This window comes from Asticcacaulis endophyticus (assembly GCF_014652575.1).
Classification (GTDB): domain Bacteria; phylum Pseudomonadota; class Alphaproteobacteria; order Caulobacterales; family Caulobacteraceae; genus Asticcacaulis; species Asticcacaulis endophyticus.
On record NZ_BMZB01000002.1, the window covers coordinates 54305 to 111975 of the forward strand.

Here is a 57671-nt window from a genome sequence, read left to right on the forward strand (position 1 = left end):
GAACTCGTAGGCCTTCAGCCAGTTTTGGCGGACGATGATCGGGTCGGACGAGACGGCGCGCACATTGCCAATAAAGGCCGCAAGGTGATAAGCAATCTGGCTATCAGAGGGTTTGTAGTCCGCCGTGGCGGGGGCGACGGCTTGAGTTTGGCCGAGGGTATCGACCTCAACGACCCAGGGCGTGATCGTTCCGCGCGCCCCCTGCCAGACCAGAGCCGTCGCCAGACCGCCGACGAGGGCCAGGCAACCAAACGCCATCAGGCGCCAGTTTTTGGCTTGAACGCGGGCTGAACCGATGCGGTCATCCCAGACTTGAGCGGCTCGCTGGTAAGGCGTTTCCGGCTGTGGTGTTTCGCTATAGCGGGTAGAGGTTCGCTTAAACATGGTGGTTATTGACCTTCATTGAGATTAGGGGAATGGCCGGCGCCGCCGCCATCGCCGGACCGCACAGCGTGGGTGAGCGTATTCATGCCGTGCTGGAACGATTGTGAGCGTCTCATGCGCTTGGCCCATTCGGGCGTGGACGTGGCGTTTGTTGAACTGGCTATTGGCGAAGCTGCGGGCTCGCCTACCGTGCCCCGCGTGGATGCGCCGCCGCTTGCGGTGAATGCTGACCGTGCACCGCTTTTGAAACCATCGGACATGGCGCCGCCGGCGTTTGAAAGCGCGCGCTGAAGGGGAGATATGGCGGTTTTGGCCGTAGTCTTGGCTACACTGGCCATGCCACCGGCAACGGCAGCGCCGCCTTCCTTACCCAGAGCGCCAAGATTGTATGCGGTCGAGGCGCCGCCAGCCAGGGAGGCACTGCCTCTGGCAGCGGCCACCCCGCCCGAAGCGATCGCGGCAAGGCCGCGCCCGGCCATGCCAAGGCCGGCACCAGCGGCCATCATGGCGCCGCCTGCCGCTAAGCCCGTCCCGATGGCGGCGCCAGCACCCAGTTGAGGTCCGCCGGAGACCAGCCCGTTAGCAATGCCGGGGCCAAAAATACCAAGTCCTAACAGGGTGAGCGCGGCGAGCACGATCGCCATAGCGTCTTCAACGGTTGGCGCGGCCGTGCCGTAATCCTGAACGAAGGTATCAAACAGGGTTGAGCCAATGCCGACCACGACGGCTAGCACCAGAACTTTGATGCCGGACGATACGACGTTGCCCAAGACCTTTTCAGCCATAAAGGCGGATTTACCGAAGAGACCAAAGGGGATCAGGACGAAGCCGGCCAAGGTCGTCAGCTTGAACTCGATAAGCGTAACGAACATCTGTATGGCGAGAATGAAGAAGGCGAGGACGACAATGGCCCAGGCCAGCATCAGACAAATAATCTGAAGGAAGTTCTCAAAGAAGCTTATAGCGCCCATCAGATCCGAGGCGGCTTGTAACAAGGGCGCGCCCGCGTCCAGGCCCGTTTGCGCGAGCTTGCCCGGTCGTAAAAGGTCGGCGACGGTAAAACCTGTGCCCGAGGCCTTCAGCCCCAAACCGGCAAACGAATTAAAGATGATCGCCGACAGGGCGTTCCAGTTGCCTATGAGGTAGGCAAAGGCCCCGATGAAAAGCGTCTTTTTGACCAGGCGCGCGATAATGTCATCATCGCCGCCCCAACTCCAAAACAAGGCTGCGAGCGTTACATCGATGACGATTAATGTCGTTGCAATAAAGGCGACTTCGCCGTGCAGAAGGCCGAAGCCGCTGTCGATGTATCGCGTGAAGACTTCGAGGAAGTGATCGATGACGCCGGTGTTGGTCATGGCGGTTATTGACTCGTGTTGGCGGTCATGGCGGTCTGGCCGAGGAACTGATCGCGGCCTTCCTGCCACAGCCTGCGGCAGGCATCGTTCGGGGTGGCCATCAAACGGCAGCGTTTCAGCTCCGCACGTAAAGGTTCAGGATCTGCGGTGGGCGCTTCGGGAATTTCCAACGACAAGCTTGGCGTGTTGTCGTGTGAGCTGCCGAGTTGGAACGCGGCGAGAGCTACAATCAGAATGCCGAGAGCAACGGCAGATAGACGGATCAAAGATTCCGATATCATCATCATGCCCCCTAATTGCCGTAAAACATTTGGGCGGCCCCTGGCTGGTAGCCGGAAGTGCTGTTCAGGAAGCGCTTGCGTTGCTCGCGTCCTTGCTCGGCGGCGGTCGCCGCTTCGGCCGCCTTCAGGGCGTCCGCTCGCCCGTTGGCGGCGAGGATGGTGGTGAGATCAGCCAGTTGCTGGGTTTGGAGGGCCAATATCTGGTTGCCGGCTTGGGTTGCAGCCAGCGCGCCCGTTGCGGATTGACTGGCAGACACAAGTGCTGACATTTGTATTTGAGTGTCATCGATATTGCCGACAACGGTCGCCTGGGTGCGCAGCGCGTCCTGCAGACCACCAACTGTATTTGCCCAGCGCGTCTTGGCATCTGTGATCATCGCGCGGTTGGAGGCCGTCAAAGAGACGGAGCCGTATATGGATTGAAATGCTTCATCGATGCGCGCGACGTTGTAGGCGATATTTTGCGCCTGGGCGATGAGTTGCCGCGTCCGGTTGATGGTTGTCTGCAGTTGCGACAGCGCAGAATAGGGCAGGTTCGCCAGATTCCGGGCCTGATTAACCAGTGACGTGGCCTGGTTCTGTATCATCGTAATCTGGTTGTTGATCTGTTGCAGGGCACGCACGGCGGACAGGACGTTCTGTACGTAGTTAGCCGGATCATAGACCGCCAATTGCGCATCAGCGGCACCGGGCAGAGCTACGGACCCGGCAAGACATAGTGCGCTGGCTAGGAGGGCGCGGCGCTTCGTATCTATCGTCATGGCATACGCTCCATATTGTTCAGTTGGGGGATGAGGTCGGCAGCCCAATCGAGGTCACGATGTCTCAGCCAGGCCGCCAAAAATTCGCCTGGGCCGTGCTCGGCGATGATCCGCGACGCATGTACCTGGTCGGTCTTTGATGAGGCGGCGCATAGGGCGATGGCGATGGCATTCAGCCCAAGCTCAAAAAGTCGATGTCCCTGGCGGGATTGAAGGTAGTAATCCTGCTTGGGACGGGCGTGAGCGATCAGTTGAATCTGCCGATTGTTCAGACCGAACCGTTGGTAAATGGCGGAAATTTGTGGCTCAAGCGCATTTGGATTAGGCAGAAACAGGCGCGTTGGGCAGCTTTCCATCAAAATGGGGGCTATAGCGCTGCCTTCGATGTCAGCCAGGCTTTGCGTGGCGAAGACCACGGAAGCATTACGCTTGCGCAAGGTCTTCAGCCATTCCTTTAGTTGATCAGCGAAGGCTGGATCATCGAGCGCCAGCCAACCCTCATCAATAATAATGAGGGTTGGGCTGCCATCGAGGTGATCACCAATACGATGAAACAGATAAGACAAGACGGCCGGTGCGGCGGGGGTGCCTAAAAGCCCTTCTGTCTCAAACACCTGGACCCGGTTACGTCCCAGACTTTCACTGTCCGCATCGAGCAGACGGCCGTGTGGACCTTCCAGGCAATAGGGCGCAAGTGCCTGCTTAAGTGCTTGGGACTGGAGTAATACCGACAGGCCAGTAAGGCTGCGTTCGGCCACCGGGGCTGTAGCTAATGAATTCAGGGCTGACCACAGCAGCGCCTTAACATCAGGTGTGACCTCAATGCCATCGCGCGTAAGGATACCGGCGATCCAGTCTGTGGCCCAGCTTCGTTCCTCGACATCGTCGATGCGGGCCAACGGTTGCAAACGCACGGACGCCCCGGTGTCGGAATTTCCATTGCCCAGATCGTACCAGTCGCCGCCCATGCCGTGACAGGCCACACGCATCGAGGCGCCAAAATCGAAAGCAAACACTTGGGCAGAGCTGTAGCGACGAAATTGCAGGGCCATCACCGCCAGTAAGACGGACTTTCCAGATCCGGTCGGGCCGATGATGAGGCTGTGGCCGACGTCGCCGACGTGAAGGGATAACCGGAACGGGGTCGAGCCCTCGGCCTTGCCGAATAGCAGAGGGGGGCCTGCTAAATGCTCGTCCCGTTCCGGACCCGCCCAGACCGCCGATACCGGCATCATATGGGCGAGGTTCAATGTCGATAAAGGCGGCTGACGCACATTGGCGTAGACGTGTCCGGGTAGGCTCCCCAGCCAGGCATCGACGGCGTTAAGGCTCTCCACCGTGCAGGTGAAGTTGCGACTCTGGATGACCTTCTCCGCCGCGCGTAGTTTTTCATCCGCGATCCGGCGATCCCGGTCCCACACTATAAGCGTGGCCGAGACATACGCCATGCCGGCTAGGTCGGCGCCTAGTTCCTGAAGCGCCAGATCAGCGTCCTGAGCCTTATTGGCGGCATCGTTATCGACGAGGCTTGAGGCCTCGTTGGTCATGACTTCCTTGAGTATGGCACCGATCGATTTGCGCTTGGCAAACCATTGGCGCCGCACCTTGCCCAAAAGCCGTGCCGCATCGACCTTGTCCATCAATATGGCGCGGGTGGCCCACCGGTACGGGAAGGCCAAGCGGTTTAAGTCATCGAGTATGCCAGGGGCGGTGGTGGTTGGAAAACCAGTTATGGTCAGGACGCGGACATAGGCTTCGCCCAGCATCGGGGCTAGCCCGCCCGTCAGGGGGCGGTCGGCGAGCAGGACATCCAGATGCATTGGGGTTTCTGGCACGCGGACACTGTGCCGGTTGGTTGACACTGTCGAATGCAGGTATGACAGCGTTTCCGCGTCATCGAGCCAGCGGCATTCGGGCATAAACCCGGTGAACTGGTTCAAAAACCGCTCGCATTGGTCGCGGAACGCTTCAAGATGGTCGTGACCGTGAGCCGCCGCGCCAGTCCCACCCTCAAAAAGCCAGCCTTCACCCTTCGCCGTCAGATCCTCAGGGGGCAGGAAGAGGAAAGTCAGGAAATACGCGGATTCAAAATGGGCGTCGGCATCTTCAAAATCGGCCTTACGTTCGGCATCTACCAAAGCCGATGCCGCATCAGGGAAGCGTGAATCTGGGTAAACGCTGGCGGCTGAACGTTGGGCTTCGACGAAGATGGCCCAGCGCGATCCCAATCGCCGGAAGACGCTATTGAGCCGCTCGGCTACGGCGGCCAGTTCCGACGGGACCGAACTGTCAAGATCTGGACCGCGAAACCTTGCCGATCTCTGGAGCGAGCCATCCTTGTTTAGGACGATGCCATCGGCGACCAGAGCTGCCCAGGGCAGAAAATCTGGAAGATATGAAAAGTGGCGGCGATATTCGGCCAGGTTCATCATGGTCTTATCCTTAAACGTCAAAATAGGTGGGAAGGCGCAGATGGCGGCGAGCGACTTCGACGAACATCGGGTCGCGTTTGGCGGCCCAGACTGCGCAAAAGTGACCGATCAGGCCGAGTGCAATGCCGGCAAGCCATAGGCGAAGACCGAGGCCCAGGGCCGCGGCCAGTGTGCCGTTGATAATGGCAATGGCGCGAGGCGCGCCGGCCATGAGCATCGGCTCCGTTAAGGCGCGGTGAACGGGGGCTTGTAGCCCTGCAAATCCAGTCTCGACGTCATCTGCACCAAGCCGCATCAGATCAATGCCCCGCCGCCGAAAGAGAAGAAGGTCAGGAAGAAGGATGACGCGGCAAAGGCTATCGACAGACCAAAGACGATCTGGATGAGTTTGCGGAACCCGCCGGAACTATCCCCGAACGCCAGGGTAAGGCCGGTTACGATGATAATGATGACAGAGACGATCTTGGCGACCGGCCCTTGGATGGATTCCAGTATTGATTGGAGCGGGGCTTCCCAGGGCATGTTGGAACCGGCCGCGAGCGCAGGCGTGGAGGCGGCGAGGGCGAGAACCGATGCGGCCAGAATGTAGGTAGCGCCGCGTGGGGTTATGGATAGGTGTTTGATCATATCAGGTGTCCGTTGAAATCAGGGTTGCGGGAGATAGGCGGTATTCGCCCGTGGCACTGAGGCCATCGACGCGGGCGAGCTCGGTCAGGCGGCGGTGACTGCCGCGACCTGAAAGAACGGCGATAAGGTGGATCGTTTCACTGATCAGCGGACGCGGCACGGCGATAACACCCTCCTGGATCAGGCTTTCCAGGCGACGTAGGGCGCCCAGCGCCGATCCGGCGTGGAGCGTTGCGATGCCGCCCGGATGGCCGGTGCCCCAGGCTTTCAGAAGGTCGAGGGCTTCGGGGCCGCGTACCTCGCCTATTGGGATTCGGTCAGGGCGCAGACGAAGGGCGGACCGGACCAGATCTGATAGGGTGGCCACGCCCTCCTTGGTACGCAGGGCGACCAGGTTCGGCGCGGTGCATTGAAGTTCGCGGGTGTCTTCGATCAGCACGACACGGTCAGACGTCTTGGCAACTTCTGCCAGCAGAGCGTTGGTTAGCGTTGTCTTGCCGGTGGATGTGCCTCCGGCGACCAGAATATTGAGCCTCTCACGCACGCCATGGCGCAGGACCTCGGCCTGATCGACTGTGATAATGCCGGTGGTGGTGTAGTCGTCCAAAGTAAAAACCGACACGGCTGGCTTACGAATCGAGAATGATGGTGCTGTCACCACTGGCGGCAGGAGACCTTCAAAGCGTTCGCCCGTTTCAGGCAGTTCTGCCGATAATCGGGGGGCGGCCGCGTGCACCTCGGCGCCTATGTGGTGTGCGACCAGGCGGATTATGCGTTCGCCGTCGCTGGCGCTGATGCGCAGACCGGTGTTTTCAAGCCCGCCACGCAATCGGTCGATCCACAGGCGACCGTCGGGATTGAGCATGACTTCAACAATAGTCGGATCGTTCAGGAACGCGCTAAGGTCCATCCCCATGGCCGATCGCAACATACGAACGCCGCGACTGAGGATCTCAGTTTGGAGACTGGAATGGCTGGACATGAAACCCCCGTTGGCAATGGCCTGGACTGTCGGGGATCATTAGAAGAAGCAGGATTTGGGCGGTGGCAACCACATAAATTGGGGTGTAGGGCCATGGCGAAGTAATAGAAACCATTGCGTAAACTATTCCGCCGATTGATGGGTAGGCGACAGAAAGAAAACTCGTGGTGGACGTCCGAACTAGACCACGGTGGGCATAACCCTGTGTTGCCTATCGAACAATTCGTCCGTCAGACAGCGATACAGCGGCAACTGACGTGACCGTCTTTTTAATAAGTGGCATCGTCGGCATAGTCGTTCATTGGCTAAAGTCTGACTTTCAAGGACAAAATAGCTCGGAACAGATGGCTGTTAGGCTTGCCAGCGATGTTACAAAGAGTGCCATTAACTGCGACAAGAAATCAACTGGGTCGGCGACAGAAGTTATCATCACCAAGGCGATATTAGTATAAGTGCAATATAGCAATCGTTTGAAAATTATTGCTGTGACAATGGTTTAGTAGGGCAGGGCTATTGCGAAAATGCCGAGCAACGTCAAGAGGAGATAACTGGTTAATTTTTCTATTGAAAAGTGAGTATGAATAAACCTATGATTGTCAGATCGCGTGCTATTTTAGGCGGACAACGGCGAATGGGGACGTCGTGAGCGAAGGTCCGAGGGTTGGATTTCCCTATACGGGTTGGGGCGGACACTTTGACAAATTTCTACGGTTGGGACCTCGCGGTTCGGGGTTTACAGGTTGACTTGAGCGGCTTGGGTGCGGGGGTTGAGCGTCGCACGGAGTTGGCAATAGTTCTGACTTGGATGTGCATGAAATCGGGAAATTCGCAGGTTCAACGCGTCTTTAAAAAGATACCGCAGGCTGAAATCGATACGGCGCAGACACGCGCCGATAAGAAAATCGATAGTCCAAGTTTCAATTTCAGACCGGACTTCACCGACCTTCGGTCGCTTCTTATCTCCGTCGCGGCATTTCTGCGCGCCCTCGAAGCTTTGCATTTAAGCGGACATCAAGCGGATGAACCGGCGTTTCCAAAGGACTGGTTGATCGAAAATGGCAAGGTGTCTGCGTATCTTATCCCGTTAGGCAAACGGTTGTGGTGCAAAGACAGTGGCGCTTTTCTTTTGCGGGGCTTGAAAAAACATAGGGTCGTGCCGGCTAAGGTCGATGGTTCCGACGTCAAACCCATTCGTATCGACAGCCTCGAGCTGGCCGACAGGGACATGCGATTTGGAGCGGCTCTTTTTCCCGCGCTAACCGTCATTAAAGACGAAACCCATGACAGTTTTATTATTACGGGTGTAAACTGTAGTGAAATGAAGGGTGTTGTGGGAGAAGCTCTCAAGCAATCCTTTATGTCGGGATGTATCGCGACCATGTTCCCCGAGCTTACGATTGATCTAAATACCCGCTGTGAGATTGAAACCCTTCTCATCCGCAAGCCGTGGTTATATGGCGAGGATGGCGAACGCGCCGAGGTCGTTAACGGCTTGCCTCGGACCCCTGCGATGATTGTTGCGGGCTCGTGGCACGAGGCTGTTGGTGAGGCGTATCAGAATGTGGCGACCATATATGGTGGCAATGGTAAGCCTTTAGTTCGTTATACCAAGCGCTCGATTTTCTCGGATGAAAACGATCGGAGCGAGCGGATTGAGTGCGGCGGCGAATTTGTGCTGCTTGTTCTTGATGATGCGTTGATAGCATTTGGAATTTGTTTGGATTTTTGTAATTTGGAACAGCCCTCGCCATATGCAGAATTGTCGGCTGACCTCATCCTTGTTCCCTCTTTTGGAAACCGGACGACAATGGCGGGGCATATAAACAATGCGCAGCAAGTGTTGATTCGCCAAAAGAGCCGAACCTTCGTCGTGCAGCAAATGGACAAGCTGGAAGGTGACTTTCTTGGCTACGTGCTTCCGCCGGCCCTAAAGATTCAGGATAACGCCGACCTTTTGCGGGTGGGCTCGCCCTGGAACCTAATTACTGTATGATTTTTTTAACTTCCCGTTGACTTGTTGTTCATATTGACCAATGTAAAGTGTTGTGAAATGAACCGGAATATTCCCATGTCTCAAAGCTCCGCAACTCTTCAAAGCTCGTTAAATGAGCTGTCCACCGGCGATCTTGACATCCGCAAGGCCCGGGAGGTGGTTCACAAGGCCATCGAAGTGGGGGATGAGATGTTGCAGCGCATCTATACGGCGTTGCGCGGCCTTGCCTGGCGGATGATTCGTGCACGCGAGGTCCCGGCTGACCTGCCTGAATGGCATGACGTCTGCACGCATGCGGCAGCCATGATTCGCTTCAAGGGCCGGGAGGACATCGCCGAGAGGATTGAGACCCTTGCCGAACTCATCGCGCAAACGAGTCGCTTCAACGATTTTCAACCGCTCGATGAGGTTCTCGGACGTTTGCATGTGGCGCAGATACTGAAGACACTTGCCCGTCACAAGGGCAAAGCAAAGCGGTCCGTTCTAGCCAAGGCCAGTGATTTGGGTGACGCGAATTTGTCGCGCGTCATCGCCGTTCTCATTGCCCACGGCCTTGTCGAACGTCAGCGTTCCGGCAAAGAAGCCGTGCTATCTCTTACATCGGCCAGTCGCCAGATCCTGCACCGAATAGGCGTGCAGGCGTCGTCACGACCGGCAGCGGACCAGCCGTTGGTGTCGGAACTCGACCTTGCCACGATATGGTGGAATGTCGATGGAGACGTTTTGGGTGCCACGGATGCGTTCAAGGAACTCCTCCGCGAGCTTGGTTACCTTCCGGCGGAGATGCCGACCAAGGCCGTGTGGGCGAAATGGATATCGGGAATCATACTCGGCAACCGGGGGGATGACGCCTCGGACGGAGTATCCTTGCAACTGGCCGAACATATTTGGGTGAAGTACCTCGAAAAGCGGTTAGCTGATGGTGTTGTGGTAGCTTGTCTAGTCGATATTAGTGCCGAGGGCGCCGCAGAGGCTCGCCTGCGCAAGGAGTTGGGCAACAAGATTGAAGACAATGCCATTAAGGCCGAAGAAATAACAAAACTCAGGCAGCAAGTCATCGATGCCGAGTTGGAGGCTTCGCGTAATCACCGTCGCTTGCTTTCGGTTAAGAACGCCGTGGAAAATCTGAGAACCGAATTGCTCGTCAGTACGGCTTCAATTGCAAGTAATGTGAAATCACTGCAGGTGGAGGAGGGACTCTATGAGTGGAGCAAATCCTTTCATACGCTCGACGCGCAAATTAGTGCCATCAAGACGGCGATTCAGCATTTTCTGGTTGTCCCCTCAACGGACAGCGAACCTCGTATTGACTTGGGAGGTACGCTCAATTCGGCCAGGCTCATTGAGGAGTCGATGGTGACTGTCAATGCGTTGGCGGGTGCGGAGTTCGAATACTGGAATGTCGAGGACGCAATGCTCGCCAATTGCCGTATCGACAACTCTGCAATGGCGGTGCTGGGGAATGCTATGCTTTTCTATGCACGTGACAACAGCTCGGCGCATTTCGTGGTGCGGCCGACCATCCATGATATGAGTCTGGTAATCGGTCTGTTTCTCAAAACCGCCAAGATGAAGCACGCGCCTCGACATTCGCCTGACCGCAACACCCATCAGCAAGACATCAACACGCGGTATACCTATGTTCGCGACATCGCTGAGGCCTCTACGGGCATAGTCTACGCTGAGCCAAATAATGAATCGTCGCACTCCGCGTTCGTTGAGGTGAGCTTTCCAATTGTCAGCTTGGAGGGAAGTCACGCCACGCATGTACTGGAGCAAGCTTCGGGGTAATTGCGAGGTCTGACAGCTTGACCACGTGTTGTCCCTCGGTCATCAGCCGGCCGAGATGGCCTGTCCTCCGGGAGTGTTCTTTAAACGGTAACCCGTCTTTCCGAAGGTTTACCTTCTAGGCTTGGTATGGCCGGCACAGCACACCTCGCGCTGTCGGATGTGCGAAATTGTATCCCGAGGTTAAAGCATTGTCCGTCGTGCCACTTTTCCACACATTATGTGATCATCCCGCGGTGGGTCGCCCACCAAGCTGTTGCCGTGGGAGACGGCGACAGAAACCAGAGGGTTCAATCCGTAGGATCTGAAGTTGGCATTCCTGGTCCTAGACAAGGAAGAAAATGGTGTACTGTTCGGCTATTGTCCCGCTCATCGTCGCGGGAGGATCGGCGCTATACATGAAACGTCAGGCAGGTGGTGCAAACACGACATGACTACGGGATGGGGTGACGGATTCAACTTGCCGCGGCTCAATCCCCTGTCTTAATCTGGGGTATGAAAGCGCTACATAGGCCATTTGAGTTTGACGAGGTGCGTGAGACAAGCCCTGATCCTGTCTCAATCCTGACGATCACGCAGGCGACAGCAGCGACGTTTTCTGAACTTTTTATCGGGCTCACCTTTCTCTGTTTCATCCAGTCGGGATCGAAGCGCGTGGCCTGTCCGATAAACGGCGAGATGATCGGACAGGAAGGCGACCTGTTTATCTTCCCGCCAGGCGCAATGGTCACGCTGGAAAACCGCCCGTTGCTGAATGCGACCTATCGCGCCGAGGGCGTCTATTTTACGCACGGGATGATCGAAAAGGTGTTCGCGGATCAACGACAACCCAGCGGATCGTCGGGGGTACAGCTGGTTCGCGCCGGTCCACACCAACCGAGTGAAATCCTCAGCTTAATAAAGAACACTCTTGCCGACGAGGCGCTGCCTTTGGCAATCCGACAGCATCGTCTGTTGGAGCCACTGATTTGGTTGCGTCATCAGGGGATTGTGCTGTCTATCCAGGAAGACGAGCAGCCGTTGAGCAAGGTACGCAACTTGATCGAAACTGATCCAAGCCTGCCCTGGAAAGCCGCTGATGTCGCGGGGCATTTTGCCATGAGCGAGCCCACCTTCCGGCGTTGGCTGGCGAAGTCAGGCAGCGGCTTCTCCAAAATTCTTCAGAATACACGCCTGGAAAAGGGTCTGACTTTACTCCAGACCACCAAAATCCCCGTCTCTCAAATCGCGATGGACTGCGGCTTTACAACACCGTCCCATTTTTCGGATTCGTTCAGGAGAAGGTTCGGTATCAAGCCAAAAGCCGTCCGTTCAGCGGAAAATTGATCGTTTTTCGATAGTTTATGAGCGGCGCATGGAAGCCGCCCAGACTTACTCTTGTTACCTTAAAGCACGCTCATCACATCTATAAAGGATAATGTGGACATGCTTTTGAAAGCTCTACTACTTGGGGCGTTTGCCGGGGCCATCGGCACCCAGGCCTCCGCTGAGGCGTTCAAACTCTCGAGTTCAACGATTTCTGAGGGTGGCAAGCTTGGTCTTGCTCAGGTATTCAAGGGCTTCGGCTGCGAGGGTGGCAACGTATCGCCTGACCTCTCATGGTCAAATGCGCCGCAAGGAACTAAAAGCTTCGCCGTCACCGTTTATGATCCTGACGCACCAACGGGCTCGGGGTGGTGGCATTGGAATGTCGTGAACATTTCGCCAAGCGTCTCGTCGATAAAGTCCGGTGCCAGCGCAACAGGCACCTTACCTGCCGGAGCCGCCCAAATTAAGAACGACTATGGCGCATCGGCTTTCGGTGGCGCTTGCCCCCCGCCAGGCGAAGTGCATCGTTACATCTTCACGGTCTACGCGCTGGGTGTAGATAAGCTTGATCTGCCAAAGGACGCCAGCAATGCTTTGGCGGGATTCATGATACGGGCCAATGCGATCGACCAGGCCAGCATCACGGCTGTCTATAATCGCTGACATCCCTTCAATCAGGGGATTGGTCACGAAGCTCGACTGCACGTACGGAGCAAGGCCGAATACGCAATCATGGCGTTTTTGAAGAGTGAAGACACGGGGCCAGTCTCCGACTTCCTCTCTTTTCAATCGAGCCGTTTCACGGCGGCCTAAGCTCAACGAGATCGTGGCCATCTAGCTTGGCCTCATTTGCAAGCATGCCGCCGGCCATCCCGGCAAGCAGCGTGAAGCCCATCAGTATCGCCAAAGGTAGCCAACGCCGGATAACGAGGCGCTGCAACGGCGCGACCATTTTGACACCCTGCCGTGACAAATTGCCGATCTCCGTTTGCACATTATAAGGCGAGTAACGCAGCCACACTGGTCCCGATGTAGCTTCTATTCGCACGTCATGGGCGGGTTGCCTCCGAGGTCCAGAATGTCCTTTCGGGCTTTCAGGCAATCCAGGTACGCTTTGTTGGTGGTGTTTGCGAAACCCACCGCGCCGGATGCTGCCGTGTTGGCGGCCGTCTGGGCGGTATTGGCCGCTGTTTGAACCGTAGTGGCCGTCGCTAAGCCGCTTTGCAGCGAGGCAAGACCTTTGTCCAGGGTTGAGGTCTGCGAGGGGCTGACGCTCTTGATGGTGCCGTCGGGCCATAGCGCCAAGGTAAGGGCGCTATTCCGGAAAGGCTTATTTTTTAGCGGGATAATCTGACGCGAACCAAACTGAGGCAGAGCAATGTTGTCGGCCTCCGCGATAACGCCATTGACCACACGGATTGTGTCGGCCGACTGAGCGGGGCAATCGCCTTTGCAAATGCTCAATTTTACAATGGCGGGGCTTCTGAGGACCAACCCCTCCGCGACGTATTTGCGATGGGGGATGGCGGGTAACGCGTGCACCGTCCCTTCGGGCACGGACCAGGGTTTTGGCGTGAGTTTGAGGGTGATTTTTTGCAAAGGGCTCGGGAGAGGCTTTTTGTCTCTGATCCATTGGTCCTGAATAGTCGCGACGGCGAAGTCGGTGATGACAATCTGGCTTTCGGCAGCGGCAGGCTCCCAGAGGTAATCGGTTTTCAGGGTCAGGTTTGCCCCCTTAAGCTTGGAAATCTTGTCGTTCAGATCGGCGATTTTGGTCGCATAATAGAGTTCAACCGTCGCCAGGTTTGGCTGCGATGATTTGCCAGTCTCCGGCGCGTCCGCGTCTTCCAGGTCTTCTTTGCGAGCCGTGACCGGTTTCATCAACGTCTCTAACGCCTTAAGACGGGCCTCCTGGAGTTCGGCCAGTTCGGCCTTGAGGTCATGCACCTTGTAGAGCGCCTTGGCCGTGTCCTCGTTGAGGAGTGCATCACATTTTGTCGTTGGCAGGACAAAGCCCGGCTTTTTGATCAGCTCCTTCAGCAGCGCTTTGTACCTGGTCTGACTAAGCGGGGTAACAGAGGGAATTTTCAAACCCGCCAGGGTCACTGTGGCGCCAATGGCATTCCCGATCACCGCGCCGGTGCTGTCATTGATGGTCCCATTGGCGCCAGACAGGGTCTGATTGGCATTGGTGTCGATGGTTATCTTGGCGTCCTTAAACCATCCCTGCATGTCAGAGGGCTTAATGAAGTAGCGCTCTTTTTCGTCCTGAATGGTAACGGCGGTTGCGGAAACCGTGGGGGATATTTTTATCACAGCATCTGCGGGTTTGCCGTCCGGGGTTTGCTCTGTGCATTCCAGTTCGAAGGTTGCCAGAACATCGATCCGCGTCTTGGGCAGGATGTAGACGATCGCATCTTCTTCAAACTGTTGGGGAGCCTTATCGGAGGCGACTTGATAGGACTTTAGGCTTACGCAGCCGGCGAGCATGATGCCGAACATGATACAAACGACGGACCCAACCTTACGCGCGCTCATCTTGCCCTCCCAATTTCAGTCAATGTTAAATGCAAATCTCTCCACTTGTTTGTTAGCTAAGAAAACACAACCGACGGGGGAATGCAACCGAGTTAAGATTTGATTAACCTTTGGCGACGTGATTTCGCGAAACTGTGGTGCAAACGCAGCAAAACCTGAGTTCATGCCCTCAACACCCTGCCGCGTGCGCTGAGATACTGGCAGGGCCAAGGCTGGATCGGATGGCATATCGCCAAGATTAGCCGCCGCTATTGGGACTATCAGACTCGATTTCCTGCCAGGCGGCGGGCCCTTTGGCCAGCCTTTGACCTAAGGCGCGCATGAAGGCCTCGTATCTTTCTGCCGAGGTGGCATTAGCTGCGAGTTGGGCGGGTTCGGGGAGCGGGGGTGCGGTCGTTAGCCAGAAACGCACGAACACCATCAAGGCCTCGCCGGTTATGCGGTTGTCGCGCTCAAGGCGTAGGAGGCTGCGTTCCAGTCGCACAAACCTTTTAATCAGGGCGGCTTCGCGTTCGTCCGGGTTGACGAATGCGGCTATGGAGGCTTCAGCGATGAGCGACAGGGACTGGTTGTGGCGCGCGGCATAGGCCTGCAAGCCGTCCAATATGTCCTTGTCGAGATAAACTGACAGACGCGCTTTTTTCATGGGCATCACAGCTCCACACCGTCGTTAGGATCGAGAGACGCCTGGCGCGCCAGGTCCATTTGCCGCTGTTGAGCCCTTGCTGCCCCGGCCAGTTGGTCGTCGTCTTCATCAGGGTTCTCGAACTGAAACTCCAGATTTGCGGGGCGGACTTTAGGCTTGCGCGGATCGAGTTCCGGGACGCGACGTAACTCTGTTCCTGATGGAGAACTGCCTTGGGGTGAAGTCTTTGCGCCTGTCGACACGGCGACGACAGCTTTTGGCTCCGGTGCCGGGATGGCCGGCATATAGCTCCAATCATCTGTTTGGACGCGTTTGGGTAGCTTACCGGGCAGCGGGGGCGGCAGGACCCTTTCGCGCAACTGCGCGTCCTCGAAATAGCGAGCTTTCTTCGCGCGTATGGGGGGAATGCCCGAAACCATGACAATCTCATCGTCGGGTGGAAGTTGCATGACTTCACCCGGCGTCAGGAGGGGGCGTGCGGTCTCGGAGCGCGAGACCATGAGGTGCCCAAGCCACGGACTTAAGCGGTGGCCGGCATAGTTTTTCATCGCGCGCATCTCGGTCGCGGTGCCCAGCGCATCTGACACCCGTTTCGCCGTTCTCTCGTCGTTTGTGGCGAACGAGACGCGGACATGGCAGTTGTCCAAAATGGAATTATTGGCTCCGTAGGCTTTTTCGATCTGGTTCAGGGACTGGGCGATCAGGAACGACTTCAGGCCGTAGCCTGCCATAAAGGCCAACGCGCTTTCGAAGAAGTCGAGCCTCCCCAATGCTGGGAATTCGTCGAGCATGAGGAGTACGCGGTGGCGCTTCTTGTGATGAAGGTCCTCGGTGAGCCGCCGCCCAATCTGATTGAGGATGAGCCGGATGAGGGGTTTAGTGCGGCTGATGTCGGAGGGCGGAACGACCAGATATAGAGTGGCGGGCCGGATGCCATCGACCAGATCGGTAATGCGCCAGTCGCAGCGCGCCGTGACGGCGGCGATGACAGGATCGCGGTAAAGGCCAAGGAACGACATGGCGGTAGACAGGACGCCAGAGCGTTCATTGTCGGATTTGTTGAGCAACTCGCGGGCGGTTGACGCCACGACGGGGTGAGGGCCGTCCTCGCCCAGATGCGGGGTGGTCATCATAGCCCGCAGGGTGACTTCGATCGTTCGTTTGGGATCGGATAAAAAATTGGCGACACCGGCCAGGGTCCGATCCGTTTCGGCATAGAGGACGTGCAGGATGGCGCCGACCAACAGGCTATGGCTTGTCTTTTCCCAATGATTGCGACGCTCCAACGACCCTTCCGGATCGACCAGGACGTCAGCAACGTTCTGGACGTCCCGAACCTCCCATTCGCCGCGGCGGACTTCAAGAAGCGGATTATAGGCTGCCGAGCCAGAATTGGTCGGGTCAAACAACAGCACCTGTCCGAAGCGCGATCTGAAGCCAGCCGTAAGTTGCCAGTTCTCGCCTTTAATGTCGTGGACGATGGAACTGCCTGGCCATGTCAGAAGGGTGGGAACGACCAATCCCACGCCTTTGCCAGACCTAGTCGGGGCAAAGCAGAGCACATGCTCCGGGCCATCGTGGCGCATGTAGGTATCGTCGTAGCGACCCAACAGGACGCCGTCCGGGTTCAAAAGGCCCGACTGCGATAAATCTTTAGGCTCGGCCCAGCGTGCCGACCCATAAGTTTCAGCGTCCTTGGCCTCGCGTGCCCGCCATACGGAAATGGCCAGAGCGGCAATAACAGCGGTAATTCCGCCTGAAGCTGCGATATAGGCGCCCATTTCAAAAATCGCCGGCGCGTAAGCATCAAAGGTGAACCACCACAAAAAAAAGAGGTGAGGGTAGTAGATGGGGACTTCAGCTAGATGGAACCATGCGGGTCCAAGTTGTGGTTGAAATCCGAGGCGCCAGGCCGTCCACTCAGTTGCGGCCCAGACGCTCATCAGCGCGAACATCATTACGATGATGACTTGGCCCCATAGGATTCTGGTCGCGTTCATTAGCAGCCTCGGAGTGACAATATACCAAGGTTTGCATGATTTCAGCACAAGGCAATGGTTGACAGGAACCCGTCGAAACATTGGCGGCTCTGGCGTGGGATAGGATGATCGGCGTAAATTTGCCGCCTAAAAGAGGTGTTGCCCTATTCTTCAGTCCACGGGTTGGCGAGATCCATCTGTTGTGGTTTAACGGCCGACTACTGAACTGCTTTTGCTGAGATGATGCTGATGAGTGTACGCCTGTATGATAGTGCCTGGGTTATGGTTGAGGGCAGCGACGTGCCAATGGCTGTGCGCAAAGACCTCCGCAATTTGGCGAACTTCAGGGTTGGCGAATTCACGTATGACATCGACGGCCGGGCGGTCGCAGATCAAATCGGCACTCCCGCGATCACAGCGATATTAAGTCTGCAGGCGGTTCAGGAGGCCAAGCAGCGCGGTGCCCTATAGGGTCAAACGGCCGTACTCTTATGGGAACGGCTTGCCTCGCTGAAAGCGGAACCGGCGTTTTTTTTCCAGCCGCAGCGAGGGACGGGTTTATAATCAATCGGCGCTTTCCCCAGCCCCAGTCCATTCCCTGTCGACCTCGATCCAAATGCCATGTTCCCAGACGCTGGTTCTTACGCCAAAGCCATTCAAGAGGCGCTCAAGGATGCCCTCAACCTCGTCATAAATCTCCATTCCTGTCCATGCATCGAGGGACCAAAAGGGTTCAACCGATTTTTGGCTCGCCTCAATCAACCATCCGCTCGGCAGGTTTTTGAGCGCGTCTAATCGCTGCCGGTATTCTTCGTAAAGGGCAGGGTGTTCATCGATATTTTGTTCTATGTAATCGTAATGACCTAAAGCGTAACCAAGACATTGAAAGAGGAATTTCAGGCGACCCGCCACGCTTTCCCAGAAGAGCTCAAGATTGTCGTGAACGAAAAACGCTGTCCGGGCAGCCTCCATCTGCTCTTCTAGGTCACGGAGCGGACCCTCAAGCATATTGATCAGGTGCAGGCCGTCCGCAGGTGCCGCCCAAGCGGCTGCGCGCTGCGCGCAATATTCCGATTGGAGAGGATTAACAATGGGCTGGAGATTTCGATCGCGGCCGTCGCGCGGTAAAGCAGATTGCCACCCGCCAGGATAGCTACGCGAGAACACCCTGGTGTCGTGGACATGCCTTAGCTCGTGAACGAATGTCAATAAAGATGCAGGCTGGGACTCGTGGCCTTGCGAAAATATATTCTGCACAAGTCCAACATAAATTACCACTTCACTCCATATGTCTTCGTCAATGATGACGTTGCGCGCCATCGCCAATCCAGTGCCGTACTCATTGTCTGTTGGTTCACCCGGGCCTACAAGCTCGCCATGGCTGGTTGATGCGGTCGCTGCGTTGTAATCAGTTGTTACAATGAGCGCCTTCAGGCGGCTGAGATCAAGAATCGTGGACAGTTCGCGCGTTAAATTCAACAGGCTATTCGCAAATGCTCTCGCATCGACTTCGTCGCCCGTTGTCCATCCATCAATTGAAATACTAAACGACTCGGGGAGTGACATCACATGCTCATCGGTCGGCTCATCTTGCTCAGAAATATCCATCAACCTTATCACCCCAAAACGGCCCATTTGAATAGAAGGGTTTCGATGCCGAAGATACCATGATCCTAGCCTTCAAAGTATCCAATTGGACCGGAGGGTGTCCATGAGCTGTGGCGTCCAACAAACGTCCATTTCGATGGGTGTATGTACCCCGCTGACAAAAGCGCGCTTCGCTGCGCCATGCCAACGTTTGTGCATTTTCATATAGCTACGATACGCTTTCAATTCCTATACCTTGACAAAATCCATCAAAAACACGATCTAATGTGTATTGAAGTCACATAAGAGTATCGTCTCATGCCTAGAGTAAGTAATGAGAGCAACCCAAGATTCACAATGGAAATTCCGCCATTGGAGAAAGCGCGTCTGTTGCGCGCGGCAGCGCTCGAACACACTACGCTAAAAGATTTCATGCTGCGCAATGCGTTGAATGCGGCAAATTCTGTGATCGAGCGTGCTGAGCACATTGCGCTGTCAGAACGTGATACGGAGAAGGTACTTGATCTCCTTGATAATCCGCGTGAACCGAATGCGAATATGGTCGCCGTTCTAAAGGGGCGCCGGGGCAATTGACGACCTTTCCGACCTGGCATGAACTAGCCATTGATAAAGATCACGACCGTAAAGGGTTTGACTGCGGTCAGGCGGATCTAAACCTTTTTATTGCGCAATATGCCCGTCAGTCGCATCAAAGCGGTTCGGCAAAAACATACTGTGCGATTGATGACGCTGACGGTAAATCCATCCTTGGATTTTATACGATCAGTCCTGGACAGATAGATCTTCATCACGTTCCTTTGGCGGCTCGACCCGGCGGCGGCGGGCATCATGCCCTTAGTGGATACCGCCTTGCACGACTGGCGGTATCGAAAAAACATCAGGGGCAAAGCCTCGGCGGTCATCTCCTGGCGAACGCCGTTGAACGCTGCATCAAGGCGTCGCGGGAAGTCGGTGGGACAGCGTTGTTAATTGATGCCAAGGATGAGGCTGCCGCCAAATGGTATAGCAGATACGGCGCCTTCCAATTGGAAGACCGGCCCTTGTCTCTTGTCATTACCTATGCCGAGTTCAATAGGGCGCGCGCCGCTGCCGGCCTACCACCCCTCTAACCAATCGAGGATCAAACACTCCGCATCTCGCTCACTAAGTAACCACCTTTAGGTTTTCGTTTATTGGCGCATTCTCTTTTGGTTGGTCCTCAAAAATGCGGTTAAGTGACGTATTTCATCGGTTGAAAGTTCGAGGATTAAATTGACGAGTGCTGACGCGAGTGGCGACAGCATTGGGTCGTTTGCGTCGATCTTAAATAGGTAAGCGGGATGAACCTTAAATGCTTTAGCTAAGGCATTAATATTGTTCGTGGTTAAACTCGTTTCGGCCCGCTCGATTTTACCAATCGTTTGTACAATAAAGCCGGATTTCTCTGCCAGATCTCCCCGGCTCCAGCCTTCGGCCTTTCGTCGCAGCGCGACGATCTTCCCAAATTCGATTTCCAGTGGATCTTTAGCCATCCCAAAAGGTTAGCGCGACAGGTGAAGGCGGAAAACCAACTATTAAGGTACAAATGGAACGCAAAGAACCTTGATAAGGTACATTTTGTACATTATGGTGGTGCTAATGACCCTGAATTACACACCGAAAGTAGTCATGGCGCGGCCGTGGGTTCCAAGGGGCGCCCGCCTCAGCCTGTTTTTCACGTTCCAAGAAAGCTTATTTGTCGGAGTGACGCGCACATGAGCCAAGTAACGGACATGGGGCATTGGTATCGCGCGCATGTGCTGGCCCACAGGTCAGCATATCTTGATATTGCGCGACGAATGCTCGGCGAAGCGCATATGGCCGAGGATATCGTTCATGATGTCATCGCAGAATTGATGTCAGACGATCGATGGAAGGCGATACCAGCACCCCGAATGTACTTGATGCGTGCAATATACAATCGGTGCGTAAACATCTGGCGCCGGAGGCAGGTAGTGTCACTTGTACCCTTGCCCGATTTCGAAACCATGGCCCTGGCTTTAGATCGACCTGATGCTACTCAGATACTTGAAGCAAAGGAAGGCATAGCAATTGTTAAGGGCGCGATAGACCGACTACCCCCGCAAATTCGTAACGTCATCATACTCCGCACGATAGAGAACATGAGCGTACGGGAAATATCGCGACGTTTCGGAACAAAGGAATCCGTAGTTCATCGCCAGGTAAAACGGGGGAGGGCGATGCTCGTCGAGCTTATGGCATCGTACTATACGCAGACTTTGAAGTCCGAAATGATTAAGCGGGCCAGTGATCTTTGAGGAGCCAGATTCTCACAGCACTTTATGGCATTTTCTTTTCGAGAAGTTTGAACAAGTCGTTCAACCATTCGATATCATCATGGGAAAATTTGAGGATTCGGCTGACAACCGTGGATGCCAGCGGCGTCAACATAGGATCATTAGGTCCGCCTCTTCGGAACAGAAAAACAGGATCAACACCAAAGGACTTTGCCAGAGCGGTAATGTTATTCGTTGTGATGCTGGTCTCAGCGCGCTCTATTCTACCAATCGTGTTTCTGCTGAGGCCTGATTTCTCCGCCAGATCGTCCTGGCTCCACCCCTGAGCGTTACGTCGCTCAATGACGATTTTCCCAAACTCGATTTCCAGCGGATTTTTAGCCATACTGAAAGGGTAATCTGACCTTCGAAAAGGGAAAACCAACCGTGGGGTGACAATTGAAGCTTTAAGAACCTTGTTAGGGTACATCCTGTACATTAATGTGGTACTATCGATGCTGAAAACATCTTTTCAGTTGTCTATTGGAAAGCTTTGGTTTCTTCAATCTTAGTGAGCGAACCAACCTCTCGCCCGTTGAATGGACTCACCGAGCCTTTCTTCATATGATATCCCTAAGAGCAAATCTCGATTGAGGCGCAGCTTCCGTGTCAGAAACTGATAGTAACTTGGCTCGATTAGAGGTCGCGGCAGACTGGTTTGAACAGCGCGCGGTCGGCGTGGTCGACGAAGTTGAATTTGACAGGTGGTTGCGCGATCCGCGCAACATGGAAGCTTGGTTGGCCATATGTGATAGCGATGCGACGATTGAGCCGTTGCGTATAGCTCGAAAAATTCTCAAGGAAATGGATGGCATCACGCAAGCCCGGACCGCCGCAAACGATGATAAGGCGATGCGGCGTGGAGGCCCCGAAAAGCTAAAACAAGTAACTAAGCCTGGTCGGGGTGCCCTTAACCGGCGCAGATTATTCGTGATATTGACCGGAGCCGTCACCGCAGGTCTGGTGGGGACTGGGGCTTTGGTCGCCAATGCCAAACAGAGCATCGAGACGGGGGTCGGCGAGCGACGACAGATAGCTCTTCCCGATGGCAGTAAACTGGACGTCAACACCGACAGCAAGGTCCTTTGGAGATTTGGAGCGGCGAAGCATGAGGTGTGGCTTGAGCGCGGCGAGGCTGCATTGGTAGCCAGCAAGGTGAAGAGACCGATAACTGTCAAAGCTGAGGGGTGGGCAGTGATTGCCTTAACAGAGGGGCAATATAATCTACGAAGGCAGGGCGATGCCCTAAGTGTTACTGTTTTACATGGCGATGCAGAGGTGACGACCGCAGTTGGTAAGGTGAAATCGGTTCACATGGGTGATGCAGTGGTGATGGAGAACGCTGGTTTGCAAATACATCCCGTAGCGTCGTCCGAACTTCAAAAAGCAACGTTGTGGCGCACCGGGCAACTCGCTTTTGATGGGGTAACACTGGCGCAAGCGGTCGAGGAATATAACCGCTATCTCATCACAAAAATCACAATACGTGACAAATCACTAGGAAATATTCGTCTTTTGGCTACCGGACCATGGAGTACAGACGACCCCAAGGAATTTCTGGATACGTTGGCAGCTTCGTTTAATGTCAAAGTCACAAGGTCCGCATCTGGTGAATATGTTATTTCAAAATTCCTTTGATCTGCAATGTCAGTTTTGCGACGGTCGTTTGTATTTACCCTGAAGGGCTGATTGGTTCAGCCCATCAGGGGATAATTCATGTCAAACAAATGGTTGAAGCGCCATGTGTCCGGCGCAGCGATAGTGTTCGCCCAAAATTTCTGCCGTCTCTCAGCGCTGCCACTCCTGGTCGGTCTCACAGTGGCGCCGCCCATTTCATCAGCGCAGACCGCACAGGTAACTTTCGATATTCCATCAGGGCCAGCTACGAAGTCTTTACAGACGTTTTCCGAGCAAGCCGGGATCGCTGTAACAGCGCCGTTCGATGTTGCGGCAAAGATTCAGACATCAACGCTAAAAGGCAATTTCACACCTAGCGATGCATTGAAAAAGCTCTTAGACGGAACCGATCTAGAAATCGCTAACGCTACGTCAAAGACTATTTCTCTTCGGATCAAGGTTTTAAAAGAAGCGTCTACTCGCCCAGAGCCCGCAGTGGGAGCGGCGACCGAACGTGATCCGGTGGAGGTCGTCGTAACGGGGACCCGCTTGCGGAACGTCGCGCCCACATCGCCTCTAAAACAACTTGGGCGCGCCGAAATCGAGGGTTCGGCATTCAGCCGACTCGGTGACCTTTTGCGCGCCCAAACCGAAGTTTTCGGGGGCAGTCAGAACCCCGGTGTTCAGGCGGGTAGCCCACGCCAAGGGCAATCCAATATCACCAACGGCTCGACTATCGACCTACGGGGGCTGGGCTCGGATGCCACATTGGTCCTCCTCAACGGCAAACGTCTGCCTGGCAACGCCTACACTCAGGCGCCAGATGTATCGGCGATACCGCTGGCCGCCTTGTCGCGTGTTGAAATCCTGACAGATGGGGCGTCCGCTGTTTATGGTGCTGATGCGGTGGCAGGCGTTGTGAACTTCATTTTGCGCAAGGATTTAGACGAAACGGAAGTAGGGGCGCGTTTGGGAGGTGCGACACAAGGCGGCGGCTTTGAGCAAGCCTATGATGTCACCGCTGGCAAGACATGGACCAACGGGTTTGCAATGGTCGGCGCGCAGTATAGAACGCAACAACCCATCCTTGCCTCGGATCGTGAGCTTACCTCTGAAGTTGTCCCGGTGAATAGCCTCGTGCGGAAGGATGAGAGGACATCGATTTTTCTCGCTGGCGAACATAGCGTTTCGGACCGGTTGACGCTGCGAGGACAGGGCCTCCTATCCAGGTCGCAGTCAGGCTCCTTGCAGCAGACCTTTCCGGATAGCACACTTTATATTGACCACACAGAATCTCAAACGGCGCATATGGCGCTGGGCGCTGACATGGAGATTTCCGGCGACTGGCGGATATCCCTAGACGTAAGCCACGCCGATGCGGCCGACAAACGTGGCACCGACTCGGAATGGGGGTACTCCGTAGACAATTGGACAAACCGGACCACGTCGGCGGAGGTAGGCGCATCAGGTACACTTCTTCATCTGCCTAGCGGTCCGGTACGGATGGCAGCGGGGCTGGGATATCGACATGATTTTTACCGGTACGTCGGCTATCTGGAAGAAGGGGCAAAGCGTGACATTCGTTTTGCCTATGCCGAAGCGGTGGCACCGCTCGTCATGCCATCTGACCGTAAAGGCCTGAACAGTCTGGATTTAAGTTTCGCTGTCAGGACGGAAAGCTATAGCGACTTCGGGAACACCACCAACCCAAAATTCGGTGTGCGTTACGTACCCGTGCCGCGTTTGAATTTACGCGCGACCTGGGGCAAATCCTTCAAGACACCTAACTTCAATCAGACAGCCGCCGCCGGCAATGTGTACTACTACGCCGCCACGAGCGTCGGATCGACCGACACCACACGGGCCGCGCTGATCGAATATGGCGGTAACCCTGACCTGAAGCCGGAAAAAGCGACCTCATCAACAATCGGCGTCGATTGGGCAACAGAACTGTCAGGGTTTAAGGTTTCTGTGACCTACTTCCATATCGATTATAAGGATCGGGTCGTCGTCCCCATCAGTGTCTTGGGGGCGGCTTTGTCTGACCCGGCTTATGCGACCTTCGTGATTATGAACCCCACGGCGCAAGAGCAGGCCACCTCAATGGCGTCTCTGACCGGAGGCGGGCAGTTTTATAATTTCTCGGGTGGCAGCTACAGTGTGGGGCGAACCCTCGCCATCCTCAAAGATCGCTGGGTCAACGCCAGCAACCAGCAGATTTCAGGATTTGATGTTCGTGCGAACCAGCGCCTGACCTTTGCGACTGGGGTTCTGGATGCCAGCGTGTCGATCACCGATATGACCATAAATCAGGCTACCCTACCGGGGAACCCCGCGCAGACGCTTACGGGAACCTTGTTTTACCCGCCATCAACCCGCATCGTGTCAGCCCTTACTTGGGAGGGGCCGCGCTGGAGGATAGGCAGCACGGTCAATTACATATCCGACGCGATTGATACAGGTGTAACCCCCAATGCCCGTATCGCGTCATGGACAACCGTTGACCTCATCGCGGGATGGCGTTTGCGCGGGGATCATCGGACCGAACTGCAATTGGCCGTCACAAACCTCTTTGACCGCGATCCGCCGATAGCCCGCGGCGCGGCGGCGAACTATCCCGGTCTGTATTATGACGGCACGACCGCCTCACCGGTCGGACGATTTATCGCCGTGACGCTCCGGCATCGCTTTTAGTCGACGGCCTGGAGCAACACAGATGCATCGGCGTGCCCTGTTGGCGGGCATGGCGGCAGGCGTATGGGGTGGCCGGGTTTCGGCGGCCATTCCGCTTGCCGCCACCCGTCCGTTTTCTATCGATGATTACCTTGAACGACAGGCAATCGTAGATCTGGTATTTTCTCCGACGGGTGACCGATGGGCCGTTCTGATCCAACGCCCCCTCGCGGCGGATGGGTTTTACGCCATGGGAGATACGCTCATCACGCCGCGATGCGACGTCTGGGTCCATAACCGCGATGGGTCATTGGTCGCTATCACGACAGGACCGGATTGGTACGTATCACCCGTTTTTTCCCCCTCCGGAAAATTTTTGGCCATTGCAAAAATTGATCGCCACGGGCAAGTGACCGTTCAGATCCATTGTGGGCGTAGCGGGGCCCACCTATGGTCACCACCTTTGCCGGATAGCCTGGAATTGTCAGTGCCGATTACAAGGCAGGGCGTACCATCGTCGGAGATACTGTGGTTGGATGACACGCGGCTCGTGGTTATAACCACGGCCGGCTATTATCAGCCGAGACCTATTTCTACCCTGGTGATGAGTGAAATCGCGGCGCGGACGGCCAGTGAGAGCGTCAACGGAGGTCTCTCCGTGCGACGTTGGCAAACAGATAGCCGTCAGACCTGTGGAATCGGATCTTCCATGGTGGGCCTGTCACTGCCTCAGAAGAAAGTATCCGTCTGGGCAAGTGGCGATATCAGGATGGTGTCAATCGCTCCTGATGCGACGAGCGCGGCTATCATACGCGCCGTTGGGCGTCCGCCATTGCGACCGGGAACCCCGATGTCAGCGCCTCTAGGTGAAACAGCGGGGGGCTATGAAGACACCCGTGTTGAGTTGGGGCTATCAATACTGTCGCTCTCGACAGGCGAAGAGACAACAACAGACTTCAAAGGTGTCGGTCGAATGGCCTCCATCTTCGCGCCGGCATGGTCGCCGGACAGCAAGCGATTGGCCGTGCCCAGTCGGACCGCATATTCACCTGAGCCCGGCGATAGTGCGGTTTGGTCAGCGGCTCTTGCGGGGCGGACGGTATCTGCAACAATGACGCCAGCGCTGTCTCCATTCGACGCGGTCATCAACGCACACTGCATGGCAGCGACGCCTTCTGACCGAGCCGCGAGAGAGGCTTGGGAAAAGCTATCCGAAGCCGGGGCGGCATCGCCTCTTGGGCGCGATGTTGGCGGGCAGGCGGGGCATGTCGGGGCCTTCATCTTTGCCTTGACCGGGGAGCAAATGCGCATTGTCTCCACATGCGGTCAAAAGCTTACGGTGATAGATGAGGTAGATGAGTCCAGTCTCACACTTACGGGGATGACGATGGTGTTCGTGGCGGGCGGCAAAGATCCCTGGCGATATCGCCTGTCCGAGACCGGAATTCATCGGGTGCCTGAGCCGTTATTCTCGCAGGATACGGTCACAAGCTTCAGGCATCCTGCACTATCAGATACCTTGTGTGTCGAAGAGCGAGACACGGACACGCGATTGGTACGAAGGATGGCCTCTGGCAGGGCCGCAGTCCTGTTTGCCTGCAACCAAAACTTCGCCAATGTGCGTCGTCCTGTCGGAGAAGCCGTCGCATATACGGCCCGAGATGGAACGGGACGACAAGGTATATTGTACTGGCCAACTGCTCATCCTGACAGCCACACCCTGCCGCCAGTTGTGGTTTACGCCTACCCGCAGTCCGCGCCTGGCTTTCAGTCGCGTCTCGGCCGGCCCAACAGCAGCGCAAGCTGGTTATTTCAGGCGCTGCTGTCTGAAGGCTTTGCGGTCTTCCATGCTGCGTTTCCGGTTGAAAATGCCGTAGCGTATAATCAGCCCTTTGAAATGGCTCCGAGGGAAATCCTGCCGGCGCTCGATGCATTGGACCGGCGAAAAGACATTAAAACCGGAAGTTATGGTTTTCTTGGTCATTCTAATGGTGGCTACGCAGCTCTGGCTTTGGGCGCACAGACCGACCGTTTCAAGGCGATCGTGGCAGCCTCTGCGTTTCCTGACAGTTTCGAGACGGATTTGGCTGTCACTTCGGAAATACGATATCTGGATTGCGCGCCAGCGATCGTGCAGGCCCGCAGGTTATACCTCGAAGCCCCCCATGTGCCTTATGCTTATAGCGCCGATCCGGTCAGCGGTGTCGATCATTACCTGAACAACAGTCCGCTCTATAACCTGAAACAGTATAAGACACCGACCTTGCTGTTATACGGCGAATACGACGTCGCCCTTCCGGCCATGGAAAAAACGTTCCTGGCGCTTCAAGCCGCTGGCGTGCCCGCTGAACTCGACACCTACTGGGCGGATGGACATGTGCTGTCAAATCCACGCCATGTCCGTGATGCCACAGAGCGCCAGGTTGCGTGGTTCAAACGCTGGCTATGAATGGCAAGGTGCATCGGCCCACTGGCGGCACCAGTTTTCGACGCCGGTGAGGTCAAGCAACTCACAAAACCCGATATCTCTCGCCGGCGTCGCACGCGATAAGTAGGTCTCAATGGCCGGGCAGTTCAGTAGCCCCTGCTGTGCCAGAAGGCCGCCGAGGAGAAAGTCCCTAAGAAACGGTTTGCGGGCCTCATAGATTTCCCCGCAGAAACCGGTAAACTCGCCCTTCGTCTTGCGATGAGCGACAAGGGGCGGCAGACGGTCGGCGAAGGCCTCTCGGGCGATGGCCCGATTGCGTCCCCCCTCGATCCATAACCATGTAGGCACCCGCAGGCAGGCCTCCATGACGGGTTGTGAGAGTAGCGGATATCGCATCGGTCCAATTTGCGTACGCTCCTGCAAGTCATAAAGGTTTTGCGCGCGGATGAGGGCCATGACGTGTTCGCGCTTGCCGGGAAGGGCACTCTGCGGAGCGTCATGCCATGGATGCGATTGTAGCAGGGGAGGGCTGTCGGTGATCAGAAACCGGCTTGAAACCTTTGTCGCCCAGGTAGATCCTCGCCAATACTTCCTTACCGCCAGTCTCAGGGCCGTCCAATACGAACAATCGTGGAGACGAGTCAGATTGAGAAGGGCCGTATTAAACGTCCGCCCCGGACCAAAGGTTCGCAGCGCATCGGTGGCTGGAGCCGCCGTATGTAAGTAGCAGAAGACATTGTCACCCCCGCCACCGGAAAAGAACGATTCAGCGCCAATGAATTTGGCGTCTGCCGCTAGCAGGATGTCGACGGCCGATTGAAGCACCCCAATGCCAGGCAAAGGGAGGGACTGTCTCAAAGGGGGAGGGACTTCGACAGCCGCAGGCTGAAGGAACAAGGTGCGAAGCGGCACATTGAGTTGCTCTGCCATTGGCTGGGCATACCGGCGTTCATCCGCACCGGCGTCTGGTGTGACGAGATTTGCACAGTACGGTGGCGGCGAATGACCGAGCAAGCAAGCCGCGATAATAGAAGAATCGAGACCGCCCGAAAGTTCGATGAGGACTTGACCGCTTACCCGCGCCCAGGCTGTGACACTGTGTTCGACAGCCTCCCGTATCGAGCTTTCGAACTGCACGGGTGTTGTTTCCGGATCGGATAGGATGAAAGACCAGGGCGACCACGATGTCCGGGTTTCTGTCTCGCTCGCACTATGCTCGATGGTCGTGCCTGGCAGTATTTCCTCAATCCCGAAAAGGGCTGTACGTCGCGTTCGTAACCCTGGGTATAATAAAAGGTGACCTAGCTGAGCCCAGTCGATGGGCACTTTCCGTTTTATGGCCAAGAGGAGGAAGTCGAGGTTCGAGCTGTAGTATGTAAAATCGAGGGCTGCAGCCGTAAAACACGCCAAGCCTCCGGCAGGGTCTCGAAGGACCGACACTGATCGATCTGACGTGAGCACAGCGATATAACTACCCCAGCAACGGTTCAGAATTTCCGATATCGTTGTCACCGGAAGCATCTGCGAAGGTGATGCGCCGGACGCGCGATCAAAGAGGTGGCCAATGATGAGCCCCGAGGCCAGTCGATAGATTGGAAGGTCCGTGCTCACAAATACGAGTGCGTTAGGCTTATCGACGACAAGCTGGAGATGAAGCTTTTGCCACCGGTCAATCTCGTGTTGACGAAATGTCTCGTCAAAAACGCCGGAACGCGGGACGATGCAAAGATAATCCGCTGGCATCAGACGGTTAAGATAGGTGTATGGCGCACCGCTCGGTCCAGGGTATCATTGAGAACGGTTGTTCCTGCTTGAAGCCAACAGTGCGCGGAAAACGGATTTAGGGCGACCCCAAAGACGAGATGACAGGCCAAACGGCGTTTCTGTAAGTAACGTTTCATCGCAAGCGAGTCATGCAGACACACCCGCTTTAACGGGACGAGACGGCGCGTTTCATTAAAATCTAAAGCGGTGTCGATGAGGCCCTTACAGGTCGGCGCCTGCGAAATATCCGTTCGACATCCCGCCAGAAGTCGAAAAAGCGGGATTGTTTTAACATCCAGGATCGCCTTGCCGGTCATATATGCGACTTCAATCCAGGCACAGCTATCGCCCCGCTCCCGAGTGTGGCTTTCCGTCAGACTTTCTGTAACGGACATTGGCATTGTGGTCGCTCGTGCGACCTGGCGCTGACTGACCAGGACCCCAGACGACACGAGTTGCTGCAACATGTTCGGTTCAGTGTCACGGCCTGCGACGATGTCGAGAAAGGCCGTCTTGAGGGGAGGTGTGAGCTGGAAATAGCGATCTGCCTGCACATCAAGAAAGACAAGGCGTTCCCCGATTTCACAGTAATGAAGATTGGTTGCGGGAGAATAAGACATGATCGCCATGGGGTTAAGCACGCAGGTACTCAGACCTGCGCACTTGTTGCCGGTTAGTCTTCGGAAATGCCAATCGCCGCCTTCTGGTTCGATGGCTCGGGGCCACCGGGTGCCCCGCCTTGGGTTTCGATAGAGGCTGTACCCAGTTCGATGATGTCTTCGCACGACTGCTCAATGTCGCGGTTAGTGGCGATAATTTTTCCCATGGTGATTTCTCCTCTGCTGGGAAGTCATGATTAGCCATGACCGAGAAATCATAATGCCGGGGAGCGAGTATCATAAATTTATTCAGTGAGAATAATCTGATGATAATCATGCAATATCAGAACGTTATTTTCAGTAACGGAGAGTTTACTGATTGGCTGGCCTGCACTGGCAATCAGGTGCGTTGGTGCAGAAGGCGAACTAGACGCGATGCTATGTTCTTGCGAACTTGCCTATACTCATTGAGCAGCCGCCGAAAATCCTGATAGTCCGCCCGTAACCAGGCAGAAGCCATTTCGTCGTATTCACTGGACCAATCCGGTAATAGCTGGCCCTTTAATTTTCTGACGGCGTGCAGGCGATCAATCTCATTAGCGACATAATGCTTAAGGGAGGTATTGCCGGACGCAAGGGCAATGGAAGAAAACAGATGTTCAGTCGCCGCGACGAGATCTATGTCCGCGGCCCCGCCTGTGGTGGGTAGAAGAGCGGGGGCTTGGGCAATTACTAATCCACTCGATGCAATTAGTTTGATGCTGAGGTCAACGTGATAGACGTGGACTGTGTAGAGGTCTTCCAAGTCGGGCTCGGTAATGCGTGCAGATCTAAAGCCTTCATTTGGGAAGGCTTCGATAAATCCTTCGCGCGCCAGCATGTAGAGGGCGGTGCGAACGGGTTGAATGCTCACTCCTAATTGATCTTTGAGCGCATCAATATCTACGTGTTCGCCCGGAAGGTAGGCACCGTTTTTAATGAGCATCTTTATATGCTCGTACACCCGTTCAATTTTTATCTCTCGTTTGGGCATCACGTTGCGCCTTTGAATCGCGGGCATAACGGTTGATCCATCGCCTCATGTATCGTTCCGTCGCTATATCGCAGGTGCTGTCACCCACAATTCCGGCCGCGCTTTAAACGGTTAATTGTCGAATATTCCCCTGAGGGTAGAATATGTGCGAGTCAGTTTCAAGAGAAATCAGCCTTATAGTACCGTGACCAAGACGGCGGTGCCGATCGCAGGCATTCACTGAGCGCGGTAAGTCATCAAATCCTTGGCTGGAATGCCAGAGGCTGTGGCCTGGGCGTTTATGCGATCCGCCATCGCATTGATCATTTTCGTAAGCTGCGGCACATAGGCCGTCCTTCGCTCATGGTAGGCGACGAGCAATCTTTTGAACATGTCAAAGTCTTTGCTGTGCCAAGCTTTGGTCAAAGCCTCTAACTCTCCGGCACGGTGGGGTATCAGTTTGGCCTCTGCTATAAGCGTCAGGCGGTAGAGAACGTTCTCGTCAGTGTAGTTCTGCAACGTTTGAAGCCTGGTGTCGACGCTCGTTATTTCAGCAAAAAGGTTTCGCGTCGCAACGGCGATTTCATCTTCGATCAGGTCGCTGTCCTGAAATTGCGTGTGCATTCTATCCCCTGGTGATGACTGTCTGCGGGAAATCAGGTGGACGTTTGTGGCGATGGCGCCATGGGCTGCCGAGGGGCCTCGCCAATCTCAAGGCGGTCGCAAGGGTCAAAACTCGCCTTATTGTGGTATAATGGGCCCGCCAATGCAAGTCACGTTGTTTGGCCGTTTCACACGAATCTGGTGCCCACCTGACGCTCCCAAAATCAGGTCTGTAGCCTATTTGAAGTTGCGGGTACGCGGATCAATTTGGGCCGTTGGGGCCAATAGACCAGAATGCGCGTCGCGCGATGGTGGAGATTTGGCACGGACCCGTGAATCCTGCCCGGAGCCGCCGTGATGGAATTCGTCGCCGCGACCGTGGGGAAGGGGGAAGGGTGTATCGCGTTCGCCAATGCTTGACAGATCAGCCGACAGATCGGCCAGACTGCGCGCGACCAGGTGGACCACGTCACCCTCACGCTGGATCTGGCCTGAGATCAGCAGCATCTTGGCCGACATGACGATACTGCGATGCAGGTCAAAAGTCTTTTCCCAAACGATAGCGTTGATGATGCCGGTCTCATCTTCTAGGGTGATGAAGGTGACGCCATTTGCCGAGCCGGGCCGCTGCCTGACCATCACCATACCTGCGACCTGAACGTATCTGGTGTCGTTTGCCTCATTGGCCGCCTTGCACGTCAGGAAGCCGCGCTTCACATAGTCGTAGCGCAGGAAAGAAACGGGATGATTGCGTAACGTCAGGCCCACACTGCCATAATCTTCAACGACTTCGCCGCCGGCCTTCATGGGGCGCAGATACACGACAGGTTCATGGATTTCCGGGACATGACCTCCTTCACGGGCGGCGGCCGCAGCAAAAAGCGGCAGAGGCTCGTCGCCCAACCCTTTGATGGCAAACAAGGCCTTCCGCCGCTCAACGCCCAATGCGGAGAGGTACGCGTCGGCTTCGGCCAGCTTTACCAATGCGGGCAAGGGAACTTTCGCCCGCGACCAGATATCTTCAATCGATATGAAGGGCCGTTCGGATCTGACGGCCAAAAGCGCTGCCATGTGGGCGTTTGCGATACCCTTGACCATTCTAAAGCCGAGCCGGACCGCGAATTTACCGGGGCGGTCTGTGGGCTCAAGGGTGCAGTCCCAGCGGGAGGTGTTGACGCATATGGGTCGGACTTCGACCCCATGTTTTCGGGCATCGGTGACAATTTGGGCGACACCGTAAAAGCCCATGGGTTGGGCATTGAGGAGGGCGGCGCAAAACACATCAGGGTGCCAGCGCTTTATCCAGCACGAGGCGTAGGCAATCAGCGCGAAAGAATAGGCATGGGATTCGGGGAAGCCGTAACTGCCAAAGCCTTGAAGCTGGCTGAAAATCTTTTCGGCAAACTCAGCATCATAGCCACGTTCCATCATCCCTTTGATCATGGGTTCATGAAATTCAGAAATGCCGCCCGTTTCCTTGAACGTCGCCATACCCCGACGCAACATGTCGGCCTGGCCGGGGGTAAAACCGGCGCATTCGATCGCCACCCGCATGGCCTGCTCCTGGAATAACGGTACGCCCAGAGTTTTGCCCAGAACGCGCTCCAGCTCTGGTGTCGGAAAAACCACTTTCTCTTTGCCTTCACGACGCCGCAGATAGGGGTGCACCATATCGCCCTGAATGGGGCCAGGGCGGACGATGGCGACCTGGATCACCAGATCATAAAAGGCGCGGGGCTTGAGGCGCGGTAACATCGACATCTGCGCGCGGGATTCGATCTGGAAGGTGCCCAAGGTATCGGCCCGACTGATCATCTTGTAGGTCTGGGGGCATTCGGCCGGGATCGTCGCGAGATCGAGGTCCATTTCTTTATGCTCTTTGAGGAGATCAAAGGCGCGCTTCATGCAACCGAGCATCCCTAAGCCCAGCACATCGACCTTCATGAACCTCAACGTGTCGATATCATCTTTATCCCATTCGATGATCTGGCGATCTTCCATGGCAGCGGGTTCGATCGGCACAAGCTCGTCAAGCCTGTCTTGGGTCAGAACAAAGCCGCCAGGATGCTGGGACATGTGGCGCGGGGTGTTGAGTAACTGGCTGGCCAGGGAGAGCGCTAACCTGAGCCGGCGATCGGTGTCATTGAGATTCATATCCTTGAACTGATCGGTCTGCAGGCCGTCGCTTTTCCACCCCCAAATCTGTTTGGACATCGACCTTAATAAATCTTCAGGCAAGCCCAGGACCTTGCCGACATCGGCCAACGCGCTTTTGGGGCGGTAGCGGGTGACAACCGCCGTCAGGGCGGAATGGTTACGGCCATAGGTTTCGTATATCCACTGAATGACGATCTCACGCCGTTCGTGCTCGAAATCGACATCAATATCGGGCGGTTCGCGCCGCTCTTCTGAAACGAAGCGCTCGAACAGCATGTCGTTGCGTGAGGGGTCGATCGACGTGATGCCGAGAACATAGCAGACGGCGGAGTTGGCCGCCGAGCCGCGGCCCTGGCACAAAATGCCTTGCGACCTCGCAAACCGAACGATCGAATTCACGGTCAAAAAATAGGGCGCATATTCCAGCTTGCCGATAAGGGTCAGTTCATGACGTAAAATATCGACAACCTGGCGGGGCACGCCCTGCGGATAGCGTTGCTTAGCACCTTCCCACGTCAGTTGGCGCAACGCATCCTGGGCGGTCATCCCCGGCATCGTCTTCTCTTCAGGGTATTGATAGACCAGTTCCGCCATGGAAAAGCGACAGCGCCCCACGACATCCAAGGTACGGCGCACAGCTTCGGGATGACGTTTGAACAAACGGGCCATCTCTTCGGGTGGCTTTAAGTAGCGGTCGGCATGGCGTTCACGGCGAAAGCCGGCCTCATCTATGGTGCAGCCATGGCGGATACAGGTGACGACATCCTGAAGGATCTGCCGATCCGGTTCATGGAACAGGATATCGTTGGTGGCCACGGTGGGTACGCGCGCCGAGGCGGCCAGATTGGCAAGGCGGGTCAGGCGACGGGCATCGTTGGGGCGGCGGCGTAAGGTGAGTGCCAGATAGGCATCGTCGCCAAAGGCGGCTTTCAGCTTTCGTAAATTCGACACGCAGATATCGTCGGCTTCGTCGGGTATGAGAATGCCAACCATGCCCTCGCACCAAGTCTCGACATCTGACCACTGTAGTTCACATTCACCCTTGCCGGCGCGCTTCTTGCCTTCCGACAAAAGACGGCATAACCGACCGTAGGCCGCGCGATCGGTAGGATAGACCAGTATGGACGTGCCGCATTTCAGGTCCAGGTGGCATCCGACGATCAGGCGCACCCCGGTAGCATTAGCCGCCTGATAGGCGCGGACCACACCGGCGAGGGAGTTACGATCAACGATGCCCAGGGCGCTAATGCCGAGCGCCTTGGCTTTATTGAACAACTCATCACACGAGCTGGCGCCGCGCAGGAAGGAAAAATGCGACGTGCATTGCAACTCGGCATAGGCCGTCGTCATTGGAAGAATCCATGCAGAAACCAGCTTTGCGATCCGGTTTCCATGTGCTCGCCGTCACCGGCGCGGAAGATCCAGAAGCGTTCGCCAGCTTCGTTCATGACCTGGAAGTAATCGCGGATGGCGCCGATCTCGGCATCGCGCTTCCACCATTCCCCGGATACCCGTTCGGGGCCATCGGCGCTGTGAACCCGGTGGCGCCGGCCGCGCCAGGTGAAGCTGACCGGTGGGTGGTCAGGTAGAAGCGCCATGGTTTCAATGGGTGAGGGCCGGGGCAACAGCATTGCGGGGCGTGGCCAATGCTTGGGCCAGCCAAGGCCAGGGGCTACGGAGTTGGGGGCGACTTTTTTGACAGCGCGTTCGGGCACATCGCTGGCGACGGGTGCCATGCTATAGATTTTGGCTGATCCTAGCCGGTTGGCGATGGTGTCTATAAAGCTCGTCACCTCAATGTCGGGCTCCTCGATCAAGGAGGAGATCATTTGCTTGGGGTTGAGAGGTTCGGCTTCGGTTGCGGCCAGACGCATCAATTCGATGCCCCAACCCGGATCAACGGTCTCAATCTTATCGCACAACAGGCGTGTCAGGCGTTTCAAGTCGCGCACAGGTCTGGCCATGCCGACGCGAATGGCCTCGATCTTGTTGTCGGTCCGGTGCAACAACAGGTCGAGACGCTTAGCCCCAAGACCTTTGCTCTCCAGACGGTCGCATATTTGAACAGTTAGCTTGCCGATATATTTGGCGATCGTCTCTGCCGCACTGATGGGTTCAGCAAATACCCGTTGAACTTCTATTATCTCTTCAAGGCGCACAGGATCGATTGGCTCTGCCGAGCGGCCAAAGGCTTGATCCAATCTGCGGCCTAGGTCTGGACCGAAGCGTAGGGCCAAAGGGGCGCGAGGCTGTGCGACCAGATCTTCGATATGTCGGAAACCGAGCGCACGCAGGTCGCTAACAAGGCTTGCGGACAATCGCAATGCCGAAATCGGCAAGGGCAGAAGCGGGCTCGCGCTTTCACCTGGCGTGGCCACCGAGATAGGATTGGCGACATATCGCGCCAGAGCATGGGCGGCGCCCCATGTGTCGGCAACCGCAATACGTGCCGTGACCCCAAAGCCGTTCAGGCTTTCGATCATACCGTCCAGCATGGGCTCTTCGCCACCGTGCAAGTGCGCTGCGCCCATGATCTCAATGACCAAACCATCCGGCGGATCGGCCGAAACCATTGGAGAGTAGCGCCGAAGTGCCCACAGGGCGAGGTTTTCCAAGCCTGTCAGATCGGCTTTGAGGTCTGCATCCATAACCGTCAGGTGCTCAACCAGGGTCTGGGCCTTACTGATCTCCATGCCCACGTGCAGCCCGAGGCGCAGGGCAAAATCATCGGCGGCAAGGATAACACGCTTGCGGCCGATGAGACCTTTTAGGACGAGCGGGGTGTCAGGAGACGGCCCAGCCTCGCCCAAAACCTTCCGAAGCCTGTCCGTTGGCCAGGTCGGAAGGTATAGAGATAAGACCCTGTTCATTGCACGCCTCGACTTCAAAATCTGCACACTGGCGGCCCTGACACCGCAAAAGTTCCAAATACCAACGGGGCCTGTCCAACCCCGGTTCAACACTTGGGCCTGGAGGTGCCGCCGTCACGCGCCACCGTGTTACGGCGGCGTTGGGGTGGCCGTAGTCGGCGACATCCGCCTCCTTGTCCCAACGGCGAATAGCGATACCTATGGCCCCAGTCGTTTCGGCGGCCAGTTGAAGACGTCGTGACGGCATCATAGCCAGCCTTGTGACCTCGCCGATCACCACCTTGAAGCCACCGTGGCGCAGGCCTTCCTCGAACACCGCCAGCAGGGCGTCATTGTCGACCGCATCAACGAAGATAATGCGATCGGGTGTGAGACCAGCCTGTTCAAGTGCGGGCGGATACACGCCTTTACGACTAACGCACCACACGACCTTGCCGGTGAGGCGGGCCGCGATACCGGCGGCAAACTGTGACGCCGCGGCACCGTTCAGCGCCCCGGTGCTGCCACCTGCGACTTCGTGGAGCGCACCCATCGCCAGTCCGCCATTTGGCAAGCAGGTATCGATAGCCGGCACACCAAAGGGCAGGGTGGCTTTTCCCCGACGGGCCACGCCTTCTATGCGTGAGATGCGATCACGAAGATCATCGAGGACAGGTCGGGAGATGGGCATAGGGCAAAACGTATCTTTCTGATGGCTCTGCATGTGACAAAACTGTTAATATCGTTCCCTTTTTGTTCCGAAGTGAAATGAGAGTCAATTCGTCATTTGCCGTGCGGCGTGACTGAAGGTTCCACGGGTTACCCGGTGAGCAATGATTGCCGAGTAAATCTGCCAAACATATCAAGTCGCTAAATTAGATATTTGAACCGCGACCGCAGCCCGAAAAAAGTTCTAGCAAGGGTGGGAGTTTCTATGCGTAGAATGCAGTTATATCTATTATTTGGCGAGTTGATCTCATGTGTGGTCGCTTCAAACCTAAAAAAACCTGGTCGGAACTTCACGATATACTCAACCTGCTGGGTATGGAGGTGCCTCAAGGCGATCTCTTCGCAGAGGCGCGTCTTGAGATCCGTCCGACCAATCAATACCCGATCATTCGTGCTGGCAAAGACGGCACTTATGAGACGGCGATGTGCCGGTGGTCCCTGGTGCCTTACTGGTTCAAGAAACCGCTAAGCGAGTTCAAGCTGACAACCTTTAACGCCAAAATCGAGGAGGCGGCGGAAAAAGCTACGTTCAAGTCAGCCTTTGCCCGCCGACACTGCCTCATATCGGTAGATTCCTTCTGGGAGTGGTGGGGCGCGCACCCGTCCGGCGCCAAGGGCAAAAAGCAAAGGTGGGAGATCAGCCGCGCCGACAATCATCAAATGGTGTTTGCAGGCATATGGGATCGTGCTGAGACGGCTGACGGACCCATTGAGAGTTTCACCCTGATGACCCGTGCGGCCGGTGACGATCTCGACGCTTACCACACCCGCGAGCCGGTTACCCTGGTGCCCGATGAATATACCGCTTGGCTGAACTGCCAGCCCGTGACCAGTATCCATCCCGCTGAAGATCAATGGCCTTCGGCGGTCAAAGGGACGTTTCGCTTCGCACCCGCGGACGATATCCCCGATCCACCCAAAAGGCTCAAGAATAAGAGCGAGGATCAACAACCGCCCATGCTTTGATGTCCTGAACTCACATCGAGGGTCGAGTGGTATGATTGCGATCGATCTAAACGCTAAAGGCGTGCCAATGTCGTCATGATGCGTTAGGTTGTATGTACCGAATCCTCCAGCGGCCAATAATACCGCCAAGGCTGGTTTAACTGTGCCGCCTCTGTGCGAAGGCGAATAACCGACGCGGCGGCACCCATTTATTGAAATCGTCTGACGTCCATGTCGTCTCCAGCCAAAAAAAACAATAGTTCAAAGGGACAGACCGGAGCCAGCCCCCGCGCCAGCGGACCTAATGGCGCCAGTCTTGAAGCTTTGGTGGGAGTCCATTATGCGCTTGTACTCCTGGGCGGCGGTGAGGCGCGCGGACTGCCGGGGAGTAAGGTTGGCGCTATAGCCTTTCAGCGCGCCTCGCTCGGTCATCCTGCGGATGACATTATCGTCTATGCAATGGGGCCGGATGGGCGGCAACGCACTTTGGATGTCCAAGCCAAACGCTCTTTGACCTTTACCGCGTCAGACGGCCAATTCAGGAGCATTGTGGGTCAAATTGTCAGGACGTTTCCGGCTGACGCGGAGATCGGTTCAGATCGATATTTCGCGGTCGCTATCGAACGGACCACGACCCGTATTGAACAGGCGGTTCAGGAGGTGCTGGATTTAACACGCTCAGTGCCGGACGCGACCGAGTTTTTCACCCTTCTCGATGCGCCGGGTCGAAGCAACGCCGGCATGCGCGACTTTGTCACTGTTTTTACCGATATGCTGAAACAGGCCGGCGACACGGCCGATAACGCTCGGGTTTTCGACATTCTGCGGCGATTTCACGTTTTAGTTTTCGATTTTAACCGTCAGGGGTCGCTGTCAGAATTCTGGGATAAGGAACGCGCATCCCGCCTTGAAGCCAATGCCTCCATCACGCATGGCCTGTACAACACGCTGTTCCAAGTTTTGCTGTCGATGGATGGCGCTGGAGGTAAGACGACACGCGATCATCTGGTTCAGGCCTTACAAGCGGAGAGGATCAACCTCCAACCGAACGTCGACCTATCGCGTGGCAGGCGCAGATTGCGCGAACTCAGCAATCAGACACTTGCCGATATCAATTCGTCCATTGCCAGCGTCCATATGGCGCGCCACGATCGTCTGGAAACTATTGAAACCAGGCTCGACGCGGCCGTTGAGACAGGTGGTTGCGTTGAATTGTTCGGTGAAGGCGGGGTCGGAAAGTCAGCCTTACTTCAGGCGCTCGCCGGGCGGCGCAACCCCGTCTGCCCGATTGTGGTCCTTGCGCCGGACCGGACGCCGGCGGGAGGATGGGCCGAACTGCGCCAGACCCTTGGCACAGACGCAAGCCTGGCCGAGTTCATCACAAGTCTTGCAGGCGACGGCGGTTCGTTGATCTGCATTGACGGTCTTGACCGTTTCCTCGATCCCGGCCAACAAAAGACGATTGCCGATATTCTCAGTGCCGGCCTCGGTCAACGCGGCATATCGACCTTGATTACCGCCAGACCAGGCTGGGACAAGGATGGGGTCACCTGGCTGCCAGATCAGGTGATGACCAAGCTTGATGGACGCACGCGCATCGACGTCGACAGCCTGACAGATACAGAGGCGGACCAACTCGGCCAGGCCTTTCCTCCACTGTCCTCTCTCTTAAAACCTTCCCATCCGGCCAAGACACTCGTCCGAAACCTGTTCAGATTGCGGCGCCTGCTGGGTCGAAAAAGCGCTGAAAACCTGCCCGGAAGCGAAGCGGCCATGGCTGTTGACTGGTGGGGGAATGGTGATGCGCAGGTCGGCGACACAGAGCCCCTTAAGCGCGCCAAGCGTCGCATTTTAACGCAGATGGCGGCGGCGACGGTTGGTGGCATGGCGGTGGTCGCAAGCGCCGATATGGATGATGCGGCCGTCAACTCGCTTATTGTGTCCAAAACCCTGAGGGAGCATGGACGTGACGATGTGACCTTTGCGCACGATGTGCTTAGCGATTGGGCAATTGCCAACTATATTGCGGATGATTTAGCGCACTTGGACACCTTGCATCTGGATCGGCAGGTGCCGCCGTGGATGCGCAGAGCTATCGAACTTGCCGCTCAAATTACCGCGGAAGACCCCTCGACCGACCGATTTGAGGCGCTCCTCACCCGACTGCGGCAGGACGGGATTCACACATCCTGGTCGGGCACCGCCTTGATGGCCCTCGGCCGTTCAGACCGGGCGGGTGAGCTCCTGGATCGGTTTAGCGACCTCCTGTTGTCAGCCGGAGGCGCGCTGGCGTCGGAACTTATTCGCCGGGCCAAGGCCACAGAGTCCCTTCCGGCGGACTTGCTGTTCCAGGCGAAAGGCATTGCCAACCCACCTACGAGTTTGTTGATCCCGGCAGGTCCCGTATGGGACCGGCTGATAAGATGGGCGCTCAAGCGGTTCGGTGCGCTGCCTTCAGAAACCTTTTCCGATGCTCTCGACCTGTTTGAGCACCGGATGCTTCTCTATGCTCTCCCGATCACGGATGATCTTGGGCCCCAAATCCTGGAGGCCTGCGCGACCGTGCTTGTCACCGAGGTTCAGGAGCAAGGTGAGCGTCGAACGCGCAGGCATAGTCAATCGTCCCAATCCTTGCCGTCGCGACCGTCCTATCCAACCGGCTCGGAAGATATTGAACGCGCGAAGCGCATCCTCGGTCTCTATGCCAGACATGCCCCGGCATCGGTTGCGAAATATCTGGATGCCCTGGCGGCGAGCGATCGCCCCGTCCGCATCGGGAGCCATATCGTCAAGGGTACGGGGTCGTGGGCTAGTGTCGCGCCCGTGGCCTTTGCCGCTGCGGTGCGGTCCATGGTTCTTGAGCTAAAAAGAGGCCATGAGCGCCGCCAGCGAAGTGATGGGTATGGCGAGCTCTACGCGCAGTTGGAACGCAATATCCTCAGTACAGTGACGGGTTCAGAGCCTTTTCTCGACCTTCTCATCGCCGATAAGACCGAAGGTCTGGCGCTGATTCATGAATTGGTCGGCGATGCGGCGGTGTGGGCGAACCGTCAGGCGACAGGAGAGGGCGGCGCATTTGACGTCGCGCTGCTTGGCAAGACGCGGAAGGTCCGCTGGCCTTGGTCTTTTTTATACGCCCGTGGGCAAGGGCAGTCACGGATGGTGACGGAAGCCTTGTGTGCGCTGGTATATTGGGGCCATTGCGAGATCGACAGCGGGCGGGCGATTGATGAGGTCGTTGCTGACATTCTTGGCGATGGTGACATCAGCGCAGCGCTTCTCCTTGTCGCGATCGACCTTACCATCCGCCATAACTGGGTTGGGACGGTTGGTATCAGAGATATTTTGTCGTCTCCGGAGGTTTTGGCGCTTGACGCAAACCGCAAGGGGATCGACCAGCTTGGTCTTGGCCGGGACCGGTCTTTGGGTGTCGGCAAGTCGGGCGCCTATGTGACAACGACCATCCGAACCCGGTTGTGTCTGCATGAGATCCTTGACTACTACCTGTTTTACGATGCCGAGGTAAGGGTCGCCGAAACCCATTCAGCTCTTGAGGCTGCTCAGGCCAGGTATCCGGTCTGGGAGTCTGACGTGGTGACCTGGACCGATCCTGCCTTCATGGTCGGCTATGCACTGCGTGCCTTGGATAAGGCTAGCTATGAGGAGGAAGATACGGTCCAGGACAACGGCGAAATTGCCGTTGGTTATAGGTTCCGTCTACCTGCCCATCAGCAGGCCTGGCTTGATCGAAAGCTCGCAGACCTTGGTAATGACCGCACGCGCTTTGAGACCGGCCTTGCGGTGAGAATGTCGCTGGATGAGGAGCGGGAGGGGACCAAGGCGTTGTTGTCGCAGGCTGAGGAGTTGTGGCGTACCACCTCTGAGGCCGTCGCGCATATCGAGGTGGTGGAAAGTCCTGAACCTGAAGACGCATGGCTTGCGCGATTGGCAGCCGCCGCAGTTCTTGTCCGGGACATGGCGGAAGACGAGCTTGCCTTGATATCTGACGACATATCGGACGTTTTGGCAACCGTCATGGCGGTGCCGGCGTCGACGCATGGACGGATGTCTCAGAACGTCATGTATAATGCGCAGTCGCTTGCCGCTGTCGGACTGATATTCAACGTAAACCGTTTTGGCCGGGACGAGGATCAACGGTTACTGCTCGAAGCGGCCGCTCGCCATGGTAACAGTGTCCTATCCGCCTGCCTGGCCCATCCTTCGGCGGTTAAAGCCTTGCCTACACGGCTGGTTGTTGCCTTATTTCGACTCGGGCTTGAAGGTTGCATTTCGTGGCGGCGCAAAGACTGGGAGGAGCCAGAGGGCAGCGAGACCTCGCGGCGGCAAAAGATTGAAGATCGCCGCATACACAGGCTCGCCGCCGAAATCGACTGGGTGCTCTATGACGGCCCGGAACCGGGTTGGCCTGAATTTCCCCTTCGAAACCCCTCAAAGCCGAGAGGGGTCGTTCTGTCGGCCGAAACTTTCGAGGTCGATGACGATCAACATGACGATGAAGATTCCGAGGCCGAAAAGGTCTTGCCGGTAGATGAGATCTTTTATGCGGGCAGCGCTGCCCATTGGTTAGAAGTATTGGCCTTTACGGCCCAACCAGCCCCGGATTGGATTGATCGCTTTTTGGAGTACCAGGCTTCGTGGCTCCTGCATCTACACGGTATGGGGCGCGGGACCAGTGCGCGTGACACGGATGCCGAATGGACACTGGCGATTTTCAGGCTGTATGCGCAGCGAGCCCGGTCATGGAGTGACGCTGATCTCGAGCAGCGCCTATTCCAACCCCTGGCATTGTTTAAGGACGAGCCTCTCTTCGCCGCGGTAGCCACCTTCCTTGTTACGTCGGACGGCCTTTATTTGATAGGGCAGGCTGACGATACCGCCTATCTCGTTGGCGTACGGCACAGGCTTTGGGACCTTCTTCAATTGACGGGCGGCTGGAAGCACCATGCCTGGCGCTCAGGGCTTAACATCGAATGGCATCTGTCCCGGCCGGTGTGCGCGCTTTATTTTAAGGTAGATTATGGGTTCAGCCAAACCGCCTATACCAAGGGGCTAACGCCTGAGCAGATCACGCCTTTCTTGCCATTGTTATGCGCCATCGCCCGTGCCGCACCTAAGAGCGGCACGACGGCTTTGCTTTTGCTCGATGTCGTAAAATGCGTTCCGTCGGCTCTGGGCACCTCCAGTCTGGTTGACACCGTCCTGTGCTGGTGGCGTAGCGGTGTTCAGTCCAATTTCTGGACCGACGGGAACCTCGGCGCCGACATCGCTAACTATATAAACGTATCAACTCTGTCGCCGGACGTCGCACTGGCTATGACACATGTGGCCGACGCCATGGTGGCTGCCGGTATCCCAAGCGCATCGTCTCTGAGCGACACCTTACAAACCCATCTCAATGGGTCCGCATAGATGCCGCAACCGCGGCGTTGTCCAGGAACACGAAGTAAAGGGTCAAGCGGGCTCGGGGTCTTCAGCGAGGGTGCGCACGAGTTCCATTATCTTCCGCCGATGCTTTGGATCAGGAATACGCGGGAAGGATTCGGCCAGTTCGATGCCCTCGGTTGTCATCAGGAAGCCATGGATAAATTGCTCGGACTGGGATTCGCTAAATCCGTCGTCACTCTCAGCCTCGCCATACCCCTCGAAGAAATAAGACACAGGTGCTTTCAGGGTCTTGGAGATTTCATAGAGCTTCGAGGCACTAATGCGGTTGGAGCCACGCTCATATTTTTGGACCTGCTGAAAGGTAAGCCCAATAGCGTCCGCCAAGCCTTCCTGACTTAAGCCAAGAAACTTGCGACGCATGCGAACCCGCCCCCCAACATGCAAATCGACCGGATTGGGGGCGTTAACAACGGAAATCATGGCGTTTTTCACTTTGCATTTACTGGAAGGAGTGGGGATCTGGCCGAATGACGGTGTCAAGAAGTGTATATACTACTACACTATACCATTGCGGTACTAAATTTCGCGCACGTAATAATTGAAAATTACAAGATATAGCACCTAGTTTTACTCGCCTAAGTATGCGGAAGATGCTGATGACTAATCTCAAACTAAGGCGGCCGTTATGAAGGATAATGCGCAGACGGCGGTTAAACTGGCAAACGCGCATGGTTTGTCGATCCTGGACGCCATGGCGGTAGCAGATGGTACTATGAGCCTCGAATTTCCTCTGGAAAGGAAGCAGGATCGTATGGAGGGTCATGTCTGGGGTGGCAAAAAAGCCAACCAAGCCCTGACGCTGAATCCGATTTGGGATATCGATCCTGGTCATTTCTGGCTCTATATCAACGACCAGACGGCGCAGTAATTTTTCAAGGTCGACCAAATGTCATTCTTATGGAAGCCGAGGTGCCGGAAATCTTAAACAGTCTGCACCAGGGCTCACGTCGGGAGCAGGGACCTTGGCATAAAAACTACAATTCAAAATCCCGCATTATCGCCTACCGTTGGCATTCAGGCAAAGCCGTCACCCCACCTTTCTTTGAGATTGCCAATGGGAAATTGATCGTCGTCGGCGGCAATCATCGTCTTGGCCTCGCTATCCACTATCGGGCTAACAGGCTGCTGAAAAACAGAAGTGATTTGCAATGCGAAGGGAGAGCCTGTTTCGCAACAGTTCCTGCCGGGGAAGAGACTGTCCGGGCTGTCAAGAAAAATTGGCGTAAAGCCGCTATTTCCGGTTTCAAAAGCTGCAAGAGCGAACGGTTTAAGTGCTTATGCAAGTCCAAGTAGCGAGTCTGCCATCGCCACGCGTTGAGCCCGAAAACCCAGAACCTCGATAATACGCGGTCCGTTGTGCAATAGTCCAAGGTCATCTTCGTGAAGCATGGTCTTGAGGCGCCGGTCTACGCGCCTCCGCAATCGGGGAAATTCAATCTGTATGGGAATATCATCAGGAGATGTGAGGGGGACAAAAATGACCACATCAAGCATGGCGAGCGCTTTGCTGATATTGGCCAGTTCACGGCCGCCCGGCAGCCATTCAAAGCCCTCACGGGCACTGACAACCTCCAAATAGGCGAGAAAGTCGAGTGGGCAGCGGTCAAAGATCACGTCGCGGCCATGAGCATGCCCCAGGATCAGCTTGCAGCTTTCGGTGAGCTGCTTTTCAAGATCAGGTATCGTTGCTCCATTAAGAAACGGAACCCCTTGCTGCTCAAGAAGCCAATAGGGCTCCGGCACGCTTTCATAGCTGCGATGAACGGTAGTGAAATCCTCGATGAATGTCGTCTTGCCTGTGCCATGCGCACCCGTGACTGCAATATGCATGATGCCCCCCCTCCAGGCGCATATATAGCGCCGGTCTCAAGCAAGCAAGAACCGAAGCTGTCAGGTCATCAGAGCCCGCCTTGCAGGTACGGATGGCCATCAGCACGCATGGACCATTTTCCCGGTTCTTCATTGTCCCGTATACCCACAGATGATTATCGCTGTCCGCACAGTCGGCCCCCTGCGCACTTGACAAGGGAACTTCACATGACCAGAGAAACATGAGTTTTAAAGTCATGTTTAAACCTCAAAACGAAGAACCCTTTGCCCTAGTAGGCCGCTGAAAAGCCCGCTTTTCTTTTTGTCGTTTGGGTGATTCAATCGCTTTGTTGAGAAGCGGGTTGATTTGTGATGCGCGGGACAGATGAACCAGCAGCCTGCTAAAGTCGTCCCGCTCCTTGTTCCCGATGCCCTTGAGGGCGATGTCCTGACGCTGCTGCCCGGGACAGGCCGGCGCCACCGATAGGCGGACCACCTTCGAACCCCATCAACCTCATATCTCCAGCCCGCGTTTCTGGCCGAAGCTCCAGTCAATCCCCCCGTTGTCGCGGGCCACACCGGAAATCTGCTGGCCGAGCTTACTCTCCAATGCTGGCGTCCAAGGTACGAGTTTGAAACCGACACCATCGTCCAGCATGGCGAAGCGACCTGAGGCCAGGTTCAGGCGTTGGGTATAGATGCCGGATGCGTGCTCTCCCGCCGCCATCGGATTAAAGCTCAGGCCGGTGCTGTCCGTAATCGTCGCGCAAGCCGCGTCGATTTCGCGCTGTTTTAGGGTTTGCAAAAGGCTCTTTGCGAAGACGACCTGATCGCCCTGTCGCTTGGCCAGACCGTGTTCAATGAGGTGTTCGGCCCGTCGATCCAAAGCTTGGCGTACCTCGGCGCCGAACCCGCCTTCACTGAGATCTGACGGCTTGCCAAGGATGGCCTGGCGGTCCAGCCAGGTTGATCCTAAGGCGGTCGTCTGGCGCTCGATAGGCAGGTCTGATCTAACCGCCAATACTGACCGTGTATTGCCATCACGGTCTTCGAATTGGCGCACCTCAACGATTGATCCCACGACGCTGTCACCACTGGCGTCAAGGGAGGGGAGGCTGACGTGGTGTGTGCGGCCATCTGTGCCGTCGATAACGGCGTAGCCAGTGCCTTTCAACTCGTCGTCCAGGCCGCGTGCCATAAGACGTCCCACAATTGGCTGACCGAGACCTTCGCCTGCGAGCACATACCCGGCCGTGCCGCGGTTTATACCCTGTTCGGCCAGCCCCTGATGGATGCGCTTTATGATGTCGCCGCGTTGCCCCAATTCGCGTAAGGTCGGTTCAGCTCGGGCGGCAATGACCCACTGCCCGGCGCCAATCTCATGAGCCAATCCGAGGCCTTCCAGCTTTCGCATCCGCCCGACTTTCATGACGTGGAAGACGTCAGGTGTGTGATCCCCCGTCGGCGCAAGATCGACGAAGCCCGTGGCCCGGCTGTCGCTGATCAATTGGCGATCAAGCTGGGTAAATCTGTCAGCGCTTATCTGGCGGCGGACATGGGCCTGCATGTCGAGCTCCGTGCGTGGGCCCAACTCATCTGTGATCAGTTCCTGAGCGCGGGCGCGCATACCCTCCTTGATGTAATCGCGCGAAATCACCAGATCCTCGCCGGTATCGGTTACACCACGCAGGATGATATGGACGTGGGGCTGATCGGTGTTCCAGTGGCTGACGCCCACCCAGTCGAGCCCGGTCCCGAGATCGCGCTGGGCCTGGTTCATAAGGTCGCGCGTAAAGCTCGAAAGATCGGCCATGTCAACGGCGTCCTCTGGCGAGACGATAAAACGGAAATGGTGGCGGTCATCCTTGCAGCGTTCGGCGAAAGCAGGGACGTCAGCATTGTCGGTGTCGGGCCCAAACATTCTGGCGCGGTCGCCGTCCTGGGTAACACCTTCCCGCCTTAGGTAGCGCAGGTGTGTCGCCAGCGGTGCGCTCCTGCCGTTGATGCGCACGACACGGGTTTTGATAATGGCCACTCTTGAGCGGCTGGTGAGCAGGCGATTGGCGCGGATGGTCGCGTGGCGGCCACGTCCAAAGCTTGAGCGACTTGGGGCGGTGATCTTGCCGCTAGCCGAGACCTTCCCGCCGGCCTTCTTCGCCGCTGCTAAAGCCTGGGTTATGAACGGCCGCAGGCGCTGTGCGCTTTTGGACCGGATGCGGCCGGGACGAATGCGAAAGTCATTTTCATCGGACATATAGGTTAGCACCTCGCGTTATCACATTGAAAATATGTGGGAAAATGACGGGCGCACATAAGCCGAACTTGCGACACCTCGCGCACGACAGGTGCAAACCCTGATAAATGAACGATCTGCCACCTCAACCGCCCGGACGCACCTCGCGTCCCTTTTATCTTGCCCTCATTCTTAACTTTGATTTTGCGCGATGACTCCTGATGGGGCAGGTGCTTTGGACAGTTATCTCAGATGGGTTTAAGGAGCGACGGATGGCTTGGACGAAGGTATGAACAGGTCATCGTGCGATTTGCCATGGTCAATTGAGCTATCACTACCGGGCATGACCGTTGCAGCGAATAGAGGTGCATTGATCCATGATAGCTTGACCTTATACGTAGCCCCACTTGTGAGCGGGGCGTCAGTTTGGTTGATTTTTTGGGTTAGCGCTTTGACATAACTGACGGTTTCATTAGGCAGTTTTCGCGCCGTTTTCATGTGCGCTTCGTACCGTCCCGGCCCTGCATTGTAGGCCGCCAAAAATCCCGGCGCACCGTACCGATCGTACATTTCCCGCAGATAAGCTGTGCCCGCGAGGATGTTGTCATGCGGATCAAAAGGATCGCTCCCAAAACCATATCGGCTGCGCAAGCCCTGCCACGTTTGCGGCATAATCTGCATCAGCCCCATGGCACCTTTTGGCGACACAGCGCGGACATTGCCGTTGCTCTCGACCGATAAGACGGCGCGTATCCAGGGTTCCGGTATGCCAAATCGTTGAGAGGCTTCTGACACATGTGCCGTGAGATTTTGCGAGATAATCGTGCTTGCCGCCGGTGCCGACGAAGCGGCGAGATCGCCGGCCAGGAAGAATGAAAACGGCATGGCTAAACGCTTTCGTCGCGCTTAGCATGTCTATTCCAATTCAGCACCCATACCTTTTTATCGTGTTCCTGTTGAAAGAGATTTGCCCGAATGGGCGCGCTGAAAAGTGGATCATCAATGTTGATTGAAATGAAGTCGCCTGCGCGTTCACCCGTGCGCCTCCACCCCGCGCCAATCTCGGGACCATCGCCATCGCCTAAATGAATACGGTAATCAGGCACGTTTGCGGCGTCGGTTTGGTTGATGGGTAAAAGCACGATATGAGCGTCAAGGGTAAGCGTTTTAATGCGCCCGGAAAAGAGGCCACGAATACGGGTGAAATGACCAATCTGCGTCATGGAAGGCTCCTTGCGGCGGTGCTGGTTTTTATAATTTTACGTTGCGCGGCGTGCCAGATGTAATGGCCCTGACCGTCGGGATCTGTGTAGACGGGTACCGCTTTGCCTATGACGCGGGCAGCGTCCGTAAGCCCGAAATACCGCCCGTCAAAGCTATCGCGAGCCCCCGTGTTCATGAGAAAAACCTGGTGGGCGCCGATGGTTTGGCAGCCCCGCCACACAGGAAGCGGGCGTCCAATTCGGTCACGTGAAAGGGCCTCGCCGACAACCGTGCCGTCGATGGTGATGATGCGGTCCAGCCGACAAACCTTTTGTCCCGGAAGCGCTTCGATATGTTTAAGTAATGGGACGCCCAGCGGTAGATAACCGCGATCGGACATCCATTGGGCGGTGACGTGAGGTGCCTGAGCAGCGACTATGGTTTTAGGCTTGCGCCAATTCTCAGACCTTACTACGTAGAGCCCGACGGGAACACTCGCTGAGGTATTCCATATAAGCTTTGGCGGTGATGAAAGGAACACGGAACCGGTTCCGGCGATTGCCAGGCTATAGGTGATTAAGAGCCATCCGAAACGGGTCATTTGGTCCTCTCAGTGACCATCTTTGAGGCCAAAGTAGAGCTGGACGGTTTGGAAAAGACTGAGGCACTTGCCTTTTTATCAACGGGTAACCAGGTCTCTACAGAGTTAGAGTCTATGTTAGACTCTAAGTTAAGGCTTACGCTGTTCCTTGCTGGACTTGGGGTTGCGGCGGTGGCTTGCGCCCGATCGCCCGATACCTCTGCGCCTGAAAGCCCGATAGGGTTTGCGCCTGATCGCCCGATGCCATTCACATGTTTATCCACAGACTGAGTGCTGGCGCGGCCAGGGGTAATGCGCAACCATTCACGTCTGTCGACCCGTTCCATTTGGAGGTGGTAGCCCGGGAGAGGCTGGCGGCGCGCGATGCCGCGAAGGTCCAGGGAGAAATCAGATAGCCTGGCCAGACTACCGGATTTGACATGAAGGTGTGCAGCCTCAAACAGCCAGCCGCCGGCTTGATGCCCCGCGTGCTTGCGCGCGACCCGGTACAGCCACCGCTCTATTCCGCCCGTAAGCCGAAAGTACGCGGGATCGATTTTGAGGATGAGGTTGTGGTCGATGACACCCCGGTAGAACCAGTCTGGGAGCACGAACTCCATGCCTTCTGCTCTACCTGAGCGGGTTACACGCTCGTCCCACTCGTTTATCCACGAAAACTGCTGCCGTCGCCAGTGATCACCATGGCGGATATTTGTCCGGATCACCGTCGATTGCAGACGCACCAGCGCGGCCTTGAGGCGGCGATAGTCCTGAGCGCCGGTTGAACGCCCCACCTGGGTCAGGAGTTGATAGGGGGTGAACCGCAAACGACGAGACGGCTCAAAGCCACGGTTCTGGGCGTCAACGAGGTGAGACGCCGCCCAAATCAGAATGTCGGCATCCCATATCGATGCCATACCGTATTCTGGCAAGGCATAGACCTGAACCTCAACGCCGGCGCTGCGATACAGGATTGGGGCCTGTCGCAGGGATTTCGACAGCGAGAAGAATGGCCTTTCCATCAGGTCCCTCTGGTCGCGAGGAGAGGCAAAGCCTGAGTGGATGGTGAGCGGCACAACCGTTAGGCGGTCGCCGGGGGGAAGCGGGGTGGGGCTGGCTGTCATGGCTTTACCCTGGTTTGAGGCAGGGGTTGACCCTCAAGGCGACGGGCTGGCGAAACGGAGCTGGATTTGGGCTCGAAGGTCGACGTGCGGGTGCCGCGTTCCAACCAGTGTTTGAGGTCATCCTGATTGTAGACCACCCGTCCACCAAGCTTATGGTAGCGTGGTCCTGTGCCAAAACTGCGGTGTTTTTCAAGAGTCCGGCCGGATAGGCCCAGAAACCGTGCCGCCTCCGGCGTTCGCAAATGTCTCGGGGGTAGGTCTGTCATATCGACGGTCATGTTTTGCTCTCCAGGGGCACCGCAGGGGAACTGCGGCTAGTGGAGGCGAAACTGAACGAAGCATGGAGGTGGGGTGGTGAGCGATAATAGCGTGCCTATTATCGCTCACCACGTCTGCGGCTTTTTGTGACAGCATGTGGCCTGTACCGTTTGTCGGACCGGTCGACGCGGAGGAGGTCGCGGTAGCCGCCGTGAATCATTCTCATGCCCTCAGTCACAAGGCGTGCCGTGGAGAACCGTAAAGACGAGGTTTTCCATAGCTCGTCATCGATACGCGCCTTGCCATAGATCGCTTCGGCAATTTCGCGATGGGTAGCGCCGGCCTTGCGACCGTCACAGGCGCGTAGCATGAGTTGCAAGCGTCGTCGGCGATCCGGCGTGATGCGCCTGTCCGGTGCGGGCAAGCCCTTAAGGATAAGCCAAAGCCGGGTAATGCCGACGAGACGGTCGGGAACGTCTTCCGTGAGAGGAATGACGACGGACAGGGGCTGTGTGTCATCGGCCGGGGGCAGAACGGCAAGGGGAATGGCATTCTGCCCGTCTCCAACTGTGCCATAGAGGACGCTGGTATCCTGGCGCAAATCCCGTGGCGCAATAGCAAGCGGCACGCCGGCGTCGGGTACGGCTATCTTGGCCAGCATCACCGTACCGGCATCGACGTCCGGGGCCCAATAGATTGGTACGTCTACCGCTGTGCATTCGGGGTCTATCGGTGGTGAAAGAAGCCCCCAGCGATTGGCGATATCGTGCCTGGCGGGTTCATCCTTACAGACATCGGATTGGACTTCGGCAAAATCCTTCTGGTAGTCCTCGTTTCGTCTTAAGCATTCCCAGGCAAGGCCATTGGCGGGAAGCGTGTCAAAAAAATCATAGCGGCGACCTGATCGCCACTGAGTAGTATCTATATACATTTTTAGCCCCATGGTTTCGCTAAGCGAGAGTTGGGGATAATACTATCATAAATTGAGCGTTTTGGGAATGGTTCGCCGTCAGGTGTTCATTGTAATGCTTTGAATATTAACCAATATTTGAAATGCCGGTACTTGCCAGAAACCTAAAGCCGGTTTCCGTCATCCATTTTGCCCGGGTGAGATGCGTATCGTACATCAGTTTGGCGCGGTCAGGCTCTGCGTCTGCGTTGACGGAGAAAAGTATGGCAACGACCTCCTGCCAATCGGCGTTATCCGCCACGGCGTCAAGCAGACGCGCATAAGTTTTGACGTGGAGACGGTCATAGTCGGTAAGGTTTGGGCCCTGAGGTGCCTGGTCTAAAAACTGGGGTATGGACATCCGGTGTGCGCCGCTCTTGTCAATAAGTACGATCCCTGCCAGCGGACATAAGCCTCCTGCAGGGAGGAAGGCGATCGAGTAGTCGTCATGGTTTGGCTACGACCTATACCATAATACGCGCCAAAAAGACCGTTGCCAATGCCGGTGGCTGGCGAGGAGTATGAAATGAATGGAGCTCCCCTCTCGGCTGCCGAAGCCAACCCCATCCGGCCAAGACCGGACGGGGCCGCCCCGCGCTTTAGCCGCCGTTCGGCCGGCTGCGCGACCAGATCAGGCTGTAGGTATCATCGCCATGATCGTCCTTGAACAGATTAGCGTTGATAGCGGCCGGAAAGGATGGGTCGTCGAGTTTGACCGACAGGTAGGGGCGGTTGTCGGCGCGGGCGAGCTTTGACCAAGCCACGCCGATTTCTGCCTTGCCGGCGTAGATACGGTGCGTGGGGGCATCTTCGTTGGCGGGTTGGCCTTCGTCGACGATTCGAACGTTTTGGGCTGAAACGCCGAGGGTATTGATTTCGCCGATGTAGTCGTTGCCGACGCGCTTGAATGAGCCGATGTTGGACATGTGATATCTCCTTTGAGGTTGACCTCGAAGCCGCCCTTTGCGACCTCGATGGGTGCCGATCAGCAGGAGACAATTGACGCCGCACCGCTTCTTGAGCGGCCGGAACAAAGTGGAGGATGCCGCAAGGCCGGTTTGTTGCCGCGCGAGGAATGACGGGAACGCATTATGTCACGCGCCCGCGTGGCGATGCGAATCCCCGTCAGGGGAAGAAACCGGCGTTGCGGCATTGCGGTTCAGGCAATGGCTCATGACAGATTGCGCCCCTTGTAGAGGACTGCATTTGGGATGGGATCGTGGCCTACCTGAAAGGAGATATCGCATGTCCAACATCGGCTCATTCAAGCGCGTCGGCAACGACTACATCGGCCAAAGCCGATACCTTCGCGCGGCCGCAACGACTAAATCCACTGGATTGGCGGCGGCAACCCGCAACGAAGATGCCCCCAAGCACCGCATTTATGGCCGCCAGCGGAAGCGGCTCTGATATAGGTGAGGGGCTGGCTCGCGCCGACAACCGGCTCTATCTGTTGGTCAAGTAAGGCGATCCATCCTTTCCGGCCGCGATCAATGCTAATCTGTTCAAGGACGATCAGGGCGATGACACTTTCAGCCTGATCTGGTCACACTACTGCTTGACGCCGGCATGGACGCGGGCGGCCACAACGATTTGCCGCTGAAGGGCGTTGATGCTGCTGTTGATGGCGTTCGTGGCGTTTGCGAAGCTTAACTTCCAACCGCCTTGGTTGACGTGGCCGTTTGCCTGCCACGCGAGTTTTATATCGGAGGTAATTTTATTGAACCCTTCACGCGCCTTCCAGACGTCTTCGAGGGCAGGTCTCACAGAGGGGAAATAGATTTCGACCAGCATGGTCATGGTCTCGGCGCCGCCATACTTTTTATCGCTTTTGCCGTGTTCTATCTGCATATCGAGCATTTGGTTGTAGTCGATTTTGCCGTCCAGAAGCGGATAGTAGGTGATCACTTGTGCCGCAAAGGATTTACCGAATTCGTCGGCGGACAGGTAAAGCTGTTCGGCTTTTTCACGCAGAAAGATCGTTTGGGTCCGGTTGCGGTTCAAATGATAGGTTACGACCGACGACATGACGCCGCTGGCCATGATGGTGCCGATTCCGACAATGAGGGCGACGGTAGGTCCATCCATGTGGCACTCTCCATATCAGTGTTCATCCAGAACTTTGCTGAAAAAGGCGAGCTCTGCAAGCCGCAAACCGCCGGCCACGACGCGGCTAACCTCAAGCGCCTGAGATATTACGAAGCGCCTTAACTTAGCCTGTGAGGGTTCAGGCTTGGGCGGGCGGGGGGAATGACAGGATGCGGGCGAAGCCGGTGATGCCGATGGCGATCGCGCCAACGACGGAAAAGACCACTTGCCAAGTCTCGGAGGGCATAGCCAATTTGGCGAGGCCATGGGTGGCATGGTATCCAGCGAAGGCGGCGGGGGCGACAAAGGCCGCGACGATGATGAGTTTGGCCCAGATCGGCTTGATGAAGATAAGGCAAAGTTGGCCGATGACGTAACTGGCTATCGACGCAGCAACCCCTACGGCAAAAGCCCCTAATCCGCCAGCGCCCGTGCTATAAGCCCATTGCCCGGCCATGATGCCGATATAAAGCGGAAGGGCATAGACGGCGAGATTGAACAGCAAATAGCACATGGCGCCTATGCCAAAAATTATAGCGAGAATTCCAAGCACGATCATCGGCGGTTGCCTTTTTCACTAGCCCCCGCACCTTTGTTGTCGGGGCTTATGGGGTAACGATGTTACGGTACCCGTTCTGTTGTCAAGTAACATTTTACCTAATGACCGATCCCGGTTTGTCCAGAATCGACGGTTTGCATTTGTGAACGAGTCGTCTAGTTTTGAACCCTGGGCCTGATCACCGCATGTGTCGATGTGACAGCCGGGCTTTAAACCGCGGTATGAAAGAGATTTTGCTATGAACACGTCAGAACTTATTGAAAAGATCGCCACGGAGAACGGCTTGACGAAAGTCGTCGCCAAGGGCGTCGTCGAGTCGTTTTTCAAGGCTGTGACCGAGGCCGCTGTGGTTGGCGACGAGGTGAATTTCCCAGGCTTTGGTAAATTCAAGGTCCAGGCGCGCGCCGCGCGAGATGGTCGTAACCCGGCTACCGGCGAGACGGTCAAGATCGCCGCATCCAAGAAACTGGCGTTTCAGCCGGCGAAGGCCGTCAAGGACAGGCTAAACGGTTAACGAGGTTGGTAGCGTTTACGCGCCACCGCCTTTCCAAACCGGAATGCCAAGCTTCCTGGCTTTGTCGGCAAGGTTTTCTTGAATACCGGTTCCGGGGAAGACCACCACGCCAATGGGCAAGGTATCGAGTATCTGGTCATTACGCTTAAAGGGGGCGGCCTTGCGGTGTTTGCTCCAGTCGGGCTTAAAGACCACCTGCGAAACCTTACGATGGTCTGCCCATTTGGCGGCGATGAGTTCCGCCCCCTTCGGAGAGCCGCCGTGCAACAGGACCATATCCGGGTGCTTAGTATGGGCCTTATCCAGCATGTCCCAGATTAGATTGTAGTCATTATAGTCCATGCCGCCCGTGAAAGCGATTTTGGGGCCAGCGGGTACAAGTAAGGTCGTTTCCGTTCGACGACGGGCATTCAGATAGTCGCGGCTATCGATGATGGCTGAAGTCAGGGTCTGCCGGTTGACCACTGATCCTGCACGGGGGCGCCAGATGTCACCGGTTATCTTCACGAAATGCTCCGTGGCCTGTTCGCGCATGAGTTCAAACGCATCCCGACGCTCCACCAAGCTGCGGCCTTCGGCGATAAGGCGTTCGAGTTCAACCGATTTGATCTCGGAGCCATCCTGTTCGCGTTGACTACGCATTTGAGCCTGCTCGTTGTCGTCGAGCTCGCGCAGTAAGCGATCGGCGGCTCGGTGAAACAGGTTCACGGTCGACCACAGCAGGGTATCGAGATCCGGTTCCAGTCGCGTATCCGTGAAGCTTGATACCAGCGCATCAAAAATGTCGGCGACGGCACCAGCTAGGACCCAGCCTTCTGGAAGCGGTCGGGGATCGCCTTCGTCGTTGAAGGGGCGGTAGCCATGTAGTTGCAGTTCGCTTAAGGCATGATCGGTAGGGGAGGCTTGGTGAGGGGGTTCAAAATCGTTAAGATCAGGGGTGGTCATGGGCTGGTCTCCGTTTCAGGACCCGCGCCTTTCGCGGGCCTTCATGGCGACGGAAGGCGCCATAAGGACCTGATATGCACCCGCAGGGCCGTAGCGCAGCGAAGGAGGCGCAGCCTTGCCAATCGGGGCCAATGGCGTACCGATCGCCCTCCTGAAGGCCGCATAGGTGCGCTCTAGGTCACGGCGTCCTGCTCATGCCCAACCCTGATCTTATCAGCCTCACCTGGGTTTCGCCACTGACATGCTGGCCAACTAGGAAAGTCTTCCGCGTTCACGCTGAACGAACGGTCGCCAGTATAGTAGGGCCGGCCCGGATCTATAATGTCATAGAGGCAGAGGTGGGGACACGTCTGGACTCTGCGCGATCCGACCATGAAGCCATTGGGTAAACCGTTTTGCGAGTTCGGTCAGCCGGCTAAAATTGCGTGCCACGAGGTAGTACGCACCGTAGGGCAGCGATAGTTCGAACACCTGAACCAGGCGTCCCGCCTCGATGTCATCGGCAACGAGTATTCTGTCGATGAGCGCGACGCCTTGGTTTCGTAATGCCGCTTGAAGGACAAGTCCGCCATCGGGCCCGGCGAAACCCGGCCAAGAAATAGCGGTGCGGCCTGTCAGTCTCGATTACAGTAGGTAATGGGCGTGGGCGCATCGCGTTGCCCAACATCTTCAATCACGGCGTCAACTGGAACCGCGGACTGTCACCGGTTTTGGCAAGGCAGCTTCATTTTTTCTGTTCAAAGAGCCAGTCGCGGATACCTTCGATGGTGTAGGCGATGCGCCAGGTGTTGACATGATTGCTGCCCGGGTTGTCGTCTTGACCCTCGGGAACCACAGTACCTTTTTCCAGGACCGTATAGTTGATCGAACGGCCCTGAGCTCTCATCGCCGCAACGCCCGCCGCGAATTGAGCTGGCGTGGAAAGCCCGCTCCAGGTAGCCCGGCTTATCTTGGCCCCCAGACCTTCATAAACCTTCATCATGGCGTTCTGCGTAGGGAAGGCTTTCGTATCACCTTCTGCGACGACGACCCATTGTGTCTGTTTCGCAAGGGGCTGGACTTTCGTCGGCTCCCATTGACCGGCGACGATGAACGAGGCTGCGAACAGATCAGGATATTTGATGTTGATGGCGATGGAAAGCATCGCGCCACCGGACTGACCCGTCGTATAGAGCCGGTTCTTGTCGATGCTGTATGCGCGCGCTACGTGGTCGAGCAGATCGACCACGGTATCGATCCAACTGCTCTCTTCACTGTCGTCACCGGCAACCTGAACGGCGAACTGGGGTGCAAGCACGAAGCATTCGTGCTTGGCCTGCTCTTGAGGACTGGCCCATATCACGGCGCCCAGACCCTGTATCAGGGTCGTTTCAACGACACGGCCGGTAACCCCCGCGTCGTGCATGAACAGAACCATCGGGTAGGTTTTGCCGGGATCGTAGTTGGTCGGTACGAACAGGTTGTATTGCACGACGTCGCCGGTTTTCGGATCGCTGAAGACGCGCTGATCAAAATCATCCACGATCAGGTTTGAAACACTGGTAATGGGGATCGCGACTGTCGTTGC

The 57671-nt window shown here is 56.3% G+C and carries 53 protein-coding genes and 2 pseudogenes (2 of these 55 running past the window's edge); 16 read left to right on the top strand and 39 right to left on the bottom strand.

Annotated features, from left to right (window positions below; all coding sequences use genetic code 11):
• The 8 genes in view from trbF to trbB are tightly spaced (at most 10 nt apart) and all read right to left on the bottom strand, a layout consistent with a single transcriptional unit that may run on beyond the window.
• Window positions 1-384: the 5' portion of a conjugal transfer protein TrbF gene (gene trbF, locus IE102_RS08760; protein ID WP_189486132.1), read on the bottom strand. It extends 297 nt beyond the left edge of the window; the window shows 384 of its 681 coding nt (coding positions 1-384); the start codon lies at window positions 382-384; its stop codon lies beyond the left edge, outside the window.
• 5 nt (window positions 385-389) lie between these two features.
• Window positions 390-1742 (bottom strand): P-type conjugative transfer protein TrbL, encoded by a 1353-nt coding sequence (gene trbL / locus IE102_RS08765; RefSeq protein ID WP_189486133.1) that lies wholly within the window; start codon window positions 1740-1742, stop codon window positions 390-392.
• A 5-nt stretch (window positions 1743-1747) separates the two neighbouring features.
• Window positions 1748-2029: a putative entry exclusion protein TrbK-alt gene (trbK-alt, locus tag IE102_RS08770; RefSeq protein ID WP_189486134.1), complete on the bottom strand. Its 282-nt coding sequence runs from the start codon at window positions 2027-2029 to the stop codon at window positions 1748-1750.
• Between the two features lie 5 nt (window positions 2030-2034).
• The gene (gene trbJ, locus IE102_RS08775) at window positions 2035-2784 is read right to left on the bottom strand and encodes a P-type conjugative transfer protein TrbJ (RefSeq protein WP_189486135.1); all 750 of its coding nucleotides are present in this window, start codon (window positions 2782-2784) and stop codon (window positions 2035-2037) included.
• Complete coding sequence (gene trbE, locus IE102_RS08780) at window positions 2781-5216, bottom strand: conjugal transfer protein TrbE (RefSeq protein ID WP_189486136.1); 2436 nt, start codon at window positions 5214-5216, stop codon at window positions 2781-2783. Before trbE ends, trbJ begins: the two co-directional genes overlap by 4 nt.
• Before the next feature lie 10 nt (window positions 5217-5226).
• On the bottom strand, window positions 5227-5511 hold the full coding sequence (locus IE102_RS08785) for a VirB3 family type IV secretion system protein (RefSeq protein WP_189486137.1): 285 nt from the start codon (window positions 5509-5511) through the stop codon (window positions 5227-5229).
• Window positions 5511-5843 (bottom strand): TrbC/VirB2 family type IV secretion system protein, encoded by a 333-nt coding sequence (locus IE102_RS08790; protein ID WP_189486138.1) that lies wholly within the window; start codon window positions 5841-5843, stop codon window positions 5511-5513. The genes IE102_RS08785 and IE102_RS08790 overlap by 1 nt, the downstream gene beginning before the upstream one ends.
• Before the next feature lies 1 nt (window position 5844).
• The gene (gene trbB / locus IE102_RS08795) at window positions 5845-6825 is read right to left on the bottom strand and encodes a P-type conjugative transfer ATPase TrbB (protein ID WP_189486139.1); all 981 of its coding nucleotides are present in this window, start codon (window positions 6823-6825) and stop codon (window positions 5845-5847) included.
• 811 nt (window positions 6826-7636) lie between these two features.
• Here trbB and IE102_RS08800 point away from each other — a divergent pair.
• The 4 genes from IE102_RS08800 (at window position 7637) to IE102_RS08815 (ending at window position 12577) form a co-directional block, all read left to right on the top strand.
• A complete protein-coding gene (locus IE102_RS08800; RefSeq protein ID WP_189486140.1) occupies window positions 7637-8818 on the top strand; it encodes a carbon-nitrogen hydrolase family protein in 1182 nt (393 codons plus the stop codon).
• Between the two features lie 75 nt (window positions 8819-8893).
• Window positions 8894-10609 (top strand): helix-turn-helix transcriptional regulator, encoded by a 1716-nt coding sequence (locus tag IE102_RS08805; protein WP_189486141.1) that lies wholly within the window; start codon window positions 8894-8896, stop codon window positions 10607-10609.
• 492 nt (window positions 10610-11101) lie between these two features.
• Window positions 11102-11932: a helix-turn-helix transcriptional regulator gene (locus tag IE102_RS08810; RefSeq protein ID WP_189486142.1), complete on the top strand. Its 831-nt coding sequence runs from the start codon at window positions 11102-11104 to the stop codon at window positions 11930-11932.
• A 99-nt stretch (window positions 11933-12031) separates the two neighbouring features.
• A complete protein-coding gene (locus IE102_RS08815) occupies window positions 12032-12577 on the top strand; it encodes a YbhB/YbcL family Raf kinase inhibitor-like protein (protein WP_189486143.1) in 546 nt (181 codons plus the stop codon).
• A gap of 375 nt (window positions 12578-12952) precedes the next feature.
• Here IE102_RS08815 and IE102_RS08820 read toward each other — a convergent pair whose 3' ends face one another.
• The 4 genes from IE102_RS08820 to IE102_RS08835 all read right to left on the bottom strand — a co-directional run bounded on the left by IE102_RS08820 (window position 12953) and on the right by IE102_RS08835 (window position 18685).
• On the bottom strand, window positions 12953-14452 hold the full coding sequence (locus tag IE102_RS08820) for a hypothetical protein (RefSeq protein ID WP_189486144.1): 1500 nt from the start codon (window positions 14450-14452) through the stop codon (window positions 12953-12955).
• Between the two features lie 238 nt (window positions 14453-14690).
• A complete protein-coding gene (locus tag IE102_RS08825; protein WP_229807658.1) occupies window positions 14691-15098 on the bottom strand; it encodes a CopG family transcriptional regulator in 408 nt (135 codons plus the stop codon).
• 5 nt (window positions 15099-15103) lie between these two features.
• Entirely contained in the window at window positions 15104-17098 is a 1995-nt protein-coding gene (locus IE102_RS08830) for a conjugal transfer protein TraG (protein WP_189486146.1), read from the bottom strand.
• A 543-nt stretch (window positions 17099-17641) separates the two neighbouring features.
• On the bottom strand, window positions 17642-18685 hold the full coding sequence (locus IE102_RS08835; protein ID WP_189486147.1) for a hypothetical protein: 1044 nt from the start codon (window positions 18683-18685) through the stop codon (window positions 17642-17644).
• A gap of 336 nt (window positions 18686-19021) precedes the next feature.
• On the opposite strand from IE102_RS08835, the gene IE102_RS08840 reads away from it, so the two are divergent.
• Together IE102_RS08840 and IE102_RS08845 are read left to right on the top strand one after the other, a co-directional pair.
• Complete coding sequence (locus IE102_RS08840) at window positions 19022-19258, top strand: type II toxin-antitoxin system TacA family antitoxin (protein WP_229807659.1); 237 nt, start codon at window positions 19022-19024, stop codon at window positions 19256-19258.
• Complete coding sequence (locus IE102_RS08845) at window positions 19255-19794, top strand: GNAT family N-acetyltransferase (RefSeq protein ID WP_189486149.1); 540 nt, start codon at window positions 19255-19257, stop codon at window positions 19792-19794. Before IE102_RS08840 ends, IE102_RS08845 begins: the two co-directional genes overlap by 4 nt.
• 60 nt (window positions 19795-19854) lie before the next feature.
• Here IE102_RS08845 and IE102_RS08850 read toward each other — a convergent pair whose 3' ends face one another.
• Window positions 19855-20196 carry a helix-turn-helix domain-containing protein gene (locus tag IE102_RS08850; RefSeq protein ID WP_189486150.1) on the bottom strand — a complete coding sequence of 114 codons (342 nt, stop codon included), beginning with the start codon at window positions 20194-20196 and terminating at the stop codon, window positions 19855-19857.
• 222 nt (window positions 20197-20418) lie between these two features.
• On the opposite strand from IE102_RS08850, the gene IE102_RS08855 reads away from it, so the two are divergent.
• The gene (locus tag IE102_RS08855) at window positions 20419-20982 is read left to right on the top strand and encodes an RNA polymerase sigma factor (protein ID WP_189486151.1); all 564 of its coding nucleotides are present in this window, start codon (window positions 20419-20421) and stop codon (window positions 20980-20982) included.
• A gap of 22 nt (window positions 20983-21004) precedes the next feature.
• On the opposite strand, the gene IE102_RS08860 is transcribed toward IE102_RS08855, so the two are convergent.
• Window positions 21005-21346: a helix-turn-helix domain-containing protein gene (locus IE102_RS08860; protein WP_189486152.1), complete on the bottom strand. Its 342-nt coding sequence runs from the start codon at window positions 21344-21346 to the stop codon at window positions 21005-21007.
• A 260-nt stretch (window positions 21347-21606) separates the two neighbouring features.
• Here IE102_RS08860 and IE102_RS08865 point away from each other — a divergent pair, with 260 nt between their 5' ends.
• On the top strand, window positions 21607-22638 hold the full coding sequence (locus IE102_RS08865; protein WP_189486153.1) for a FecR family protein: 1032 nt from the start codon (window positions 21607-21609) through the stop codon (window positions 22636-22638).
• Window positions 22639-22716: 78 nt separating this feature from the next.
• Window positions 22717-25311, top strand: coding sequence for a TonB-dependent receptor plug domain-containing protein (locus IE102_RS08870; RefSeq protein ID WP_189486154.1), 2595 nt, complete (start codon window positions 22717-22719; stop codon window positions 25309-25311).
• Here IE102_RS08870 and IE102_RS08875 read toward each other — a convergent pair.
• Window positions 25280-25585 (bottom strand): hypothetical protein, encoded by a 306-nt coding sequence (locus IE102_RS08875; protein WP_189486155.1) that lies wholly within the window; start codon window positions 25583-25585, stop codon window positions 25280-25282. The genes IE102_RS08870 and IE102_RS08875 overlap by 32 nt on opposite strands.
• 555 nt (window positions 25586-26140) lie before the next feature.
• On the opposite strand from IE102_RS08875, the gene IE102_RS08880 reads away from it, so the two are divergent.
• Window positions 26141-27739 (top strand): alpha/beta hydrolase family protein, encoded by a 1599-nt coding sequence (locus IE102_RS08880; RefSeq protein WP_189486156.1) that lies wholly within the window; start codon window positions 26141-26143, stop codon window positions 27737-27739.
• On the opposite strand, the gene IE102_RS08885 is transcribed toward IE102_RS08880, so the two are convergent.
• The 8 genes and pseudogenes from IE102_RS08885 to IE102_RS08920 form a co-directional block, all read right to left on the bottom strand.
• Window positions 27734-28855: an asparagine synthase-related protein gene (locus tag IE102_RS08885; RefSeq protein ID WP_189486157.1), complete on the bottom strand. Its 1122-nt coding sequence runs from the start codon at window positions 28853-28855 to the stop codon at window positions 27734-27736. The two genes, IE102_RS08880 and IE102_RS08885, sit on opposite strands and share 6 nt — an antisense overlap.
• 605 nt (window positions 28856-29460) lie before the next feature.
• Window positions 29461-30111, bottom strand: coding sequence for a lasso peptide biosynthesis B2 protein (locus IE102_RS08890; RefSeq protein WP_189486158.1), 651 nt, complete (start codon window positions 30109-30111; stop codon window positions 29461-29463).
• Window positions 30112-30155: 44 nt separating this feature from the next.
• A complete protein-coding gene (locus tag IE102_RS08895; RefSeq protein ID WP_189486159.1) occupies window positions 30156-30308 on the bottom strand; it encodes a benenodin family lasso peptide in 153 nt (50 codons plus the stop codon).
• 173 nt (window positions 30309-30481) lie between these two features.
• Window positions 30482-31141, bottom strand: coding sequence for a GntR family transcriptional regulator (locus IE102_RS08900; protein WP_189486160.1), 660 nt, complete (start codon window positions 31139-31141; stop codon window positions 30482-30484).
• 189 nt (window positions 31142-31330) lie between these two features.
• Complete coding sequence (locus IE102_RS08905; protein WP_189486161.1) at window positions 31331-31717, bottom strand: hypothetical protein; 387 nt, start codon at window positions 31715-31717, stop codon at window positions 31331-31333.
• Between the two features lie 319 nt (window positions 31718-32036).
• A pseudogene (locus tag IE102_RS08910) lies at window positions 32037-35203 on the bottom strand (error-prone DNA polymerase); the annotation flags it as partial.
• Window positions 35200-36546 carry a Y-family DNA polymerase gene (locus IE102_RS08915; RefSeq protein ID WP_268247472.1) on the bottom strand — a complete coding sequence of 449 codons (1347 nt, stop codon included), beginning with the start codon at window positions 36544-36546 and terminating at the stop codon, window positions 35200-35202. The gene IE102_RS08915 and the pseudogene IE102_RS08910, both read right to left, overlap by 4 nt.
• A gap of 91 nt (window positions 36547-36637) precedes the next feature.
• Window positions 36638-37393 carry an ImuA family protein gene (locus IE102_RS08920; RefSeq protein ID WP_189486164.1) on the bottom strand — a complete coding sequence of 252 codons (756 nt, stop codon included), beginning with the start codon at window positions 37391-37393 and terminating at the stop codon, window positions 36638-36640.
• 287 nt (window positions 37394-37680) lie between these two features.
• Here IE102_RS08920 and IE102_RS08925 point away from each other — a divergent pair, with 287 nt between their 5' ends.
• Window positions 37681-38397 carry an SOS response-associated peptidase gene (locus IE102_RS08925; RefSeq protein ID WP_189486165.1) on the top strand — a complete coding sequence of 239 codons (717 nt, stop codon included), beginning with the start codon at window positions 37681-37683 and terminating at the stop codon, window positions 38395-38397.
• A gap of 210 nt (window positions 38398-38607) precedes the next feature.
• Entirely contained in the window at window positions 38608-43806 is a 5199-nt protein-coding gene (locus tag IE102_RS08930) for an ATP-binding protein (RefSeq protein WP_189486166.1), read from the top strand.
• A gap of 42 nt (window positions 43807-43848) precedes the next feature.
• Here IE102_RS08930 and IE102_RS08935 read toward each other — a convergent pair whose 3' ends face one another.
• Window positions 43849-44262, bottom strand: a complete 414-nt coding sequence (locus IE102_RS08935) for a helix-turn-helix domain-containing protein (protein ID WP_189486167.1) — start codon at window positions 44260-44262, stop codon at window positions 43849-43851.
• A gap of 205 nt (window positions 44263-44467) precedes the next feature.
• Here IE102_RS08935 and IE102_RS08940 point away from each other — a divergent pair, with 205 nt between their 5' ends.
• Both IE102_RS08940 and IE102_RS08945 read left to right on the top strand, forming a co-directional pair.
• Window positions 44468-44710, top strand: a complete 243-nt coding sequence (locus IE102_RS08940) for a hypothetical protein (RefSeq protein ID WP_189486168.1) — start codon at window positions 44468-44470, stop codon at window positions 44708-44710.
• A gap of 29 nt (window positions 44711-44739) precedes the next feature.
• Entirely contained in the window at window positions 44740-45135 is a 396-nt protein-coding gene (locus tag IE102_RS08945; RefSeq protein WP_189486169.1) for a hypothetical protein, read from the top strand.
• Here the strand turns inward: IE102_RS08945 and IE102_RS08950 are convergent.
• The 10 genes from IE102_RS08950 to IE102_RS08995 form a co-directional block, all read right to left on the bottom strand.
• Entirely contained in the window at window positions 45118-45672 is a 555-nt protein-coding gene (locus IE102_RS08950; protein WP_189486170.1) for an AAA family ATPase, read from the bottom strand. The genes IE102_RS08945 and IE102_RS08950 overlap by 18 nt on opposite strands.
• 493 nt (window positions 45673-46165) lie before the next feature.
• Window positions 46166-47905 carry a relaxase/mobilization nuclease domain-containing protein gene (locus tag IE102_RS08955; RefSeq protein WP_189486171.1) on the bottom strand — a complete coding sequence of 580 codons (1740 nt, stop codon included), beginning with the start codon at window positions 47903-47905 and terminating at the stop codon, window positions 46166-46168.
• A gap of 237 nt (window positions 47906-48142) precedes the next feature.
• Window positions 48143-48769 carry a lytic transglycosylase domain-containing protein gene (locus IE102_RS08960; protein WP_189486172.1) on the bottom strand — a complete coding sequence of 209 codons (627 nt, stop codon included), beginning with the start codon at window positions 48767-48769 and terminating at the stop codon, window positions 48143-48145.
• 2 nt (window positions 48770-48771) lie between these two features.
• On the bottom strand, window positions 48772-49107 hold the full coding sequence (locus IE102_RS08965; RefSeq protein WP_189486173.1) for a DUF736 domain-containing protein: 336 nt from the start codon (window positions 49105-49107) through the stop codon (window positions 48772-48774).
• Window positions 49104-49688, bottom strand: coding sequence for a S26 family signal peptidase (locus tag IE102_RS08970; RefSeq protein ID WP_189486174.1), 585 nt, complete (start codon window positions 49686-49688; stop codon window positions 49104-49106). Before IE102_RS08970 ends, IE102_RS08965 begins: the two co-directional genes overlap by 4 nt.
• Complete coding sequence (locus tag IE102_RS08975; RefSeq protein ID WP_189486175.1) at window positions 49685-50791, bottom strand: replication initiator protein A; 1107 nt, start codon at window positions 50789-50791, stop codon at window positions 49685-49687. The genes IE102_RS08970 and IE102_RS08975 overlap by 4 nt, the downstream gene beginning before the upstream one ends.
• Complete coding sequence (locus IE102_RS08980; RefSeq protein WP_373295596.1) at window positions 50788-51057, bottom strand: helix-turn-helix transcriptional regulator; 270 nt, start codon at window positions 51055-51057, stop codon at window positions 50788-50790. The genes IE102_RS08975 and IE102_RS08980 overlap by 4 nt, the downstream gene beginning before the upstream one ends.
• Before the next feature lie 110 nt (window positions 51058-51167).
• Entirely contained in the window at window positions 51168-51980 is an 813-nt protein-coding gene (locus IE102_RS08985) for a DUF2285 domain-containing protein (protein ID WP_229807660.1), read from the bottom strand.
• 106 nt (window positions 51981-52086) lie between these two features.
• Window positions 52087-52359 carry a DUF2285 domain-containing protein gene (locus IE102_RS08990; protein ID WP_189486177.1) on the bottom strand — a complete coding sequence of 91 codons (273 nt, stop codon included), beginning with the start codon at window positions 52357-52359 and terminating at the stop codon, window positions 52087-52089.
• A 238-nt stretch (window positions 52360-52597) separates the two neighbouring features.
• Window positions 52598-52924: a DUF736 domain-containing protein gene (locus IE102_RS08995; protein WP_189486178.1), complete on the bottom strand. Its 327-nt coding sequence runs from the start codon at window positions 52922-52924 to the stop codon at window positions 52598-52600.
• Between the two features lie 319 nt (window positions 52925-53243).
• Between IE102_RS08995 and IE102_RS09000 the strand changes: the two genes are divergently transcribed.
• Window positions 53244-53408 carry a hypothetical protein gene (locus IE102_RS09000; RefSeq protein WP_189486179.1) on the top strand — a complete coding sequence of 55 codons (165 nt, stop codon included), beginning with the start codon at window positions 53244-53246 and terminating at the stop codon, window positions 53406-53408.
• A 141-nt stretch (window positions 53409-53549) separates the two neighbouring features.
• Here the strand turns inward: IE102_RS09000 and IE102_RS09010 are convergent, their stop codons facing one another.
• Together IE102_RS09010 and IE102_RS09015 are read right to left on the bottom strand one after the other, a co-directional pair.
• Window positions 53550-54086, bottom strand: a complete 537-nt coding sequence (locus IE102_RS09010; protein ID WP_189486180.1) for a hypothetical protein — start codon at window positions 54084-54086, stop codon at window positions 53550-53552.
• 139 nt (window positions 54087-54225) lie between these two features.
• On the bottom strand, window positions 54226-54645 hold the full coding sequence (locus IE102_RS09015) for a hypothetical protein (protein WP_189486181.1): 420 nt from the start codon (window positions 54643-54645) through the stop codon (window positions 54226-54228).
• A gap of 226 nt (window positions 54646-54871) precedes the next feature.
• On the opposite strand from IE102_RS09015, the pseudogene IE102_RS09020 reads away from it, so the two are divergent.
• Window positions 54872-55159 (top strand): annotated as a pseudogene (locus IE102_RS09020) (HU family DNA-binding protein); the annotation flags it as partial.
• Between the two features lie 15 nt (window positions 55160-55174).
• Here IE102_RS09020 and IE102_RS09025 read toward each other — a convergent pair.
• The 3 genes from IE102_RS09025 to IE102_RS09035 form a co-directional block, all read right to left on the bottom strand.
• Window positions 55175-56104: a DUF2493 domain-containing protein gene (locus tag IE102_RS09025; protein ID WP_189486183.1), complete on the bottom strand. Its 930-nt coding sequence runs from the start codon at window positions 56102-56104 to the stop codon at window positions 55175-55177.
• A 324-nt stretch (window positions 56105-56428) separates the two neighbouring features.
• A complete protein-coding gene (locus tag IE102_RS09030) occupies window positions 56429-56722 on the bottom strand; it encodes a LysR substrate-binding domain-containing protein (protein ID WP_189486535.1) in 294 nt (97 codons plus the stop codon).
• A gap of 106 nt (window positions 56723-56828) precedes the next feature.
• Window positions 56829-57671, bottom strand: the 3' portion of a protein-coding gene (locus IE102_RS09035) for an alpha/beta hydrolase-fold protein (protein WP_229807661.1). Its footprint extends 423 nt past the window's final position; the window shows 843 of its 1266 coding nt (coding positions 424-1266); its start codon lies beyond the right edge, outside the window — the gene reads right to left on this strand; the stop codon is at window positions 56829-56831.

Coding starts and splice junctions, on each gene's coding strand:
- trbL (WP_189486133.1), bottom strand. CDS start 1,742: ATGACCAACACCGGCGTCATCGATCACTTCCTCGAAGTCTTCACGCGA.
- trbK-alt (WP_189486134.1), bottom strand. CDS start 2,029: ATGATGATGATATCGGAATCTTTGATCCGTCTATCTGCCGTTGCTCTC.
- trbJ (WP_189486135.1), bottom strand. CDS start 2,784: ATGACGATAGATACGAAGCGCCGCGCCCTCCTAGCCAGCGCACTATGT.
- trbE (WP_189486136.1), bottom strand. CDS start 5,216: ATGATGAACCTGGCCGAATATCGCCGCCACTTTTCATATCTTCCAGAT.
- IE102_RS08785 (WP_189486137.1), bottom strand. CDS start 5,511: ATGCGGCTTGGTGCAGATGACGTCGAGACTGGATTTGCAGGGCTACAA.
- IE102_RS08790 (WP_189486138.1), bottom strand. CDS start 5,843: ATGATCAAACACCTATCCATAACCCCACGCGGCGCTACCTACATTCTG.
- trbB (WP_189486139.1), bottom strand. CDS start 6,825: ATGTCCAGCCATTCCAGTCTCCAAACTGAGATCCTCAGTCGCGGCGTT.
- IE102_RS08800 (WP_189486140.1), top strand. CDS start 7,637: ATGAAATCGGGAAATTCGCAGGTTCAACGCGTCTTTAAAAAGATACCG.
- IE102_RS08805 (WP_189486141.1), top strand. CDS start 8,894: ATGTCTCAAAGCTCCGCAACTCTTCAAAGCTCGTTAAATGAGCTGTCC.
- IE102_RS08810 (WP_189486142.1), top strand. CDS start 11,102: ATGAAAGCGCTACATAGGCCATTTGAGTTTGACGAGGTGCGTGAGACA.
- IE102_RS08815 (WP_189486143.1), top strand. CDS start 12,032: ATGCTTTTGAAAGCTCTACTACTTGGGGCGTTTGCCGGGGCCATCGGC.
- IE102_RS08820 (WP_189486144.1), bottom strand. CDS start 14,452: ATGAGCGCGCGTAAGGTTGGGTCCGTCGTTTGTATCATGTTCGGCATC.
- IE102_RS08825 (WP_229807658.1), bottom strand. CDS start 15,098: ATGAAAAAAGCGCGTCTGTCAGTTTATCTCGACAAGGACATATTGGAC.
- IE102_RS08830 (WP_189486146.1), bottom strand. CDS start 17,098: ATGAACGCGACCAGAATCCTATGGGGCCAAGTCATCATCGTAATGATG.
- IE102_RS08835 (WP_189486147.1), bottom strand. CDS start 18,685: ATGGATATTTCTGAGCAAGATGAGCCGACCGATGAGCATGTGATGTCA.
- IE102_RS08840 (WP_229807659.1), top strand. CDS start 19,022: ATGGAAATTCCGCCATTGGAGAAAGCGCGTCTGTTGCGCGCGGCAGCG.
- IE102_RS08850 (WP_189486150.1), bottom strand. CDS start 20,196: ATGGCTAAAGATCCACTGGAAATCGAATTTGGGAAGATCGTCGCGCTG.
- IE102_RS08855 (WP_189486151.1), top strand. CDS start 20,419: ATGAGCCAAGTAACGGACATGGGGCATTGGTATCGCGCGCATGTGCTG.
- IE102_RS08860 (WP_189486152.1), bottom strand. CDS start 21,346: ATGGCTAAAAATCCGCTGGAAATCGAGTTTGGGAAAATCGTCATTGAG.
- IE102_RS08870 (WP_189486154.1), top strand. CDS start 22,717: ATGTCAAACAAATGGTTGAAGCGCCATGTGTCCGGCGCAGCGATAGTG.
- IE102_RS08875 (WP_189486155.1), bottom strand. CDS start 25,585: ATGGACCCAGACGTCGCATCGCGGCGTGATGAGCGTATCTCCCATGGC.
- IE102_RS08880 (WP_189486156.1), top strand. CDS start 26,141: ATGTCAGCGCCTCTAGGTGAAACAGCGGGGGGCTATGAAGACACCCGT.
- IE102_RS08890 (WP_189486158.1), bottom strand. CDS start 30,111: ATGGCGATCATGTCTTATTCTCCCGCAACCAATCTTCATTACTGTGAA.
- IE102_RS08895 (WP_189486159.1), bottom strand. CDS start 30,308: ATGGGAAAAATTATCGCCACTAACCGCGACATTGAGCAGTCGTGCGAA.
- IE102_RS08900 (WP_189486160.1), bottom strand. CDS start 31,141: ATGCCCGCGATTCAAAGGCGCAACGTGATGCCCAAACGAGAGATAAAA.
- IE102_RS08905 (WP_189486161.1), bottom strand. CDS start 31,717: ATGCACACGCAATTTCAGGACAGCGACCTGATCGAAGATGAAATCGCC.
- IE102_RS08915 (WP_268247472.1), bottom strand. CDS start 36,546: ATGGAGATCAGTAAGGCCCAGACCCTGGTTGAGCACCTGACGGTTATG.
- IE102_RS08920 (WP_189486164.1), bottom strand. CDS start 37,393: ATGCCCATCTCCCGACCTGTCCTCGATGATCTTCGTGATCGCATCTCA.
- IE102_RS08925 (WP_189486165.1), top strand. CDS start 37,681: ATGTGTGGTCGCTTCAAACCTAAAAAAACCTGGTCGGAACTTCACGAT.
- IE102_RS08930 (WP_189486166.1), top strand. CDS start 38,608: ATGTCGTCTCCAGCCAAAAAAAACAATAGTTCAAAGGGACAGACCGGA.
- IE102_RS08935 (WP_189486167.1), bottom strand. CDS start 44,262: ATGATTTCCGTTGTTAACGCCCCCAATCCGGTCGATTTGCATGTTGGG.
- IE102_RS08940 (WP_189486168.1), top strand. CDS start 44,468: ATGAAGGATAATGCGCAGACGGCGGTTAAACTGGCAAACGCGCATGGT.
- IE102_RS08945 (WP_189486169.1), top strand. CDS start 44,740: ATGGAAGCCGAGGTGCCGGAAATCTTAAACAGTCTGCACCAGGGCTCA.
- IE102_RS08950 (WP_189486170.1), bottom strand. CDS start 45,672: ATGCATATTGCAGTCACGGGTGCGCATGGCACAGGCAAGACGACATTC.
- IE102_RS08955 (WP_189486171.1), bottom strand. CDS start 47,905: ATGTCCGATGAAAATGACTTTCGCATTCGTCCCGGCCGCATCCGGTCC.
- IE102_RS08960 (WP_189486172.1), bottom strand. CDS start 48,769: ATGCCGTTTTCATTCTTCCTGGCCGGCGATCTCGCCGCTTCGTCGGCA.
- IE102_RS08965 (WP_189486173.1), bottom strand. CDS start 49,107: ATGACGCAGATTGGTCATTTCACCCGTATTCGTGGCCTCTTTTCCGGG.
- IE102_RS08970 (WP_189486174.1), bottom strand. CDS start 49,688: ATGACCCGTTTCGGATGGCTCTTAATCACCTATAGCCTGGCAATCGCC.
- IE102_RS08975 (WP_189486175.1), bottom strand. CDS start 50,791: ATGACAGCCAGCCCCACCCCGCTTCCCCCCGGCGACCGCCTAACGGTT.
- IE102_RS08980 (WP_373295596.1), bottom strand. CDS start 51,057: ATGACAGACCTACCCCCGAGACATTTGCGAACGCCGGAGGCGGCACGG.
- IE102_RS08985 (WP_229807660.1), bottom strand. CDS start 51,980: ATGTATATAGATACTACTCAGTGGCGATCAGGTCGCCGCTATGATTTT.
- IE102_RS08990 (WP_189486177.1), bottom strand. CDS start 52,359: ATGTCCATACCCCAGTTTTTAGACCAGGCACCTCAGGGCCCAAACCTT.
- IE102_RS08995 (WP_189486178.1), bottom strand. CDS start 52,924: ATGTCCAACATCGGCTCATTCAAGCGCGTCGGCAACGACTACATCGGC.
- IE102_RS09000 (WP_189486179.1), top strand. CDS start 53,244: ATGTCCAACATCGGCTCATTCAAGCGCGTCGGCAACGACTACATCGGC.
- IE102_RS09010 (WP_189486180.1), bottom strand. CDS start 54,086: ATGGATGGACCTACCGTCGCCCTCATTGTCGGAATCGGCACCATCATG.
- IE102_RS09015 (WP_189486181.1), bottom strand. CDS start 54,645: ATGATCGTGCTTGGAATTCTCGCTATAATTTTTGGCATAGGCGCCATG.
- IE102_RS09025 (WP_189486183.1), bottom strand. CDS start 56,104: ATGACCACCCCTGATCTTAACGATTTTGAACCCCCTCACCAAGCCTCC.